At 47.1% G+C, this 40744-nt stretch carries 36 protein-coding genes and 1 tRNA gene; 19 read left to right on the top strand and 18 right to left on the bottom strand.

The window, feature by feature from the left end; all coding sequences use genetic code 11:
* Nucleotides 1-51: 51 nt before the first annotated feature.
* Together cobM and lgt are read right to left on the bottom strand one after the other, a co-directional pair.
* A complete protein-coding gene (gene cobM / locus IQ257_RS14480; protein ID WP_193933082.1) occupies nt 52-939 on the bottom strand; it encodes a precorrin-4 C(11)-methyltransferase in 888 nt (295 codons plus the stop codon).
* 539 nt (nt 940-1478) lie between these two features.
* On the bottom strand, nt 1479-2357 hold the full coding sequence (lgt, locus tag IQ257_RS14485) for a prolipoprotein diacylglyceryl transferase (protein WP_193876460.1): 879 nt from the start codon (nt 2355-2357) through the stop codon (nt 1479-1481).
* A gap of 572 nt (nt 2358-2929) precedes the next feature.
* On the opposite strand from lgt, the gene rlmN reads away from it, so the two are divergent.
* Nucleotides 2930-4063, top strand: a complete 1134-nt coding sequence (rlmN, locus tag IQ257_RS14490; protein ID WP_193876458.1) for a 23S rRNA (adenine(2503)-C(2))-methyltransferase RlmN — start codon at nt 2930-2932, stop codon at nt 4061-4063.
* Between the two features lie 88 nt (nt 4064-4151).
* Here the strand turns inward: rlmN and IQ257_RS14495 are convergent, their stop codons facing one another.
* Nucleotides 4152-4331: a replication restart DNA helicase PriA gene (locus IQ257_RS14495; RefSeq protein WP_193876456.1), complete on the bottom strand. Its 180-nt coding sequence runs from the start codon at nt 4329-4331 to the stop codon at nt 4152-4154.
* Nucleotides 4332-4741: 410 nt separating this feature from the next.
* Nucleotides 4742-6010 (bottom strand): cation:proton antiporter, encoded by a 1269-nt coding sequence (locus IQ257_RS14500; RefSeq protein ID WP_193876454.1) that lies wholly within the window; start codon nt 6008-6010, stop codon nt 4742-4744.
* A 288-nt stretch (nt 6011-6298) separates the two neighbouring features.
* Here IQ257_RS14500 and IQ257_RS14505 point away from each other — a divergent pair, with 288 nt between their 5' ends.
* Complete coding sequence (locus tag IQ257_RS14505) at nt 6299-8314, top strand: serine hydrolase domain-containing protein (protein WP_193876452.1); 2016 nt, start codon at nt 6299-6301, stop codon at nt 8312-8314.
* An 18-nt stretch (nt 8315-8332) separates the two neighbouring features.
* On the opposite strand, the gene IQ257_RS14510 is transcribed toward IQ257_RS14505, so the two are convergent.
* The 4 genes from IQ257_RS14510 to IQ257_RS14525 all read right to left on the bottom strand — a co-directional run bounded on the left by IQ257_RS14510 (nt 8333) and on the right by IQ257_RS14525 (nt 14418).
* Nucleotides 8333-9115, bottom strand: a complete 783-nt coding sequence (locus IQ257_RS14510) for an SDR family oxidoreductase (RefSeq protein WP_193876449.1) — start codon at nt 9113-9115, stop codon at nt 8333-8335.
* Nucleotides 9116-9321: 206 nt separating this feature from the next.
* Nucleotides 9322-10545 carry a TniQ family protein gene (locus tag IQ257_RS14515; protein WP_193876447.1) on the bottom strand — a complete coding sequence of 408 codons (1224 nt, stop codon included), beginning with the start codon at nt 10543-10545 and terminating at the stop codon, nt 9322-9324.
* Entirely contained in the window at nt 10535-11722 is a 1188-nt protein-coding gene (locus tag IQ257_RS14520; RefSeq protein ID WP_193876445.1) for an ATP-binding protein, read from the bottom strand. The genes IQ257_RS14515 and IQ257_RS14520 overlap by 11 nt, the downstream gene beginning before the upstream one ends.
* Nucleotides 11722-14418: a Mu transposase C-terminal domain-containing protein gene (locus tag IQ257_RS14525; protein ID WP_228060715.1), complete on the bottom strand. Its 2697-nt coding sequence runs from the start codon at nt 14416-14418 to the stop codon at nt 11722-11724. The genes IQ257_RS14520 and IQ257_RS14525 overlap by 1 nt, the downstream gene beginning before the upstream one ends.
* A 429-nt stretch (nt 14419-14847) precedes the next feature.
* Between IQ257_RS14525 and IQ257_RS14530 the strand changes: the two genes are divergently transcribed.
* The 4 genes from IQ257_RS14530 to IQ257_RS14545 all read left to right on the top strand — a co-directional run bounded on the left by IQ257_RS14530 (nt 14848) and on the right by IQ257_RS14545 (nt 18459).
* On the top strand, nt 14848-15756 hold the full coding sequence (locus IQ257_RS14530) for an ABC transporter ATP-binding protein (RefSeq protein WP_416207928.1): 909 nt from the start codon (nt 14848-14850) through the stop codon (nt 15754-15756).
* Nucleotides 15757-15915: 159 nt separating this feature from the next.
* The gene (locus tag IQ257_RS14535) at nt 15916-16695 is read left to right on the top strand and encodes an ABC transporter permease (RefSeq protein ID WP_193876443.1); all 780 of its coding nucleotides are present in this window, start codon (nt 15916-15918) and stop codon (nt 16693-16695) included.
* 201 nt (nt 16696-16896) lie between these two features.
* Nucleotides 16897-17799, top strand: a complete 903-nt coding sequence (locus tag IQ257_RS14540) for a M23 family metallopeptidase (protein WP_322744339.1) — start codon at nt 16897-16899, stop codon at nt 17797-17799.
* 120 nt (nt 17800-17919) lie between these two features.
* A complete protein-coding gene (locus tag IQ257_RS14545; RefSeq protein ID WP_193876463.1) occupies nt 17920-18459 on the top strand; it encodes a late competence development ComFB family protein in 540 nt (179 codons plus the stop codon).
* 94 nt (nt 18460-18553) lie between these two features.
* Here the strand turns inward: IQ257_RS14545 and IQ257_RS14550 are convergent, their stop codons facing one another.
* Nucleotides 18554-19267, bottom strand: a complete 714-nt coding sequence (locus IQ257_RS14550; RefSeq protein WP_193876439.1) for a L,D-transpeptidase — start codon at nt 19265-19267, stop codon at nt 18554-18556.
* Between the two features lie 410 nt (nt 19268-19677).
* Here IQ257_RS14550 and IQ257_RS14555 point away from each other — a divergent pair, with 410 nt between their 5' ends.
* Nucleotides 19678-20334 (top strand): sigma-70 family RNA polymerase sigma factor, encoded by a 657-nt coding sequence (locus IQ257_RS14555; RefSeq protein ID WP_193876437.1) that lies wholly within the window; start codon nt 19678-19680, stop codon nt 20332-20334.
* Nucleotides 20335-20447: 113 nt separating this feature from the next.
* The gene (locus IQ257_RS14560) at nt 20448-20981 is read left to right on the top strand and encodes an anti-sigma factor family protein (protein ID WP_193876435.1); all 534 of its coding nucleotides are present in this window, start codon (nt 20448-20450) and stop codon (nt 20979-20981) included.
* 239 nt (nt 20982-21220) lie between these two features.
* Here IQ257_RS14560 and IQ257_RS14565 read toward each other — a convergent pair whose 3' ends face one another.
* Together IQ257_RS14565 and IQ257_RS14570 are read right to left on the bottom strand one after the other, a co-directional pair.
* Nucleotides 21221-21637: a gamma-glutamylcyclotransferase family protein gene (locus tag IQ257_RS14565; protein ID WP_193876433.1), complete on the bottom strand. Its 417-nt coding sequence runs from the start codon at nt 21635-21637 to the stop codon at nt 21221-21223.
* A gap of 501 nt (nt 21638-22138) precedes the next feature.
* A tRNA-Val gene (locus tag IQ257_RS14570) sits at nt 22139-22211 on the bottom strand.
* A gap of 37 nt (nt 22212-22248) precedes the next feature.
* Here IQ257_RS14570 and IQ257_RS14575 point away from each other — a divergent pair.
* Entirely contained in the window at nt 22249-22821 is a 573-nt protein-coding gene (locus IQ257_RS14575; protein WP_193876431.1) for a metal-binding protein, read from the top strand.
* Nucleotides 22822-22922: 101 nt separating this feature from the next.
* Here the strand turns inward: IQ257_RS14575 and IQ257_RS14580 are convergent, their stop codons facing one another.
* Nucleotides 22923-23279: a hypothetical protein gene (locus tag IQ257_RS14580; RefSeq protein ID WP_193876429.1), complete on the bottom strand. Its 357-nt coding sequence runs from the start codon at nt 23277-23279 to the stop codon at nt 22923-22925.
* 128 nt (nt 23280-23407) lie between these two features.
* Here IQ257_RS14580 and mazG point away from each other — a divergent pair, with 128 nt between their 5' ends.
* The 3 genes from mazG to IQ257_RS14595 all read left to right on the top strand — a co-directional run bounded on the left by mazG (nt 23408) and on the right by IQ257_RS14595 (nt 25350).
* Nucleotides 23408-24256 carry a nucleoside triphosphate pyrophosphohydrolase gene (mazG, locus tag IQ257_RS14585; protein ID WP_193876427.1) on the top strand — a complete coding sequence of 283 codons (849 nt, stop codon included), beginning with the start codon at nt 23408-23410 and terminating at the stop codon, nt 24254-24256.
* 146 nt (nt 24257-24402) lie between these two features.
* On the top strand, nt 24403-24807 hold the full coding sequence (locus IQ257_RS14590) for an ArsR/SmtB family transcription factor (RefSeq protein WP_193876425.1): 405 nt from the start codon (nt 24403-24405) through the stop codon (nt 24805-24807).
* A 24-nt stretch (nt 24808-24831) separates the two neighbouring features.
* The gene (locus IQ257_RS14595) at nt 24832-25350 is read left to right on the top strand and encodes a hypothetical protein (protein WP_193876423.1); all 519 of its coding nucleotides are present in this window, start codon (nt 24832-24834) and stop codon (nt 25348-25350) included.
* A gap of 13 nt (nt 25351-25363) precedes the next feature.
* On the opposite strand, the gene IQ257_RS14600 is transcribed toward IQ257_RS14595, so the two are convergent.
* Nucleotides 25364-26236 carry an S-methyl-5'-thioadenosine phosphorylase gene (locus IQ257_RS14600; protein ID WP_193876421.1) on the bottom strand — a complete coding sequence of 291 codons (873 nt, stop codon included), beginning with the start codon at nt 26234-26236 and terminating at the stop codon, nt 25364-25366.
* Between IQ257_RS14600 and IQ257_RS14605 the strand changes: the two genes are divergently transcribed.
* Complete coding sequence (locus tag IQ257_RS14605) at nt 26235-26462, top strand: hypothetical protein (RefSeq protein ID WP_193876419.1); 228 nt, start codon at nt 26235-26237, stop codon at nt 26460-26462. The genes IQ257_RS14600 and IQ257_RS14605 overlap by 2 nt on opposite strands.
* A gap of 209 nt (nt 26463-26671) precedes the next feature.
* Here IQ257_RS14605 and IQ257_RS14610 read toward each other — a convergent pair whose 3' ends face one another.
* Together IQ257_RS14610 and IQ257_RS14615 are read right to left on the bottom strand one after the other, a co-directional pair.
* Entirely contained in the window at nt 26672-26896 is a 225-nt protein-coding gene (locus tag IQ257_RS14610) for a hypothetical protein (protein ID WP_193876417.1), read from the bottom strand.
* A gap of 200 nt (nt 26897-27096) precedes the next feature.
* On the bottom strand, nt 27097-28242 hold the full coding sequence (locus IQ257_RS14615) for a quinone-dependent dihydroorotate dehydrogenase (RefSeq protein WP_193933084.1): 1146 nt from the start codon (nt 28240-28242) through the stop codon (nt 27097-27099).
* 73 nt (nt 28243-28315) lie between these two features.
* Between IQ257_RS14615 and IQ257_RS14620 the strand changes: the two genes are divergently transcribed.
* Entirely contained in the window at nt 28316-31150 is a 2835-nt protein-coding gene (locus tag IQ257_RS14620; protein WP_193879710.1) for a GAF domain-containing protein, read from the top strand.
* Between the two features lie 130 nt (nt 31151-31280).
* Here the strand turns inward: IQ257_RS14620 and IQ257_RS14625 are convergent, their stop codons facing one another.
* Nucleotides 31281-32090 carry an SDR family NAD(P)-dependent oxidoreductase gene (locus tag IQ257_RS14625; RefSeq protein WP_193879713.1) on the bottom strand — a complete coding sequence of 270 codons (810 nt, stop codon included), beginning with the start codon at nt 32088-32090 and terminating at the stop codon, nt 31281-31283.
* A 769-nt stretch (nt 32091-32859) separates the two neighbouring features.
* Here IQ257_RS14625 and IQ257_RS31210 point away from each other — a divergent pair.
* The 5 genes from IQ257_RS31210 (at nt 32860) to IQ257_RS14650 (ending at nt 38187) form a co-directional block, all read left to right on the top strand.
* Nucleotides 32860-34461, top strand: coding sequence for a mechanosensitive ion channel family protein (locus tag IQ257_RS31210; protein ID WP_193879716.1), 1602 nt, complete (start codon nt 32860-32862; stop codon nt 34459-34461).
* Nucleotides 34462-34596: 135 nt separating this feature from the next.
* Nucleotides 34597-34872: a hypothetical protein gene (locus IQ257_RS14635; RefSeq protein ID WP_193879719.1), complete on the top strand. Its 276-nt coding sequence runs from the start codon at nt 34597-34599 to the stop codon at nt 34870-34872.
* Nucleotides 34873-34950: 78 nt separating this feature from the next.
* The gene (locus IQ257_RS14640; RefSeq protein WP_193879722.1) at nt 34951-36426 is read left to right on the top strand and encodes an aminotransferase class I/II-fold pyridoxal phosphate-dependent enzyme; all 1476 of its coding nucleotides are present in this window, start codon (nt 34951-34953) and stop codon (nt 36424-36426) included.
* 72 nt (nt 36427-36498) lie between these two features.
* On the top strand, nt 36499-37101 hold the full coding sequence (gene cbiT / locus IQ257_RS14645) for a precorrin-6Y C5,15-methyltransferase subunit CbiT (RefSeq protein WP_193879725.1): 603 nt from the start codon (nt 36499-36501) through the stop codon (nt 37099-37101).
* 177 nt (nt 37102-37278) lie between these two features.
* The gene (locus IQ257_RS14650; protein WP_193879728.1) at nt 37279-38187 is read left to right on the top strand and encodes a phosphatidate cytidylyltransferase; all 909 of its coding nucleotides are present in this window, start codon (nt 37279-37281) and stop codon (nt 38185-38187) included.
* Nucleotides 38188-38237: 50 nt separating this feature from the next.
* Here the strand turns inward: IQ257_RS14650 and IQ257_RS14655 are convergent, their stop codons facing one another.
* Nucleotides 38238-38837 carry a hypothetical protein gene (locus IQ257_RS14655; RefSeq protein ID WP_193879731.1) on the bottom strand — a complete coding sequence of 200 codons (600 nt, stop codon included), beginning with the start codon at nt 38835-38837 and terminating at the stop codon, nt 38238-38240.
* A gap of 180 nt (nt 38838-39017) precedes the next feature.
* Entirely contained in the window at nt 39018-40634 is a 1617-nt protein-coding gene (locus IQ257_RS14660) for a CHAT domain-containing protein (RefSeq protein WP_193933086.1), read from the bottom strand.
* Nucleotides 40635-40744 lie beyond the last annotated feature (110 nt).

The raw sequence follows: 40744 nt of genomic DNA on the forward strand, positions 1-40744 counted from the left end.
CCCCATTCCCTACTCCCCATTCCCTACTCCCCATTCCCTACTCCCCATTCCCTACTCCCCATTTTCAGAACGAGAGGGGCGGAACAGGTGAGAATGCTCAGGATGATAGAGACGGGAACGAGCGATCTCTTGACGAGATGCGTCGCTAACGCCCGAGTTCACAGAGGAGAATTTCTCTGGCAAATGGAATCCTTCTCTCAGCGCTGGACTAATGAGATAGAGCGTCGTCCGAACCAAATTTTCCTGTTCTGTAAGAGCTGCCATTTTTTCTAAGGGAACCACCCAAATTTTTTCATCCGACCAACCGATGCGGAAGCAGACTGCTACGGGTGTATCTACTGGGTAATGGGTTAGGAGTTTAGTTTGAGCTTCTTCGATGTGACGAGCGCTCAGATAAAGGCACAGACTGGCTTGATGAGCGGCTAAAGATGCCAGTTCTTCCGACTCCGGCACGGCGGAAGCTCTACCGCTGATGCGGGTGAGAATAATAGTTTGTACTAATTCCGGCACCGTTAGTTCAACAGCTAATTTGGCGGCGGCTGCCTGATACGCACTGATTCCTGGAATAACTTCAAAGGGAATCTGAGCTTCTGTAAGAGCTTGCATTTGTTCGTGAATGGCACTGTAGAGACTGACATCGCCAGAATGGAGGCGAACAACTGACTTATGCGATCGCACTCGTTCAATCATCAACGGTAAAATCTCTTCCAAGGTTTTGTTTCCAGTGCGTACAAGTTCCGCATCAGGACGTATCCCCTGCAAAACCTGGCGTGGAACTAAAGAGTCAGCGAATACGATGACATCTGCCTTTTGGAGTATTTTGACTGCTTTAATAGTCAATAAATCTGGATCTCCAGGTCCAGCACCGATGATATAAACGGCGGGCGCTAAAGCCTGAAGGGATTGTTGAATCTGAGTTGAATCTTCGGATTGAGACATACAGTAGATTTGATTGACCAAGAGGAATTTTATAACTAGCGAGATTGTTCCGGATAGACCCTATTACCTTAGGAAGAAAGAAATGGTAGATGCACCCTGGTTTGGCTCTAGAGTTTTTCTCTAGGGCTTTTGTTTTTTCCAGATAATCCGGATAGATATCATCAAGATAGGAAGAAAGAAATGGTAGATGCACCCTGGTTTGGCTCTAGAGTTTTTCTCTAGGGCTTTTGTTTTTTCCAGATAATCCGGATAGATATCATCAAGATAGGAAGAAAGAAATGGTAGATGCACCCTGGTTTGGCTCTAGAGTTTTTCTCTAGGGCTTTTGTTTTTTCCAGATAATCCGGATAGATATCATCAAGATAGGAAGAAAGAAATGGTAGATGCACCCTGGTTCAGCTCTAGAGTTTTTTCTCTAGGGCTTTTGTTTTTTCCAGACAATCCGGATAGGTATCATCAAGATAGGAAGAAAGAAATGGTAGATGCACCCTGGTTCAGCTCTAGAGTTTTTTCTCTAGGGCTTTTGTTTTTTTCTTTTGCTACTCGGAAGAGATATCCCATTGCTGATTTTCTGCGGGCACAACATCTGGCAGGGGACGATTGACGATATACAGCCAAGCTAAACCGATAAGTCCCAGTGTGATCGCTCCCAAACTTACCAGTTGAGCAATGCGTAACGGTCCAATCATCAAGCTGTCTGTTCGTAACCCCTCGATCCAAACTCGACCGGTACTATAGCCTACCATGTAAACCAGAGCCAATGTCCCTACCTTTAAATGCCGCCTCCTTTTTAAATCTCGAAAGAACAGCGTCATCACTACGACAAAGATCATCAAGTTCCAGAGGGATTCGTAAAGGAAGGTGGGGTGGAAGTATTCAAGATCTATATATTGTCGGGGGCGCTGCTGGGGTGGAATGTAGAGTTTCCAAGGTACATCTGTGGGACTCCCAAAGGCTTCGGAATTGAAGAAATTACCCCAACGTCCGATTGCTTGACCCAAAATCAGGGAAGGAACCACTAAGTCAGCCAATAGCCAAACAGATATGTTCTGAATTCGGGCAAAAATGGCTGCTGCTAGAATACCGCCTAAAATGGCACCATGAATCGCAATGCCGCCTTTCCAAATAGCAATGATGTCTTCTGGGCGCTGGGCATATTGTTCCCATTCAAACAGGACGTAGTAGAGTCTGGCACAGGGTATGGCAGCGATTACTAGCCAGATAGCTAAGTCGCCTATCAAGTTTGGGTCAACATTACGGCGCTTTGCCAGGTACTGGGAAAGAGTGACTCCGATGAGTACGGCTGAGGCAATTAACAAACCGTACCAGCGAATGGTGAACGGTCCTAGTTCAATCAAAATGGGTCCGGGAGATCTAAATTGAAACGCCAGGATCAGAGGGGACATGGCTTGTAGCATGGAATTTTTAAGAGAGGGCGATTGCAGCTTCTGTTTAATTTTAGGTGTAAGCGCTCCCTCTATTTATGGATGACTGCTCATGGGAAGCTGAGAGAGCGAGGGAAATTCTTGATGCGCTCACTTTACGAAAAATTCATCAAGTCTTTACGGATACTTCATCACAACTAAACATAATCCTTGGGAATTTGCTTCACAATAAAAACAGATGCAATCTTTTTCCCACCCTTGGCTTCCCCGCTGAGGGGATTTTTTTTGCCTGTTATTAGCTGACAGACAAATTAGGCGATCGCTACTCAAATATGGGACATTAAAAAAAGACCCGCTAGGGTTAGCAGGTCGTCTAGTCTAGTGCAACCTCCCCACCCTATCAACAGTAGGCTGGGGAGACATTCGTTTAGCTCACAAGCTCTTGGTGATTTAAATACGCGATCGCAGCGATCTCATCGGAAAGGGGTTAAAGATTAGGGATTAGGGAGGCAAGAAACGATTCTTGTGGTCAATCCTATGGCTGATAAGGCTAAGTCTGGCTTCGTTAAGATGGGATTGAAGGCTACTCCCGTACATTATCCCCTATGTCTGCTACGCCAGGTGTTTCTAAAGTTCAGTCTCTCAAGAAGGGCAACGATCAAAATCCGTCACTAGTAACTCAAGTCGGTGGAGCGGCTCAATTGCCAGTAACCTCAATTCCACCTCTGTTAGGTGCTTCTTTAAGTGAGTTCACCGAGTGGGTACAGCAACAGGGACAACCTGCTTATCGAGGGCGTCAGCTCCATGGGTGGATTTATCAAAAGGGTGCGCGATCGCTTTCTGAAATTTCTGTGTTTCCCAAACAATGGCGGGAAGCTGTAGGAGATGTCCCTATTGGTCGTTCCACCTTACATTACCGCTCTGAGGCTCCTGATGGTACAGTGAAGTACCTGCTGCGGCTTAGGGACGGTCATGTTATCGAAACCGTTGGTATTCCCACCGCCAAGCGCCTAACGGTTTGCGTATCCTCCCAAGTCGGCTGTCCTATGGCTTGCGACTTCTGCGCCACAGGTAAAGGGGGATTCATCCGAAATTTAGAACGTCATGAAATAGTCGATCAGGTCTTGACTGTTCAGGAAGACTTCGGAGAGCGAGTCAGTAATGTCGTGTTTATGGGCATGGGAGAACCGTTGCTGAATCTGGATGCTGTTGTGGGGGCAGTGAAGTCTATTAATGAAGATATTGGCATTGGAATGCGATCGCTGACTATTTCAACGGTCGGTATTCCTGGTAAAATTCGCCAACTAGCTCAATATCAGCTTCAAGTTACCTTTGCCGTCAGTCTCCACGCCTCAAATCAGCAACTGCGAGAACGACTGATTCCTAGTGCCAACCGATATCCCCTAGAGGCGTTATTAGAAGATTGCCGGGAATACGTGCAGATTACAGGTCGCCGGGTTACATTTGAATACATAGTCTTAGCTGGAGTCAATGACTTACCCGAACACGCGGCTGAGTTAGCCCAACATTTGCGAGGGTTCCAAAGTCACGTCAATTTGATTCCCTACAACCCCATCAGCGAAGCGGATTACCAGCGCCCCAGTTCCCACCAGATTCAAACGTTTGTTGAGGCGTTAGAACAGCACCACATTGCTGTCAGCGTGCGCCGTTCTCGCGGTTTAGAAAAAGATGCTGCCTGTGGACAACTGAGAGCGTCAACGAGCACTGTGGCTGTTTGATGTGTGAATAATAGGGAAAAGGAAGAAAGGTTTTCCCCTTTCCCTTTTGCGTGTAATCTAATACCTTAAGCCAGCAATTTAGATTAAACTATCGACTCGCATAGATGCCCGGGGCATAGGCTTCAACAACTCTGCCAGTGCGAGAGCAGTTAACCATCAGGTAATCACAGGCAGGACATTGAGTCTGAGTGATATGAGTTTTTGAGCAATAGCGTCGTTTGGCACGACTGCCACAATTAGGACAGTAAATATCTTGTGTTATCTGCATTTTGTAACCTTCTTTAGGAAGAGATTTATTAAAAAAAGACAAAAATCAAACTAGGGTTTAACCTAGAAATTTTGCCAATTTTTCAGGCTTATTCTTCTATTTTTAAGGTTTGCTTAAGCTTTAAACTCTATCCCTAGGCAGATTGAGGGAGCGCCAGCTTTCGGTAAGCCTTACCTGGATTTTAGAATATAGCGGTTCTTCATTTACATGAGGTACAGTCCCATTTCCTACTCCCTACTCCCGTTCGGACTTCGGCGTGACCCTTCGACAGGTCTTAGGCGGAGACGCTCAGTGTTCACTGAGGCTTCTCGAAGTGTCGAACGCTGACGCTCACGGCAAAAGCCTACTCCCTGCCTTCATCAGGGTGTATCTCACCAGACTGGGAAATGCGATAGGTTGACGTTTTTGACTTATTGATTTTCACAATTGGATTGTTTTTTCTTATTGAAGTGCTTGCCGTAGAGCTTGGTCAAAGGAGTCGCACTTAAACCTTGGGCAACGATAGAAGCACAAATCATTAAAGAGCAAACTAACCAAACCTCCTCCACACCGACTCGGCGCAGGGAATAACCCGCATAAAAGATAGCGGCAACACCAATCGGACCAAACCAGCCGACAAACAATGCCTCTGGAATATTTTTGATCGGCTTGATGAATTGATGGAGTAATAAAAGCGCTGGCAATCGCCGCAAAAATAGCACTGCCACAACCAAAAGGATATTCCACCATCCCAATAGTGACCACCATTTTTGCCAGGGAATCATTAAGCCCAGCAGAATAAAAATTGGTAGGGTAAAAAAGCGGTTGATTGCCTCTTGAACGTTATCTTCCTCTGCTCTCTCCTTACCTCCAATTACATTCCCAAAAGCCAGTCCTGCGGCAAATACAGCCAGAATTCCATCCGTACCGATTAACTTACCTGCACCGAGTACCGTTAGGGAGAGGGCGATGGTATAACCCAGAAAAGAGGAACGCTCAATTGTTTTTTTGCGTTCAGCCCATTTTAACAGGCGACCAGCGACATAACCCAACAGTACGCCAAAAAGGACGGCTCCACAAACTTCCCACAATACAACATGAACAAACCAGTGAGGGAGCGCTTCTGTTGGAGAACGCTCTAGCATTAGAACGCACAGTAGTACAAGGGGATAAGCTAAACCATCGTTAGCACCAGATTCGGCTGAGATAATATGCCGGATGCGTTTGGGGAGATAATCTTCAGCAACAACGCCTGTTACAATCGAAGTCGAAACAATGGGGTCAGTTGGGGTAATAGCTGCGCCAACGAGCATCGCTTCCCAAAAAGGTATTCCTAAGATCCAATACACTAGCAAACCGCTAACCACCCACATAATTGGCATCACCAATCCTAGGAGGACTGCCAAGGGTTTCCAGTTGCGGAAAAAATAGCCTTGGGGTACTCGTAGCGCCACCCCCATCAATCCAATTGCCAGGGTTAAGCGGGCGGTTTGTTCCAGAAGATGCTCCTGCGGTATACCCCAGCCACCAGGATTAACTAAATCTAGGACAACCGGTCCGAGTAATATCCCCATCACTAAGGCTGTTAAAGGGTCGGATGTCCACCAATGACGCCGGAAGTAGTCGGAGACGAGTCCAAGAACTAGAACGATCGCACCGATAGCTGTGATGACTATATTGAGTTCATTCAAGCTATTCATGGTTTATTGAGGGAACGTAGGGTAAACATCAGCATTTTCCTCGACCCGATTCTTAGCTACTTGTACGCTTATAGGTAGATATAGGCTACGACACCTAAGGCAGCATCTATCTTGAGAACTAATAAAACAGCACTTCTCTCTTGATGTAGATAGCGTTTCTCTATCTGGTGAGGTACACCCTGATGAAGGCAGGGAGTAGGGAATGGGAATGTACCTCATATAAGAAATAACCGCTATAACGTGAGCTGTCAGTCACTTGAACGATGCCTTAGACAGAAGAAAGAGGTTATGAAAAAGCGTATTTGGACTCCTATCAAGTTGGTTGGGTGGGTGATTTTAGCAGTTATCCTATTGTTTTCCTGGTCTGGACTGCCTGCTCTAGCTCAAGATATTGCCGTCGTACCCCATCAAGAACCCAGACTCAATGAAGGGGTTCAGGTTTCGCCACCCAATTCTTCTGTACAGGGACTCACCGATCCGCAAGACTTAGAAGCCTTCATTGACCAATATTTAACTGACGCCATGCAGCAAGAACACATTCCTGGCGCAGTAGTTTCGGTAGTCAAAGATGGCAAAATTTTTTTCAACAAGGGCTATGGTTATGCCAATATCGAAAAAAAGATACCGGTTGTCCCAGATCAAACTCTTTTTCGTGTGGCTTCCCTCTCTAAGCTATTCACTGATACAGGAGTGATGCAACTTTACGAGCAGGGAAAAATCAATCTAGAGGCGGAAGTGAACCAGTATCTCGAAGATTTCAAAATCGAGAATCCCTATCCCACGCCTGTCAGGGTTGCCGATTTGCTGACCCAAACCAGTGGTCTTAGCATCCATTATCTTGATATCGCCGCCCCGACTGCTGCGAAGATGGAACCGCTTAAAGAGTACTTGACGAGCGAAAGAAGGCTCAAAACCGTACTACCTCCAGAAAAATTTTACGCCTATACTGATGACGCGGTTGCCTTGGCAGGGTATTTGGTGCAGAAGCTTTCCCATACTCCCTTTCCCGAATATGCCGATCAACATATACTGCAACCGCTAGAGATGCATCGCAGTACTTTTCTCCAACCACCGCCACCCCCTTTGGCTGATGATTTAGCGATCGGCTATGAGTACAAAAATGGTAACTATCAGCCATTACCATTCCTTTACCTCAATATGCCACCTGCTGCGTCCCTGAGTGCAACGGCTACGGATATGGCTAACTTTATGATTGCCCACTTGCAACTCGGTCGCTATGAAAACTCAAGAATACTACAGGATGATACAGCACGTACAATGCATCAGACGCATTTTGTCAATCATCCCCTACTCCCTGGCGCTGCCTACGGCTTTCATGACTGGTCGCAAAATAACATCCGGATCATTGGACATAGTGGCAATTTGCATGGGTACACTAGCATCCTATTTTTGATACCCGAAAAAAACCTGGGTTTCTTTTTTGCATACAATCGCTTCGGTTACTCCAAAAGTTTGGGAGGCGACCTATTCAGCAAGTTTATCGATCATTATTATCCGGTTTCAGAGCAATCTATGCCTTCTGAGGCATCCGCTGATTTAGCAGCCCAAGCCGATCGCTTCACAGGTATTTATCAGAATATCCAGTATCCTCGATTTACCCCTGCAAAGCTCACCGCACTGACGAATCAATATCGGGTAACAGCAAACAATGATGGTACTTTGACCGTTGCTCGTATCCCTCAATTCTTTTTTAGCTCTCAATCGGAAAAGCTAGCGGTAGCCCAACTTTCATCCTTGTTATTCAGACGAGTTGAGCGTCACGGCTATGCTGCCTTTGCCCAGAATAATCAGGGGCAGATTGCTTACCTGTTTAACCCATTTGGGCCGACCATCGCTGGAGGATACAGGCAGTTGTCCTGGTATGAGACGTTGTGGTTTCAGATAGGCTGGTTGGTTTTTTGTCTGCTAATCTTTGTTTCAGCCACCATTATTTGGCTGATTGGCTATTGGCGACACCGCCGTCAATCTGGGAAGTGGGCGAGATGGGCTAAACTCCTTGCTGTTCTCGTCAGTGTCCTGAATCTGGTTTTTGTCATCGGTTTGGGGCTAGTAACCTGGCTGGAAATGTGGCAGTTTTTATATGGGTTGCCCATTGCGGCGATCGCTCTTTTTTACATTCCACCGATTACAACGGGTTTGTCTCTGGGATTACTCATTTGTACGGTGTTGGCGTGGAAGGATAAATACTGGTCAGCTTGGGCGCGAGTCTACTACTCGGTAATGACTCTGGCAGCGATCGCATTCCTTCCCTTTTTGGTTCAATGGAATTTATTGGGGTTCTAATCACATCCAGACTTGATATCAACCTTGCAGTAGCGATTCGGCTCCATCAATCCACATAGGAGTGCCAGTGATATGACTAGAGGCGTCTGAGGCAAGGAATAGCACCAGTTGGGCAACTTGTTCGGAAGAACCCGGTTTGCCGTCGGTTAACGGTATATTTCCTTCGGGATATTCAATGGGTTCGCCAGTTCCTTCCAACTCTTGTTTATCTGTGCTGGAGTTGATATCTGTCTCAATGGCTCCTGGACAAATAACATTTACACGAACGCGGTGTTTAGCCAGTTCCAGAGCAATCATTTTGGCAAATGCCACCTGAGCAGCTTTCGTACAAGCATAAGCAGTAGCACCCGTATTGCTGAAGATGCGAGTGCCGTTGACAGAAGAAGTGATGATTACGGAGCCGCCCTGTTTTTTCAGATACGGTACGGCGTACTTAACCGTGAGATACGTTCCTGTGAGATTAATGTTAATGGTTTTATTCCACTCATTGAGGTCTAGTTCTTCTAAAGGTGCCCAAACACCATTAATCCCAGCATTAGCAAACACGATATCGAGACGTCCCCATTTATCGGTAATCTGTTGAATGGCTTGTTGCATTTGCTCCGGTTGGGAGATATCCGCCTCAAGGGGTATCGCTTCGCCACCATTTCCCTGAATTTGGTTAACCGTTTCTTTGAGTTCGTCTTTAGTCCGACCTAATACGCCAATTTTCGCCCCTTCTTTGGCAAATAGCAGTGCCGTGGCTTTACCAATACCAGAACCTGCACCAGTAATTAGTGCCACTTTCTCTGTTAGTTGCATATGTTTCCTTCCCCTTTAGCCCGTTAACCCGATAATTCAACAAAAGGATAGTGTCACTTGAACCATATCCTGTCCAAAGTGGAAGCATAAGTTGTCCAAAAAGCTGTGGTCACTTTATGCTTCGACGTGGTGGGAGAAGTGATGTCACTTGAACCGCTACGCAGTAGTTCCCTCTCACGGAGGAGTGGCGAATGGCATTATTATAGTTAGGACTTTCTGATTACCTGTTTGTATAACCTGTAACGAGCGGAAATTTGGTGGCACAAATCGGGGAAAAAGCGGGAAATATCCCCAGGGTCGTATCCAAGAGTAGCAGCCACTTGTCGGAGAGACTGGGGTGGTTCAAAAGACAAAGCTGCCTCTAAAAACGTTTGTACTTTCACCGCATCAAAGCGCCGATTAGTTTTTCTCCGTTGTTGAGTGATAGGCAAAACCTTCAACGATAGGGGTTGATGCTTCACCACCTGTCCAGTGAGAACATCTTCTAAAGGAATAGAAAGACACCAACAGACTCTAAGGAGCAAACCTAATTGTGCCAGTGCCTGACCACATCGCCATTCTCCTGGTACGGAAGCACTCAGGTACATTAAGTCAGCAAAAGCTTTGGCATTACCGTTGGTAGCTTCTTGGATACATAAGTCAATGGCTAATGCGAGATTTTCTCTGGGTGGTGGAGACTTGAGAGCAGGTGCAAGCTCGAGAATTTTTCCCACGGAGTACACAACAAAAATCTGCCAGTCCCAATCGGGTTGCTCTACTGGGGAAGCGTCCACAGAGGTATCACCATTGGTCAAAATTGAATTCACACCCAACCACTGTTGGCATCTAGAGCAGAAACCCGGTCGGGAATTCCACTCTAGAGGGTAGAGCAATCGCTGACAATTAGGACATTGATGCCATAAAACTTGTTGATGAAAAGGACAAGTTGTCACTACCTGGAGCGACCATAATAGAGGCTCGTAGATGGGTTTCCCACAACGCTCCCAATCGTCATAGCAGACGGGACACCAAGCTTTGTTGGTACGCAATAAACCTCGCGACGGTAAAACGTTAGCCCAACTTAACAAAGTGAGAAACCGTAACTGATGTTGCTTTGTTCGTGCTTCTAACACATGAACTGGCTCAGATGCCATAATTCCCATGCCATTCCAGGCTCCCGTATCGTTGAAAAAGACACGGAAAAACCATCTAGATAACCCTTGATGCTGATTGCCTTGATATCTACTGACTTGTGGAGCTACTTCTTGAGCTAGGAAAATGCCCGTAGGCACCCGATGAGCTGCTGCCAACCGAGCCACATAACTGGTCAAACTTTCTACTGTAGGCGTTCCTACACCGATGGGTTCAAGAGGATGCAAGCGGCTACGCTCTGGGATTGTTGTTGTTCTTGAATACCACAGTTGATGATTACTCCAGTTGTCAACTGACACTTTCTGCGCCTCCGATGACATCCCGTTGAGGATTACGCTCTCCCGGACGACGTTTCTTTGTTTTCTTCTGTTTTTTGTTAACCGTAGAACGGGTCGAGCTATTGAGCAAGGCTTCTGTTGCTGTTGGTGGCTCCTTAACAGTTAATCCCAATTTTTGACGCAATCGGCTCAGTTCGCTCTCCGATTGGAGCAGCGCTTTCTCACCTTCTATCGCCTCAGTTGCCATCTGCATACATTTAGAAACACTGGGAGCGTAAGGTGTAAGATGTGCCAAGCTCAGGGTAGAGGATGATTCTCCCAACGCTTTTCTCAAAGCTTGTGTCAGCCAATCCTTGACTATCCCGACACAACCGATACTGCGTTCATAGAAGTATTCCCAATGCTGCTCTAAATCAGGGGCTTCTAACAAGGGCATTTGGCAGGCAAAACTCTTGAGTACCCGTTTGAAATCTTTAACGTCCTGTGAACAATCCGCTTGATAACGAGGAAAGTGAATATCTAGGCTGCGGCGGCTCAATTGACCGCTTAAGTTCCTTAACTGTAGCAGTTCATAAGTGCCAAAAAGTCCGTGTCGGGTGGACGTGAAACTTGCCATTGACTGAATGGCATCCATTTGGTCTTGTTGTCTTCTTCCCGATGCCATTTTAGTGAAGCGTTGGGCTTCATCAACTAGAAATACAATTAACCGCCGTTGTTGAATAATCGCCGCTACATCCTCTCGTAAATTTGACAGGTTAGCTTTTGATTTAATTAGACGTTGAGAAGAGCCACTGCCCTCAATTCGGCTACTGCCAGTTCTGAGTTTATAATCAACAAAGGGGTCAGCTAAAGCTATCAAGACACTTTTGTAATAATCTTTCCAGTCGAAAGACCCTGATTCAGGAGCGCGAGCTTCTACATAAGCAACAGGAATATGCCCACAATCAAGTTGCATGGCTGATAAATTCTGCTCTATGAGCACTTTCACAACTTGATGGAGTAAGGTAGTTTTTCCCACCCCAGTAGGGCCAAACAAAAAGATTAATGAAGCGCCTCCAGGATTATTGACGGCATCTATTACAGCTTCATAAGCAATTTTTAGTCGCCTGTGTACTACCGTACAGCTTTCAAAGTAAGCCAGTTTTTCTGCTGGATTGACGGCTAAAAGTTCTGGAGGAAAATTCTGGGGAGACGGCATTACCAAAACTCCTCATAAGGTTCAAGTTCTTCCGAGTCAATCTCATCTCTATTAGGAGAGGCTTCTTGACTTATAGGAAGTGAAAGGCACTCAGCGGCTGAAGGCTGTTCTTGAAGTCGCGAAATTTTTCCTCCATCAATTATTGCTAAAACCTCTTTGGCTTCTACATCCCGTAACCGTTGCTCTAAGATAACTTCTTGGGCTTCTGTACTCGCTAGAAATTCAGCTAGGGCTTTGGCTGTGATTGTAAGTTGTTTGGAGTGATTCTTATGTTGTTGGCGCAACTGTTCGCTAACTACCATCATTTCTCGCTCTGAGTGACCCACTAAGCTGCTGTAGTGCTGCGAAATGCAACTTACCCACTGACCTTTAATGTAGACATAGGCACTCCCAACATCATAAGGGTCATAGCGCACGGGAACTTGAGTCTTTTCAATTTCCGAATTTCGGAAACTGTTATGCCAATAGTAGATATGGTTAATTTTAACTCCCTGATTGGGAATGACTTTGGCGGTTCCTTTGGGTGTTGTTGGTAGGGTCAAAATCCGGAAGGTTTCATCGTAAGGAATCAGTTTGTGTGAGCGTAATCCGGTTTGCAAGAAGCCATCTGTAAAAGCTGCTCTTGGGCTTTGCAAGAGTGCCGGATGCTCCTTGTTGTCGTAAAATTCATAAGCCCAATCGCATAAATTTTGATACAAACTCCCCAGAGTCCAAATAGCTAAATTACGGGGATTCACGCTTTTCGTCACAGCCCTGGAATTCTTGTTAATTTGCGTATTTCCCCAGAGATTGTGAATCAACATGGTGTTGGCTGTCCCAAACAAGCGCTCGCATACTGAACCAAATCGGGGTTTGGCGGCTGGTCGGGTTTTCTTTGTGCAGGAGTAAGCTGCTAGTAGCCGCTCGAAGTAAACACTCATAAATTCTTTGGCTCCATCCACCACTATCGTGTCGGGCAAGCGTCCATGACGATGGACACACTCGCGCATCACCATCATGCAACTACGATACGACGGTGGGTCAAAGCACAGATAAACGGCTAGTATTCGTCGTGAGTAGGCGTCTGTTAGGAAGGTCGCCCAAGGGCGACCCAGATTTACTGATGTGTGGGAGCTAACTAACTCGATATCTAATTGTGTATGGTCAATATGGCAGATTTCAAAGGGTCGTTGTCCGTGCCTAGGGGTGTTTACCTCTAGCTCCCAATAAAAAGGTTCGTGCTTGTAAGCCGCCCTACGCCCCTGCCTTTTTAAAGCCTGTTCATAGTTAGATTTTTGATGAATGTTTCGGACAAATGTTTTGTAGCTACAAGGAGTAATCCCTTGCTGTTCACAGGCTCGTACCAGTGAACTGTAAACGGCGAATTTTCCTTGCTGTTTGAGATTTAAATAGTGGTTAGCAATGAATTCGTCTACAATTTTTTGTGTCGTTTGAGGCAATTTGGGCTGGTGGTTGCCTTTAGAGCTGACGCGGGGTAACAATCCCACATAACCGCATCCATATTGCTCTTGTGCTTTTTGCCACGAAAGTAACCAACGGCGGATGGTACGTGCTGAGACGACCTGCTTATCGGTAGTTTTTTCACCCGTTAGGTATGGAGCAATGATGGAATAGCGACGGTTAGCTTCTGCACAATCATCAACGCTCGCCTTGGCTAGGAGGTCATTGACGATCTTAGAAGATGGGGATTGGGTGACAACTCCTGTTAACTCACCCTGTTTGACTAATTCCAATAGGGCTTCGTTTGGCAGTTGGATGACTTTTGCCTCTTCATTGAGTAGGGCTGTATGGGTTTCTCCCCGATTGAGAATCGATAAGCTTTTTCCATTCCACACCACAGGAGAACCGGGTTTTAGATCAACTAAGTGGGGGGCTAATTCTAAGGTTGATGTTCCTCTCAACTTGGTTGTTTCGATTCCACAAGCTTTCTGATTAACCGGAAAGATTTGAAGCTGTGTACCAAGTTGCGCTATGTTGACACCCCGCCAATTCACATTTAAATAATTTTGGGCAATTAGGGTATAAACCTCCTCACAGTTGTACCCCTCTTCTAGCAATTCACCTAAGGTAATTCCTGGATGAAGTTCTACCCGTGATATGATGTCGGCACGAACTTTCTCTTCTACAGAAACATGGGATGGGTGCAAGTAGTCTTCGAGAAAATGAAGATTATTTTGAAAAACCCAGTCAATTTCAGTGTTGCAACGGATGCGATAATACAATCCCAAACTTTGTGCTACTTCAACTCCTGGGGGACAGTGCCATTGACTTTCACCTTCTCGCACGTAACGAGCAGGCATTTTGACTGATAGTCGCACTAATTCATCCAATGTTTTCCACTCTTCAAAGCCTGCAGATGTTTGACGCAACACAAAGAAATCTGGGGTATGCAGGACTCCTACTTTCCGACCACTCAGAGCAATGTAGCTCAGTTTGATGCCACTGGGTTGGTCGTAATATTCCAGTACATCTGGGTCATATTCCATCTCATAAATGCCTGCCAATTCGTTGTGGTGGCTCTCAAACTGAATCGTTACGCCCATTTTCCGGCTGGGGTAACGACCACTCACGTTTCCTGCCCTACTGCGTACCACGCGAGATGGTGGCGAACTGCGTAACAGTTCGATGTATTTCCTTGTCGGTTCTGCCAAGCCTAACTGCTGACACCACCGCACAAACTGTTCGCCGTCCAACATTTATTTTTTCAAGGCGCAGCAATGGGAGGATATTGTCAGCTTATCAACTTTTGGTCATCTTATCCTTCCAATTTCCACTTGGGGACAACTTATGGTTCTACTTGGCTGCCCAAGCCGCTGTTCTTCCTACGACAGCATCAGGATTTTTGCCCTTGTTTAGGGACAGCTTATGCTTCCACTTTGGACAGGATATGGTTCAAGTGACAGATAGAGTTTAACATCTCTCTTGGTTGAATGAAAACAGGTCACGGCTTTTTGCTCACCCAATCGGATGAGGCTATCGGGTGAAGTGCAATGCTCATCGTCCGTTGTACTTTAAAAAGTAAGCCTGTAGTACGCTATGCTACAATTCGTAAAAGCTCAACAAAACCAACCGATGAACTGCCTACTCTCATGACTCTCCCAATGTCTCGACCCCTGACAGAATCGATGGCGCTCAACGTGTACGACTTGTGGAAATCCTACGGAGAGCGCCCAGTCGTTCAAGGCATCAACTTTACCCTCAATCCTGGGGAAATTTTAGGTCTTCTCGGTCCAAACGGCGCGGGCAAAACCACAACGCTTGGAATGCTTTACGGTGCAGTGGTTCCTAGTCGCGGCTTTGTTCAGTTAGGTCAAAACCAAATTCAAACCCAAGGAAGCCAAGCCCGTGCCTCAATGGGTATTGTGACTCAAGAAGACAATCTCGATCCAGACTTTAGCGTCATTGAAAATTTAATTTTCTTTGCCCATCACTATCGTATTACAGGGAAAGCGGCACGGAAACGAGCTGGCGAGTTGCTAGGGCAGGTAGGATTGCAAGATTATGCCAAAAACCGTGTTGATGAACTCTCCGGCGGGATGAAGCGGCGTTTAGTTTTAGCACGAGCGTTGATTAACCATCCCCAAATCGTATTTCTCGATGAACCCACAACCGGACTTGATCCCGATGCGCGGCAAGACTTTTGGCGACTGGTTAGCCACATGAAACAAAGTGGCTGTGGGGTGTTGTTGACTACTCACTATATGGATGAAGCGCAGCGATTGTGCGATCGCCTCATCTTACTTCAGAACGGCAAGATGATCGACCAGGGTACACCAGCAGAATTAATCGAGCGCACGGTTGGTCGAGAAGTGGTTGAAATTGAAGGAATCTCGGAGTCAAGCCTGCAACACCTGCTTAAGGGGGTGGGTACTTGGTATCGCCCCTTTGGAAGTGGCTACTTAGTCGGACTACCCACCGACAATCCGCAACCCCTATGGGAACAGTTAAATGCGACTGATTCCGAACGCTTGATGCGCCGCCATACCAATTTAGAAGATGTCTTCTTGCGCTTGACTGGAACTTCATTGGAATAACTGTTTTGGCAACGGATTTTGTAACGGGTGTAGCGAATGAGCCATTAGTTGACCCAGTGGAGATCAAACATTCAAGCTACTTTATCCGTTACATCTGTTACCCTATCCGCTGCCAACACTACCCCACTTTAAATCTATAATTTAAAACCTAAAATGGCAATGAAACGTATTTCCCTAACCCCTTGGGGGGTTTACTCCGTCTGGCATCGTCATGCGAAGGTCTATCAAAGAACCTGGCTCGTTAATAGTTTGCCGCCTCTTTCAGAACCCTTAATTTATCTCGTTGCATTTGGCTATGGTTTGACCCCCCTGGTGGGAGACGTTCCTTATAATGGTCAAACTATCTCTTACCTGAAATTTCTTGCACCGGGAATGATGGCAGTTGGTGTGTTGTTCCAGTCATTTTTTGAAGGGGCATTTGGCAGTTTTATCCGCCTAAGCTATCAAAAAACCTGGCAAGCACTATTAACTGCACCGTTGAGTTTCACAGAAGTGTTTCTGGGAGAGTGGTTATGGGCGGCAACCAAAGGGACAATGGCAGGGTGTTTGACGGGTTTAGTCGCTGTTATCTGGGGACTCTACTCGGGTTGGCATTTACTGGTATCGTTACCTCTGATTATTTTGGGTAGTCTGATTTTTGCGGTTATGGGACTGTTTACAGCAGGAACGGTGCGGACTATCGATCAAATTAACGTGCCGATTTTCTTATTTATCGTTCCCATGTTTACGCTCTGCGGCACTTACTTTCCTCGTGATACTCTGCCTCCAGTGTTGGGTTCTGTAGCAGCCGTGTTGCCCCTGGCGTCAGTAGTTGATCTCTTGCGCTGGCCCCTAGGATTACCCGGATTCTGGTTTTTAGAGTTACTTTGGCTGCTGTTGTGGGTTAGTGTTTTTGCCGTACTCGCTTGGCGGCAAATTTATCCGCAGTTATTCCGGTAATTGCGAAGGATGAGGATAAAAGCGATCGCTTTTTAAGTAGAATGGCACCTGACGTAAGGCTCTCCAGTTAGCTTAGTTCGGATAGCCTCAGGAAAGAGCCTTCGGGATTGAATTGACAGCAATGGTTTACTGCTGTGTCAGCATATTCTTGAGTTATAGTGGGTAAGCCGCAAAAATAGGGAACTAGACAAGGAGGGTTTGGTGTTATCTGTTGCCCGCAAGATTTCAACGTTGGCGAAATGCTTGAAAGCGGAACGAGTGACCGCAACCCTTGCCGTGAGTATAACCGCTGGGGTCTTGACCTGTTTGGAGCCAGTACAAGCTTTGCAGGTGCGAGTGACTCCAGATAATCCGCAGTTGGGCGACACACTATCAGTAGTCATTCAAACCGATATCCCAGAACAGCAGCCAACGGTTTCAATGCAGCAGCAAGCTTACCCGGCTTTTGCCTTGAGAACCAATCGTTATCGAACCTTACTACCCACCAGTCCCTTAGATAAACCGGGAACCCTACAAATTCAGGTAACTGGGGATGGTGAAGTAAAAAACATTACTGTACCACTACGCAATCGCTCCTTTCCCACCCAACGCATCCGGCTTTCCGGTCGCGCCAATCAACCAGCAACCGAGCTAGAATTGAGCCGCGTTGCCCAGTTTAAAAAATTAGTGACGCCTCAAAAATTCTGGAACGGACCGTTTTTGAAACCCAATAGCGGTCGAGTTTCAACAATTTTTGGTATCCGCCGCTACTATAACGGTGTCTTTGCCGAAGATTACTACCATCGCGGCGTTGACTATGCTGCTGGTAGGGGTTCCCCAGTCGTTGCGCCTGCCGCAGGACAAGTGGCACTGGTAGGCAGAGAATCAGAGGGATTCCGAGTTCACGGAAATACGGTAGGAATTGACCACGGTCAAGGCGTCCTCAGTATTATGCTGCACTTGAATCAAATTGATGTCAAAGAAGGAGATTTTGTCCAAGCAGGTCAGAGAATTGGTACAGTGGGTTCGACTGGAGCTTCTACAGGTCCTCACCTACATTGGGGTCTTTATGTTCAAGGCATTTCCGTTGATCCGGTTCCCTGGAGATTCCAAGGAGTTGAGTAAAGCTGTTTTTAAGTTTTGCTGAAGTTTTATAAATTTCACCAAATTTTGTGATTAATTAAGAAGTAAACGGTGGCAGCCTTCTCCCATCTTGGCAACTACTGGGAAGCACAATCCAACACCATGAGTATTGAAAAAATCGTAGAACAGGCTTTGCAAGATGGTTACTTGACCCCAATCATGGAAACGGAGGTGGGACGCATCTGTGATACTGCCTCAGAACTTTCAATTGAAGAATACATGGCATTAGATCGGCTGATGGGGGCGCTGCTGACAGGTGAAGTAGTGGCAGTACCTCGCAAGCAGTTTATCAATGTTATGGAGGAATTGGTACTCACCGAAGCGATCGCCAAAGTTGCCGAAATTGAAGCCACCAGTGATCGGGTTTTAGATGTCGGTGATATTGCCGCCTATGCCTTGAACCGACTCCCCCCTCTCTATGCCACGACAGAAGAAGGTGCAAAATACCAGCGTCACCGAGCCAAAGAGGAACTTCAGAAACTGATTACTCAGCAAGTCAAAGCCGCGATCGCCAACAACTTGAACCGACCTGACTTTGGCTCCGAACGCCAAGCCATCCGCAAGAGTACTGGAATGGATGTACTTCAGCAGGTTAGTAGCTTGCTACAGGATTATGCACCCAACTTCGAGCCAAAAGGCTAATCATTCATCAACCGATAGCCTATCCGTTACATCCGTTACTGAATCCGTTGCCACTGGCTGATCTAAGAACAAAGGACGATCTAAGAACAAAGGACTATTTCCGCACGATAACTGCGGTTCCCACACGCACTTGCTCATACAATGCCCGAATATCAGTATTGCGCATCCGTAAGCAGCCGTGGGAAATTCGCTGTCCGATCAGTGTTTCGTTGTTAGTTCCGTGAAAGCCTATTTGATGATAGTCGTCAGTCCAAAAACCAATCCATCGATCTCCTAAAGGATTATTCGGTCCAGTAGGGATGAGGTCGCCAGTAATCGGTTGCTTCCAGACTGGATTGTGTTGTTTTCGCAAAACGTTGAAAGTTCCAGTCGGCGTCTCCCAACCGGGCTGACCAACAGCCACTGGATAGCTACCGAGCAGTTGATCTCCCCAGTAACTGTATACTTTGGCATCATCCAAATCTACAACTATTCGAGATCCAATCGCAGCGATCGCCTTCGTTAAGTGGGGAATGACTGGCGATACCTCATTAATGCCCTCTTGGTGAAAGTAACCAGGATTGGGAAGGAGTAACTGAGCGAAAGGAAACGACGAGTTGAAACCCAATGCATAATTTAGTAAAAATTGACTTCCCAACCATTCAGCTTTAGTCGATGGGTTTTGGGAAGAAAATGATTTAGCGTTCCCAAAAGGAAAACGCAAGTTACTCTTGACAGATTGAGTAATATTAGGTAGTACTGAATTTGGCTTAGGTTTCTGCCAAGCCACTGATAGGAACAGTCCCGCTGATCCAAAGCAAAGGATCATTAAGCTGGTCTTCAGTGAGGTGTTTATGCCCATAATCAAGTAGGAGTTTTAGCAAAGGGCAACTCTACGTTAACAATTACTATGAACCTATCTCCTAACTCCTATAACCCAAGCATTTTCTCCGGACGCTTCTGCTATCCCTAAGAAGTGTAGTAGTAGCTCCCAAGATGTTTGACTTTGCGACAGACAGAAGTGGCACTTCAATAGGAGCAAGCCACTTTTGTTACAGAATTACCCGTTTGGGGGATGTTGTTGGTCAGTCTCAAGAGCGATGATAGCTAGTTATGCAGTGACTGCTTTATTAGTCGCTCGGCAATACCCAACTCAACATTAGCTGACTCTAACGGGAACTCTTTGTGAAGTCTGGGCGTCTTTGGGAGGAAAGGATGTTCTCGCACCCATTCTGATCCATGAGCCAATCGATTTCTGTATCCTGGTCAACGGTTGAGGCACAAGTTCCTCAAATACCGGTGCAACCTGACAAACTCTCTAACTACGATTTGATTTTGCGCTGTCAGGAAGGCATTCGCCCCGATCGCGTAGCCTTCGCTGAATTGCTACGTCGGTATCAATCCCATGTGGATAAAATCTTGTACCACCTAGCTCCCGACTGGCAGGATAGAGCGGACTTGGCACAAGAAGTGTGGATTAGGGTTTACCGAAATGTCAAGCGACTTAACGAACCTGTCAAGTTTCAAGGATGGTTGAGCCGCATTGCTACAAATCTGTTTTATGATGAACTGCGCAAACGTAAGCGCGTAGCGAGTCCCCTATCCCTAGATGCTCCCCGTCGCATGGATGACGGTGAAATGGACTGGGAAATTGCTGCCGATAATCCAAGTCCTGATGAAGATATGACTACGCGAGAGTTTTATGAACAGCTCCGCGAAGCCATCGCCGACTTGCCAGAGGTGTTCCGCACAACGATTGTCCTGCGAGAAATTGAAGGCATGGCTTACGAGGAAATTGCCGAAATCACAGGCGTCTCCTTGGGAACCGTCAAGTCAAGAATTGCTAGAGCTAGATCCCGCTTGCAATCGCAACTCCAAACTTATCTGGAAGCTTGATTGTGAGTTTCTTACTCGGGAACAGTTTCCCCAGGCAGTTGTTCATTTATTATGGGATTAATAAAGATCCTTTGTTCATTAAGCGCTTGGTATAAGGCGGTGGTGATCGGAACATGAACTCTAATTTTGACGCCCGCAAACCTTCTTGGCAAAAAGCTCCCAGAGAAATGGATAGCCTACAGCGCGATCGCTTTGAATTGCTCAGTGCCTACATTGACGGTGAGGTGACGGCAGCAGAACGCTATCAGGTGCAAGAGTGGTTGGACACCGATCCAAACATGAAGTGCTTGTACGCCCGACTTGTGAAGCTACGTCAGGGGGTACAAAAACTCCCAGTTCCACAAACCGAAACGACAGCTCAAGAGACGGCTCGGCACGTTTTTGCGCGGATTGACCGTCGCCGGATTCGCAATACAGTAGTTTGGGGAGGAGCTGCGATTGCCGCATTGTTTGTCAGTGCCGTATCAGGAGTTTTTCCAGGTAGTCAGCCATCAATGCTACGTTTTGCTGAATCCCCTGAACCCAAGGAAGTTGCAGAACCCCTGATGATTGCAGTTAACCGACCTGTTATTGAGATTCCCAAGGCAGCGGTTTCATCTGTAGAAAAATTTGTGGAGGCACCCGCAGTCAATCCTGATCTCAACTAGTACGGCGTGGCAGCAGTAAAGCTACCCTTCACGCATCAGTAAACTACAGCACAAATCGCTGCATATTAACCCGGATCCGCTTTCTGTTTTTGGTCGCAATTCCTCCCCCACTCAGCACATCAAATTCTGGACGAATTTTCGTTTTTTGAGTAGAGGCTTCCTGGCGACATTTTTGGTGAAGGCGTAAATTTTCAGGTAGTAGTAGAGAGTGGTTCTCACGCTGAGTGGAGTACACTCATCTATATTCCTAACTTCTGACTCCAACACCCCGACTGGATTGGGATACCTCCCAGACGATTAACCCGCTCACAGTTCATTAGATAGACCCAAGCCCATCCTAGCGATTGCCGCGCTAGGTTATAGATTTGAACTTTTTGTCGATAATATTCATTTTTGTCTAGCGTCCGATTTGGGTTGTAACCTTCCAACTCATCCAGGACGCCTAAAATTGCTGGATCGGTAAATGTAAGCAAGAATCCGCTAACGGCAATGTCTCCAGGTGTCATGGCAGGATAACCCACAGGCAAATCGAACAATTTACCAAAAGCGATCGCTCTTATTTCTTCAACCACTTTCCCTACACAGTATCGGTTATAACTAATCTCTCCAGGTTTGAGGGTGCCGTAGACAAAGACTTTTAAGGGTTCGTGGTTCATAGCTTGTGGGTTGATTTCTGAAGGGAAAAAGGGTGAGGGAATTTTTCCTTATCCTTAATTGTTATATCCCGCTTCTGTCACTTTCCGAAATTATGACGAATTTCCGTCATTACAGCCAACTACACCTAACGCAAGAATCAGGGTTTGACCCCCATTTTTCGGAGTCTGACAGAAGAGGGATAAACCAATGCCTATTAGACATCTCCAGAAATTAAGGTTCAACTCACATCTTGCACCAGTAGCAACAACCCGCCAGTGGTTTTAACCACTGTCTCATAGTTAAAGTCGTCTCGCATACGACTGGATAAGACTTGTAGTCCATTTCAATGGACTTAAGCTATTAGCCCGGAGTTTGAACTCCGGGCTGATTTTCGGGCTTATCGACAAATGTGCAAGTTATCAGTTGAAATGGACTTGGTGCTATTAGACAGGGAATTTATTCCCTGACAGATGATGAGGTTAATTGAGAATCGTGCAAGTTTTCAGTTGAAACGGGCAACATGGGCAGTACTGGACTCGAACCAGTGACATCCTGCTTGTAAGGCAGGCGCTCTACCAACTGAGCTAACCGCCCGATATCATACTTAGGATAACACAAAATTACAGCAAAAATGTCCTCCGGTCAACTACACGATCGCATTACCTTGTGGAGCCTGCCTCTAGTCACGGGTTTGACTCTAGGACTAACCCAGAGGAGCGATCTAACACTCATTGTCTCCGGAGGGTTTCTTTTCAGCGGACTGCTGTTTAGTCCCGACTTAGATCTTTACTCTCGTCCCTTCAAGCGCTGGGGTTGGTTGCGGTGGATTTGGATTCCTTACCAAAAGGTGATACGTCACCGCTCTATTTTTTCCCACGGATTGCTGATTGGTACGATCTTGCGGCTGCTATATCTAGCAATTTGGGTGATTGCCTTGGGTGGGTTGGGGTTGCTCATCGTGCAACTATTCCGGGATATTCCCTGGAATTGGCAAGAGTTGAGTCAACAGATCAAGCGATCGCTCTGGACTTATCGCTTTGAGTGGATTGCCCTATTTGCAGGATTGGAAGCAGGGGCAATACTCCATTCGCTCAGTGATTGGACGAGTTCTACTTACAAGCGCTTTAAACGAAAGCGGCAGAAACCCCAACGTCAAACCACCAGCCGTAAGCGCAAATCGTCTCGGCGTACCTCAAAGCGATGAGGGGAATGGGGAGTAGGCTTCCGCCGTGAGCGTCAGACTTCGGCTTGAGCGCTCAGTCGAAAGCCGAACGGGAGTAAGGGAATTTTAGAAAACCTCAATTCTTAAAGCACCGCTTGAGCCTGAAGAATTCGCTCTACCCACAGTTGGTTCTGATCTAAAGTGAGAACAATTTTCTTGAAAGGTTCATCCCGTAACACCAATACCAGGTAATTTCGGTCGTTGGTAGCGTACCAGAATTCTTTGCCTGTGGAGGTGTAGTAAGTTCCAGCTTTAATCACTCCTGGTAGAAATGTACCTGGGGCGCGGATTTCTGTCCAACTGCTAGGCGGTTCATCCGTGGTAGCACTTTCGATATGGGTAAGGGGAATCTCAAAGCTTTTGTCCCAACTCACTGCCCACAGTTGCTCATACCATTCCAGCTCAATCCTTAGTTTGTTATCGATGATACTCAGATTCATCGCTCTCCTCCTTGAGGGTTCGAGATGAAAAATAATTGAGAATTCCCCTATAGCTTAACCAAATCGTTGGAGTGGCAGAAGGCAACAATTTCGTTAAGAATAATGAAGTGGTTGTTGAGTACCCCTTTATGTCTAACCCCCAAGACGCCGCCCCAATAAATCCTCAAGCGTCTGTATTAGAAGCCCTGCAACAGCTTATTAATGTGGTTGCCCAGTTGCGATCGCCTGACGGTGGCTGTCCTTGGGATCTTGCCCAGACACCCCAGACGCTGATACCCTACGTGATTGAAGAAGCCTATGAAGTTGTCGAGGCTATTCGTAGTGAGGATAAAAATGCGATCGCCGAAGAACTAGGAGACTTGCTATTACAAGTTGTACTGCAAGCTCAACTTGCATCTGAAGCCAGTCAGTTTACCCTCAAAGACGTAACCGATGGCATTACTCAAAAACTCATTCGCCGCCATCCTCACGTATTTGGGGATACAAACGTTCGAGATGCCGAAGAAGTTCGTCAAAACTGGGAGCAAATCAAGGCAGCAGAAAAAGGAGAAACTCCGGCTGAAACCCAGTTACTCAGTCGCAAACTCAGCAGTTATTCCCGGAAACTCCCCCCCCTAATGGCAGGGATGAAAATTTCTCAAAAAGCGGCTGCGGCTGGGTTTGAATGGCAAGACGTTAACGGGGTTTGGGCAAAATTTCACGAAGAATTAGCTGAATTTCAACAAGCTATTGAGCAGGAAGACAAAACCCAGCAACAAGCAGAACTGGGAGATTTACTCTTTACTGTAATTAACCTAGCGCGTTGGTACGAACTCGACCCAGCCGAAGCCTTGCAGGGCACCAATAAGCGGTTTATCCAACGCCTAACCAGCATGGAAACGGTTGCCAATCGCTCATTCTCCGATTACACTCTGGAAGAATTAGAACAGCTTTGGCAGCAAGCGAAAGCCGCCCTAAAAAATTCCAACCAATCTTGACGGCTTCCAGGTAGGGGGCTTCGCCGTGAGCGCTCAGCCGAACGGTATGGGGAAAGAATAAGACAGAGATTGTATCCTAACTTTCTCACGAACAATTTTTGAACAGCTACCATAAAGTTAGATAGCTATAGTTGCAAAAAAAACCAATGCCAGTCCCACTTTCCGCGCAGGAGGCGACAGTCACTCCCACTCAGAACATTGAAGCACTCCGTTGCCATTCCCCCCACCCGGTTGATATTGATGAAGTTGAGCCGCTTCAACATCAAATTATCAATACGGAAAAAGCCCAACGCATGGCAGAATTTTTTAGTCTTCTGGGGGATACAAATCGGCTGCGAATCGTCTCACTTTTAGCGATCGCCGAGCTTTGTGTTTGTGATATTGCTGCTGCCCTCAACATGAGTGAATCTGCTGTATCTCATCAGTTGCGGACACTACGTTCCATGCGGCTGGTGCGCTATCATAAGCAAGGTCGCAAAGTATTCTATCACCTTCAAGATCAGCACGTCCTCGATCTCTATCACTCCGTTGCCGAACATTTGGATGAATGATGAAAATAGCGATTTTAACCTCCCATGCAACCTAACATTATCTGGCAGCCAAACAGCGATAACCCTGAAAACAGCAATAACTTTGCCAAAATTAATAAATTTTGGACAAGTTTAAACGATAGAAAAATAGCTTGGCAACAGCGACTCATTCCTGCATCGGAAAATACCAGTGAAATCAATTGGGAACCTCAGCGGTTTGACGAAGTTTGCAAGTTGCAAAATCCCCAACTACGGGGAATTACTCTCTACTGGCGCAAGCCTGACTCCGAGGAAGAACGTAGCACCACGCCTCACAAACTAGAGCTGGATATCCAGCAGTTACAGCTCTATATCTATCCTCAATCTCAAAAAAATTTAGTCATCCGCGTTGGTATCCCAGAAACCGTTTATCAGAAAATTGAACTAGCCAATCCTCAGTGGGAAAGCAGTAAGGCGGGTGAAAATCACATCCTTATTTTGCGAGATAAGCAGCAACAAATTGAGGTTAGGGTTATGCTTAGTCCAGATAATAGGGATAAACTTAAAGATCAACTGTCGGAATAGTCTACACTCCAGCCTACAAATATTTTTTCAGCAACAGCCCCAACTTCTTCTTTGTTGCCCCTGGCACCTTATCTAGAGGCGTCAAAATCGCGTGCTTCAACGCCGAATGCGTCTCAGAGACGGGGGGATTGTCACTCAATCGCTGCACGATTTCTTGGATTACCTTTTGAGCATTAGTCGCATTCCGCATTAGATTGCCAATCACCATCTCTACCGTTACACTGTCATGGTCTGGATGCCAGCAGTCGTAATCCGTCACCAGCGCTAGGGTAGCATAGGCAATTTCTGCTTCCCGTGCCAGCTTTGCTTCCGGTAAATTCGTCATACCAATGACTGTCGCTCCCCAACTGCGGTAGAGATTAGACTCCGCCTTCGTCGAAAAAGCGGGCCCCTCCATGCAGACATAGGTGCCGCCACGATGCAGCATCACCTCCGGTAATTCGAGACTGGCAATTGCATCAGCAACAATGCCAGCGAGTTGATCGCAAACGGGGTTAGCAAAGGCAATATGAACGACAATTCCTTCACCAAAAAAGGTAGACACTCGATTTTTCGTGCGATCAATGAACTGATCGGGTACTACCATATCTAAAGGTTTCGCTTCTTCCTTGAGAGAACCCACTGCTGATGCCGAAATCAGATACTCTACTCCCAACTGCTTCATCGCATAAATGTTGGCTCGGAACGGCACCTCAGAGGGCATCAGGTGGTGATTTCTACCGTGGCGGGCTAAAAATGCCACTGATGTTCCTCCTAGGGTTCCCACAATTAAGGCATCTGAGGGCGCACCAAAAGGCGTATCCACCGACACCTCTTCCACATTCGTGAGGGCGTCCATTTTGTAAAGTCCGCTACCGCCAATAATCCCAATCTTTGCCTGAGCCATGAGTCTCACTTTCTACTTCGCTGCAATGCCAAGCTATTGTATCGGGAAAGTGAGAGCGATCGCCAAAAAGTCAGCCTATTCTCTATTCCCTACTCCCCACTCCCCACTCCCCACTCACTCTCATCATTCGATGATTCCCTTCTTTTTTGCAATGCAGCCAGCATTTTTGGTTTTACCTGACTTGCCCAGTGTTGAAAGTCAAAGCTATCGCCCCATTGAACCTTGATTGCCAGCTCTGTTACCGACTCCGATTGTGACGTTCTCAACTTAGTATCCATCGCTTGATTCCCCTTTAAAAATTCCCTCAGCCAAAAATCTGTCAACTAGGCTACAGAATCTGACTAAAAAAATCATACCGTCTCGATCAGGTAGAGCAAGTTAAGTAAAAGCAAGATTTTGGTTAACGTTTCCCTAAATCTGATGTCAGCATAGACACTAATTAACCTCTTCAATCAGCGGTGGTACAGGGGTATCTTTTGTTCCCATCGTTTGAATAACACCGATAACCACAGGCAGACCAATTATCACCGCTAGAATAAGAGCAATCCACTTAAACCAAACGGATTTTGGTCGTCCTTGGGCTGGATACCCGCAAATCATGCAAATTTCTTCGTTGGTGCTGGTTAAAGACCCACACACCTTACAGGGTTCTAACGCCATCGCTGATACCTATTATTGTTACAATTCTAGCGAGGTGAACACCATCAATCAGGAGACAAGGAGACAAGGAGACAAGGAGACAAGGAGACAAGGAGACAAGGAGACAAGGAGACAAGGAGACAAGGAGACAAGGAGACAAGGAGACAAGGAGACAAGAAAATTTTTGAGGTGTTACTCCTCTCCCCAACTCCCCAGCTCCCCTATCTCCTCATCTCCTCCCCTTGCCATCCTACTGCCTCAGAAATTGAACTCAATTCTCGTTCCTCCAACTTCTGTAGTAGCCCTTCCATCACCCGCCGCATCATCCACGGACCCTCATAAACCAATCCAGTGTAAACCTGAATTAAACTCGCCCCCGCTACTATCTTTTCCCAAGCCTCCTCCGCCGTAAAAATCCCGCCCACACCAATAATCGGTAATTGTCCCTGAGTTTGTTTTCTGATAAAGCGAATCACCTCAGTAGAACGCTGCCGCAGAGGTGCGCCGCTAATTCCACCCGCTTCTTCTGTAACAGATTTTCCCGTGGCTTTAATGATTTGAGTGTTGAGTTTATCTCGGCGAATGGTAGTGTTAGTGGCAACAATTCCCGCAAGCTGGTAGGTTTGAGCGAGGTTAAGAACATCGGCGATCGCATCCCACTCCAAATCTGGTGCGATCTTGACTAATAGAGGTTTTTGTGATTGATTTTCCTGTTGTAGTACATCCAAGATCAGACGGAGTTGCTCGGCATCTTGGAGCGATCGCAATCCGGGTGTATTCGGTGAACTGACGTTGACAACAAAGTAATCGCCCCAATCTTTCAGCAGGCGAAAACTTCCCAAGTAATCGGCTGCCGCTTGGTCAAGGGGTGTTATTTTAGATTTACCGAGATTAATACCAATGGGAATTCGGTCAGGCAACCTTTCTACAACCCCTGATAATCGTGCTGCCAAGGCTTCAGCACCTTGATTGTTAAACCCCATACGGTTGAGAACTGCTTTGTCTTCGAGTAAGCGAAACAGGCGGGGAGGGGGGTTTCCGGGTTGAGGGTGCAATGTCACCGTACCCAGTTCGGCATAACCAAACCCGAAAATCTCCCAAACCCTGGCAGCAACGCCATTTTTATCAAATCCGGCTGCCAAACCGAGAGGGTTGGGAAATTTCAGCCCCCAAAGCGTTTGTTCTAAGCGAGGATCTGCATAACAGAACACTTGCTGCAATCTCGATTGAAGTAAGCGAGTAAAAGGACGCTCCCCAGTTCGATCTAGCCAATCCAAAAGCTGTAACGTTTGTTCGTGGGACCACTCTGGATCGGCTTTGAGTAGAGAGAATAGAATTGGACGAATAAGAGATTGATAAATATCCACAAGCGAATCATTCAGGTTTAGTGCTAAATCAAGAGTAAGGGAGCCAGCGAGTTCGATCGCAGACTTAAAAATTATGGATCAGCAGCATCTACCGTCCCAAGACGAACAGCAACAGGTTGCCTTGGGGCGAGTCCTGGAAATTTTACGGGAAGAGGAGAATGCTGATGTCTTGATCGAAACTACCCTGAACTACCTCCAATCTGAGTTGAACTATTGCCTGATTTGGATTGGTTTTTACGATCGCTTAGATCATCGGTTAGTTGGCAAAGGGGGTATCGCACCAACTGACGCTCAGGCATTTCTCAAGCAGGGGTTCAACCTGCAAGCGGGCAATCTGCTTGAACAGGTGGTTATCCAGCAGCGCTCCCTCGCCATTCCCAATCTCCAGCAAGAAAGTGGGGTTGGGGAATGGCGGCGGATGGCTAAAGAGTGGGGAGTTCAAGGCGCTATTATCGTCCCATTACGGTGCAAGGATCGGTGCTTCGGCGTTACGTTGCTCGGATCACAGCAGTGGGGAAGTATCCAACGCCCTGCTGAAAAAGCCCATTTATCAATAGTTTTAGGCGGATTAGCCGCGACCCTCTACCGAATTGAAGTAACCTGGCAGCACTCAGCAGTCAGACACTTTGACCAGCCCCTGTTTCAACTCCTCGACAAACTGATGCAAGTGCCGACAGTAGCGCAGCGCTTGGATAGAGTCGTGTCTGATACCCAAAACTTTGTCGCCCCTACCCGTACTAACCTTTACTGGTATTGTCCCGAACGGCGCTACTTCTGGCATAGAGTCGGCAGTCGCCAAGCCTTGTACAGCCTTGGAGAGTTGAGACATACCAATGCGGGTCTGACTGTAGCAGAAGCCAGCGACTTTTATCAAGCCCTGGTAGGGGGGCGGTTAGTGGCGATTGGCATGGGTAAAAGTCTTTTAACTCCCAAAAGTACAGAACATTTGCTAGTGCGGTTACAAACTCGTTCGTTACTGGCAGCACCGATTCAATCTCAGGGAGAACTCTTGGGTTTTTTGTCTGTAGAAGACAATAGACCTCGAATTTGGGAAGAGGTGGAATATAAGTATGTCTGCGCTACCGCTCAGTTGGTGGCGTTGGTGGTGGAGAGTGAGGAGCTAGAAACCCAACTGGAGGTGACATCAAAGGATACGAACTTAGTCGCTGAAGTTGCCCGTGCGATCGCCCATAGTCATGATATCGAAGTGGCACTAAATAACTGCGCCGAACTTTTGTGCCAGCGCCTTAATGCTGAACGCTGCTCAATCCTGCAACCGGATAGTATCAGTCAATTCAACCCTATTGTCAGTGTCCAGTCCCCAAACCGCCGTCCGCTCACGACTCCCTTGCCACCGTTGGAGTCAGAGGACTGGCAGTGGCTCAATCAGCAGGTAGAAGTGGCGGTTCTTGAAGATGTTGAAGAAAATCAGCGACTGGTATCGTGGCGAGACTCTCTCAATCAACTGGGAGTACGATCGCTCTTAATTTATCCAATATCCCCTGGCAAGTGGGAGAGCCAGAACAATTCATCCCCGCACTCATTCCTCGTCATTAGTCATGGCACTCCCCGAACCTGGAACCGCACCGAACGGGATTTAGTCACGACGGTTGCCGAACCAATTACGCTGCTATTGGCGTTATCCAACTCCTTCGATAGCGCCAGACAGTCCCTAGCTGCCTCCGAGACACTGCAAACGGGATTATCTGCCCTCGCACACGCCCCCCTCGAACCGACTCGATTTGAACAAGCTTGGCTAGAGTATCTGTCGAATGTGTTAGGGTGCCCTCTCGCTGCTCTGATTAGCTGGATACCTCCAGGGGATGGGGCAACGGTGGTAACAACAGTCGTCACTGATCCGCATTTTACTCTACCTCCTGACTTAGGCATTTCCGTTGAGAGCGACCCTTTGATTCAAGGGGCGCTGGCAACCTCTCATTTCTTCTCCTCTTCGGTTGCCGATTTACCTGATTCTACCCGTCAGTGGCTCAATAGTCCCGGCATTGGTCAAGTTCTAGCGATCGCTCTTCATCAGGGTTCAATCCCCCCAACGGCAGTCTTGCTGATTGCCGACGGTGAGGAACGGCAGTGGCAGCCGCACCTACTGTCAGCCCTGGAAATTCTGACTCAGCAGTTTACCTGGCTTCGCTATTATCGACACCGCCTCAGTCAGCAGATGCGAGCCGGAGAAGATTTGCAAGGGCTGAATTGGTACAAACATCGGTGTTTGGAAATGCTCCATCAGTCAGTGCGAGAGAGTGTGAGTGCATTGCTAAAACTTGATGCTCAAAAGCAAGCACTCACGGCAGAGCAGGAGAGTTTATCCTCCTCTGTTGTGCTTCCCAAATCCGTGGTTCCCCTGCTAACGATGCGCCGAAAGCAACTGATGCATCAGTTGGAGACAAGGTTAGCGATGTTAACCCCAATTCTGAAGGACGAGCAATGGCAACTGATCACTAGCCCAGGTTGGATATCCCTAACCCCTCCGTTAAAGCGATCGCTTCAGCGGGTAGAATCCCTTTACTATCAGCGCCAGTTAGTCTTCAACGTTCATGATTTCGGGTCGTTCCGGGTTTATGGCGATCGCTTCAAGCTCGAATGCATCCTCTATGAACTGTTGCAAACTGCCTGTTTGTATTCCCAATCACGCAGTTGGATTAACCTTTGGTGCCGCTCAACAACTTCAGCGTTGAATGCACCTCTATTGGAATTAGCGATCGCGGAATGTGATTCCCTGAATGATTGTTTGCAGGCAATTGCATCATCTACCCCTGACTCGCTGCCGACTTCTAATTTGAGAATTTGCCAGCGAATTCTCCGCTCTTGGGGAGGTGAGATTTATTTTTACCGATTACCAGTCAATCGCTACTTGATGCGGGTTCTGTTTCCGTTGGAGATGGGGAGCTGAAGGAGTGACAATTAGAGCAAAGGTTTGATTGTTGGTGCTTTTTACTCTCATTGCCTTCAATAAGCTGCCATCATTATTGAATAAGCCCTCAGCCTGCTTGTCACCCCATCAGATTTACAGCATTTGCGGCTTAGTGATGGCTAGTGATAGCCGAAGATGCAGATCCTGTTCTAGACAAGGGAGCAGCTAACAATAGAATCTTCTCCAGCAGCCAAGGTGCAATGCGATTGCACAATACTGCTAGATGACTTTGCCACCCCACTAAAATTTCCGATGATTCCTTTTGCAATCCAGCCACCAGTGCTTGAGCGACTTGCTCAGGCGTCATCGGCATCACCCACCGAAACAATTGCAATCCTCGCACCATATCCGTATCCGTTAAAGATGGCAGTAACGCCACCACGCGAATATTGTAGGGAGCAAGTTCCCCTCGCAGGGCTTGGGTGAATCCCAAAATCGCAAACTTAGTTGCTGAATAGGTTGCCATCGTTGGCGCTGCGACTTTGCCCATCAAGCTAGAAACATTAACAATTGTCCCTTGTCCTTGACTTGCCATGCGTCGGGCAACAAGACGGGTGACGGTAAAGAGTCCCATTAAATTAATGGCAATCTCTTCCTGGACGTTGGGCAGTTTAGAACTTAAAAAGGGCGATTGGTGAGCAACTCCAGCACAGTTAATGAGCAGGTGAATCGGTCCATAGGTGCGCCACGCTTGGGCAATTGCCACATTCACTTCAATAAGTTGAGTCAGATCGAGCGCCAAAATCACCACTTCCGCGCCCAATTCTTCGATTTCTCTGGCAACGGCTTCCAATCGCTGGCGATCGCGTGCCACCAATAACAAACGTTTTACACCTTGTTTGGTTAATTCAAGAGCGATCGCTCGCCCAATTCCACGGGAAGCCCCGGTAACTAACGCTGTCTTTCCTTGAATGTTCATCGTTACAAACCTCTACGTGTTGAGTGTCTCACCACGTTATTAGCGACTACCGAGTTGCAAGATAGCTGCTTCCTCCCAGCATCCTCGGCACGCAGTGAGACAAAACGTGATTTACTATTTAGGTATTCTGTTGCACTAAACCTTTAGGTCGAGACATTTCCCGCCAAATCTTGGCAGCAAACCCGAGAAATGCCTGCCGTTAAATTTCTGTCAAAGTTGAGTTGCACGAGACCGTATAGAAAAGCAATCAGTCATCGTATGCCTAGCTAAATGAGTCGCCAAGATATTCCTTGAGAGGCGCTAACTTAATGGGGAAGCGTCGATGGGTTTAATCCTCCCTCAGCTTTTTTGATGATAATTGAGTGTAAAGCTGATTAGAGCAATATCTGGCTAACAGGCAATCGGCAAATCAGTAAATTGCCCGATAGCCATTCGTGATGTAGCGCATAGGCTGTTTAGTCTCCTTAGTACGAGCTTTTACCAAAAAACAACTCATACTGCATACGTTAGCAACTCGAATCAAGAAATTGCAATATTTTTTAATAAATTTCTTGTAATATTTCGTTACAAAACCTCAAACTCTTTGTGTAGAAGGAATAGAAAGATGGAGGGTGTAGGCGACCTGGACTGCCAGCGACGTACAATAACTTAATTAAAGTTATGAAACTAGGGTGCGATCGCTGCCCCGTTAGGAACAAGTCCGCGCTTGTTCTTTATGAGGATTCTGGGGAATCCTATAAATTGAGCCTCTTAAGATTTGTAAATCAGCGTGAACATCTTAATTATTGCGGCGGAAGTCAGCCTTTTAATCGTGCTTTTTGCTCTCTTTCACTGGAGTGTTGGCAAACTTTTTAAGCAACTTGGCAAACTGCCTTGGCTCAAGGGAACTTACCGGAGTGTCAAAACCCTGCACCGTAATATTCAGGCAGTATTGATTTTTTCCTGTGCAGTACTGTGTCTGGCGGTTGTGGGTGCCAATAGTTGGTTGCTGTATCAAGGTGAAAACCTGCCAGACTATACTGTGGCATTAACTCAGCGCGTCCCAGTGATATTCTGGTGGACGCTAGCTCTGGGGATCGCCAAAAGCATCAGCATTCTTATTCTGGCGGGGATCGTCGTGCGGACCTTCCATCATTCGCTCAAGGTAACTTGCGATCGTGCCAAGAACTTTGAACAACTCACCGCCAACGACGACAGTATTGAGGAATTCTTTGATTTTCTCAACGTCACTTTAACGAATGGAACCTGGTTTTTATCTGTAATTTGGTGTAGCCAGTTTCTACAACTACCCAAGGTTGTCCCTCAATATCTGTCTATTCTGCTCAAAATTTACCTAATCGTGGCAGTCGGGCTGCTCATCTTCAAAGCCACTGCCGCTATTATCGATAGCCTCGATGCCTTAAGTAACAAATACTCCAACTCCGATAACCTCCTACAGTTCTATGATCGCCTCCAGCACCTGATCCCCTTTTTAAAGCGATGCCTGGAATACGCAATCTATGTATGTATGGCGACATTGATCGTCCAGCAAGTCGAATTAATTGCCGAATTAGCAGATTATGGACCAAAAATCGTCAAGATTATCGGCATCATCTTCATGAGTCGCGTTTTAGGTGAAGTTGCTCACTTAGTCGTTGAGGAGGTACTGCTCAAAAATAAAAATCTGACTGAGGTGCAGAGACAGAGACGGCTAACCCTCATTCCCCTAGTCCAAAGTATCCTCAGATATACCATCTACTTCAGTGCTGGCATCGCCATCCTCGATACCCTCGACATCGATCCAACCCCCATCCTCGCTGCTGCTGGTATCGTGGGCTTGGCTGTCGGTTTCGGAGCACAGAACCTGATTAACGATATGGTCTGTGGATTCTTTATCCTGTTTGAAAATTACTATTTAGTTGGTGACTATATCAAAACCGGAAACGCCGAAGGTACGGTAGAGGCAATTGAACTCAGAACCACCCGTATCCGGCATCCCAACGGTCAACAGCAGATTCTTCGGAATGGGGATATTAAGGATATTGTCAACTACTCTAAGCAATATATCTATGCCGTGGTGGAGGTTGGCGTGGCTTATGACTCTAACTTGGATCGGGTTTACCAGGTTATCGAAGATGTAGGGAAACAGTTACACGCACATCACCCAGATATACTCGAACCCACACGAGCAGATGGGTTGCAGAACTTTGGGGAGTCTGAGCTGTTAATTCGCACCCTTACCAAAGTTAAGCCCGGAAATCACCTCCGCATCCAGCGAGTGCTCCGCAAAATGATTAAGGAAGCCTTTGACACAGAGGGAATTGAAATTCCCTTTGCCCGTCGCGTGTTGATTTTTAAGAATGCAGAGGGAAACGTAAAGGACTTGAGATGAATTAGGGGCAAGGCATTTGATGATTTCTGTATGCTCTATCCAAGAGTAGAAATGCTAGTATTTGGTTAAGAATAGGTTAAACCTTATTTAATTAACCGTTAAAATAATACCAGTGGATTGCATTAGGTGGGAATCATGACTAATTCAGCAGTACCAGATTCGGCTCAGGTAAGCAAGAACAGCTTTTTTCACCCTCGGAGTCGCTACTATGGGAAGTTCACAGCCGAAAATTTAGCGTTTAACGCCAATTTGCAGGAATTTGCTCACAAAATCTCTTATATTTCTGCTCTGGAAACGGGCGGCAAGCTGTCCCCTGAGGAGGCTTACCAACAGGTTCAATCGTTGTGGAAGCAGTTAAAGCAAAGCAAGAAGTCCTTAGGTATTAGTGAGACTAAGCCACCAGAAGCTTAATACCGGATATTTCGGGTACAGCACTTAAAGTAAACTTAGGACAACGACTCATCCAGTGCTGGCTGACTAACCTCAAACGTGCTCGACCAAACCATTACTCCCTTACTGGCAGCCCTGCAAGCCTGCGCCCAGCTCCCTCATGCTCCTTTCTACGCACCGGGTCATAAGCAGGGACGGGGAATCTCTCAAAGACTGGTAGATTTAGTAGGGGTGTCGGTGTTTCAGGCTGACTTACCGGAGTTGCCAGAGTTGGATAACCTGTTTGCCCCAGCAGGTGTCATCACTGAAGCGCAACAGCTAGCCGCCGCCGCCTTTGGTGCAGAACAGACTCGGTTTCTGATTAATGGTTCTACCTGCGGGGTAATGGCAGCAATTTTAGCCACCTGCGGCACTGGCGATAAAATTATCCTGCCTCGAAATAGCCATCAATCGGCGATCGCAGGTTTAGTGCTTTCGGGTGCTGTACCTATCTTTATCAATCCCGAATGCGACTCCTCCGGTGATTTGGCACATACTATCACCCCCGCCGCCGTTGCCGTTGCCCTACAGCAGCATCCTGAAACCAAAGCCGTAATGCTGCTCTATCCCACCTATCACGGCGTTTGCAATGATATCAGAGCGATCGCTCAACAGGTACACCAACACTCCATTCCCTTACTTGTCGATGAAGCCCACGGAGCGCACTTTGCCTTCCATCCTGACTTACCCCCGTCTGCTCTCTCAGCAGGTGCCGACTTAACGATACAATCCACCCATAAGGTGCTTGGAGCTATGACTCAAGCCTCCATGCTGCACGTCCAAGGAAACCGTATCGATACCCAACGGTTGAGTAAAGCCCTACAGTTGGTTCAATCAACCAGTCCCAACTATTTACTGCTAGCCTCCTTGGATGCCGCACGGCAGCAAATGGCATTATACGGCGAACAACTCCTAACTCGCACCTTACAGCTAGCCGATAAAGCCAGAACTCAAATCAGTCAGATTCCCGGATTATCAGTGTTAGAACCCGCCAACACTCCCAGCTTTTTTACCCTCGATCGGACTCGGTTAACGGTGAGAGTGTCTCAAGTAGGGTTGAGTGGCTTTGAAGCTGATGAAATTTTTCACCAACAACTCGGCGTAACGGCAGAGTTACCCACACTTCAACACCTAACCTTTATTATTAGTTTAGGCAATACAGCCGCAGATATTCAGCAGCTAGTCCAAGCTTTCGACGTTATTGCCCAAAAGGATAACCGTCCCAACTCTCTAGATCACAACCGAAAAACCCAACTCCCTACAATTCATCCTTCATCCTTTACCGTTCATCCTTCCCTTTCTCCCCGCGAAGCGTTCTTTGCCCCAACCGAAACACTGCCAATAAACCATAGTGTAGGTCAGGTCAGCGCTGAGTTAATCTGTCCCTATCCTCCTGGTATTCCTGCCTTAATGCCCGGAGAACGAATTGACTCAGCTACCCTAGACTACCTACAACAGGTTTTGTCTTTAGGAGGTAATATCACAGGGTGTAGCGACCCCAGCTTAGAGACTTTAAAAGTTGTTAAGCAACAGTAGAGCTAATTGGCAGGAATTAGTTACCCGTTAGAAGTTATTAGTCACCGTTCCCTATTCCCTATAAAAGGACAAATGCCTTCCCAACTTTGGCCCTACATCACTCCTGGCATTCCAGATGAGCTATTTGAACGCTTGCCCGGTATTCCTTTAAGTAAACGAGAAGTGCGGTTGCTGATAATTTCTGCCCTGCGGCTGCAATCGGATTCCTGGTTTTGGGATATCGGTGCTGGAACGGGTACAATTCCGGTAGAAATCGGACTGCTTTGTCCTCACGGAAAGATTATCGCTGTAGAGCGAGATGAAGATGTTGCTAACTTGATTCGGCGCAACTGCGATCGCTTCAGCATTCAAAATGTAGAAGTTGTAGAAGGTTCTGCCCCAGACTGCCTCAAAGACTTACCTTGGCAGCCCCATCGAGTATGCATTGAGGGAGGACGCCCGATTAAGGAGATCCTCAAAAAAGTCTGGTACTACTTACAGCCTCAAGGTCGGGTGGTGGCGACAGCGGCTAATCTAGAAACTCTCTATGCCCTCTCAGAAGGCTTTGCGGAGTTACAAGCCCGCAACATTGAGGTCGTTCAGTCTGCCATCAATCGCTTAGAAACTCGCGGCACCCATCAAACCTTTGCCGCAGCCAATCCGATTTTTATCCTTAGTGGCGAAAAGCTAGATTGACAGACAGGGTGTTAGCCCCTTATCTCGCTCGAAAGATGGATTGCAAATCAGACCGAATTCCTTAGATTAGGAAAAAATCCATGCATCCCTTTCTAAGAGATTGTTAACCTTTATGTATTATCAGAAATAATATTATCTTGGCAGTTGAGTCCAACTGTCTTTTACCAAAAGCGTCCTATGCCCTGGTCTCGGATTTTTAGTGGAATTGTTGCGATCGCTCTAGCTATCGGGATGCTCGTGCTTGGAGGATGGTACTTTACAATCGGCTTCTGCATCATCGTCTACCTCGGTCAGTTAGAATATTTTCAATTAGTACAGGCGAAGGGCATTGAACCGGCAGCTAAAACAACCCTGATTCTCAGTCAGCTACTGATCGTCACTGCCGCCATTGCGCCCACACTAACTGATGCTGCATTTTCTCTAGCAGGAACCCTAATTTGTTTCTACCTGCTATTTCAACCCAAATTAGCAACCATTGCCGATATTGCCTCCTCTATCTTGGGGTTACTCTACGGCGGTTATCTCCCCGGTTATTGGGTGCGACTACGTGTAGGTTTGATGGCTCAGGAGTCCTCCTTGCCTTTAAACGCTACCGCTAGCGCCAGTAATCTTCCCCTCAACGGCTACTGGCCCCACTCCTGGACAGACTGGAGTATCCTTCCTCAAGGATTGACTACTACTCTCTTAGCCTTTAGCTGCATCTGGGCAGCAGATATTGGGGCTTATACTTTCGGTAAATTTTTTGGTCGCACTCGTCTTTCAAGTATCAGCCCGAAAAAGACGGTTGAAGGCGCGATTTTTGGCATAGCTGGCAGTATTGCTGTCGCCATGGCTGGAGCTTGGTACTTGGAGTGGCAGAGCTGGCAACTGAGTGGAATTATTTTGGGAACCCTAATTGGGATTGTTAGCCTCTTGGGAGACTTAACCGAATCGATGATGAAACGGGATGCTGGTGTCAAAGATTCAGGACAATTAATTCCGGGTCATGGTGGTATTTTAGACCGCACGGACAGTTATGTTTTCACTGCCCCTTTGGTTTACTATTTCGTGACGCTCCTACTACCGCTATTACCCACCTGGTTATAGGTTGGGGAGAATTTAAAATTCCCCCCAACAACGGGTTGCAGCACCCTTTGCTAACTGCCACCCGTTGAGTCTTGCAGTTGAACGAGAGCTGAGTGAGCGAGTGCCAAACTCAAACGCGCTTGCTCCATGGGTGATAATTCCGTCCACTCTACTGCTCGAATACTGACTGGCTCTAAGTTGCTTCGCATTGCATAAGCCCAAGGACGAGCTAAGGTCAACAAATCGTCTTCTGCCCAGTTGGGCAATAGGGGTTTGACGCACAGCACTAGCTGCTCGGCTAAGGATAAATTGGTTCGGAAAACCTGTTGGGCTTGGTTGGTAATTGCCTCCAGCCAAATCTGAGGGACGTGGGCAAATTGCTCCGGGAAAGACGGTTTAAAGGTTTCAGTAGCTGAGGATACCAAAGATGTCCAGCACTGGTGCAGTTGGTCAAACAATCTTTGCGACTTGGACGCAATTTCTCCATCATCCTGACAGGGTTCGAGTAAAAACTCCCGTTCCAATGTAGCAAAATAAGCTTCTGAATCTGGGTCAGCAGGATTCCAGGGATAACAGTCCTCATCCGCCTGCAATAGTGCTTCAAGTAGTTCTCCTTGTAATTGATTCAAAGCATTCTCACGTTCTTCATACTGTATGGGTTGGCTTGTCATAATGCCCCTCCTGTGTTTTTTTGTAGATGAAACCCGACATGAATTAGCTACATCGGCACTTCTTAGAGTTCCGTAACCTGTCATAAAATAATCTAAACTTGAACCCTGGAAAGGGGGTAGAGGGGTCTGGACAAAAGAGGTCGCCTTTTCAGATTGACCTGAGAATCAACTCAAAGATTGTCACCCTTCAATAACAAATTCCAGTGTTTGCCCTTGGGGACTCCCAAACTTTAGCTTGATGCCCGACTGCAATAGCACTTCCTGATGGTGGATTCTTTGCCACCCCTCAGGTCGTAGAATGTGAGTACCATTACGAGAAAAATCTCGTAAAAAATAAGTTGGGCTGGTTGTGCGATCGCTAAACCCCTCGCGGCAGATAATTTCTGCATGTTTGTAGCTAACCCACATCTCCTCTTCAATCACCAAATCGTTTTCCTGCCCGCGTCCGACACGCATCAATCCGCCCCGAATTCGCCAGACTTTATCCGTTGCGGCTAGAGAACGCAAGCAGGCGCTGGGGGGGCGAATACCATTCCAGTTGGTGGGTAGGCTGGGAAGTTCGGTGATACCCTCTTCAATCGGTGGAATCAATTGACCTTGAAACTCCGGATGCATATAGAGTACTGGCAAAGTCCAAGCCGGTTGGTTGAATTTGTAAAGCGTTAGCAGTTGCTGCCTTGCTACAGCCACAGCTTGATCAATGGGCATCCGGGCAGCGAGAGCTTGGGCGAGGGCTTGAATAAAACTGAGCGCTTCTTGGTCAGCAATCAAGTCACGCATCCCTAACACAGCAGGAACGCCATGCTGGATTAGGACTTCAGATAAGCTACTGCGAGGTATCGTTTGCATTCCCACTCGATCCGGTTGAGCTCCCCAACAGGCATTGAAGACGGCTAATGTCACCTGATTGCGTACCAGAACTTGAGCGAGTTCCGTACCGTTGATAGTGGCATCTGGACTCAAAAATAACAGACCACCATCGGCAGCGGGTTCGCCGTGACCCGCATAAAATAGAATATTATACGCATTACTATCTAAAGCTTCAATGAGTTCTGCGGGGGTCGGCTGGAGAAGTTTTCTGACATAGCAGGGAACTGTAGTGGGGCTTAACTGTCCGCTAGCTTTGAAGACATTCTCTAAAGTGGCTGCCTCCTGTTCTAGCCGCAAGCGAGCCGCCGAATGGTTGGAGGAACGATGAGCCTCCTGTCCCAAAACCAGCAAAATGTTGAGTGCCTGGTCTTTGCGCTTAATGGGTTCCAGAGAATCTACACTACTGGTGGTACGGCTAAACAGCAGTTGGGTGGACAGAGAAATTGCAGGTTTACCCACCATTTCTTGCATAATTTCCCAGGGGAGGGGAATGAATTCGGGATGACGAATTTCTAATCGCAAGCGCAAGGGTTTATTTTGTCCCCTGGCGATACCTCGACTTTCCGCTAACGCTGTTTGAATCGAACCCGCAAACAACCATTCCCACAGGTTAATCCCCAAGTGCTGCATCAGACGACCTCCGTAGCCAGTGCTTTGACCGGGAACTGCCGTGTCGATGCTTGGTGGTAAGGTTGGGGCAAGTTGGGGTACGTGGTGGCTCAGGGGAACGTGAGGCAACCCTCCCAGAGAAAACATCTCCTGCCACGCTAGCCAAGTTTGAGTTAAAGTCTCAGACCAGGTACAGTCATGATGAACGTAGCCCCCAGGATAGGGAGCTTCGATTACCCAAATCGCGAAGTTATCGTCCCCAGCCGCTGATAGGCGAGCGATCGCTAAACTGAGGCAAGGATTTTCAACACCAGACATTAAAAGCCCAAAATTAAGAGCAACTATACCTGTTTTGTTATCAGTTTACCCAGTCTTGAACTTTCTTGACGCTCTCGACAGGGGAGAGGGGGAGTTGGGGAGTTGGGGAG

Source organism: Coleofasciculus sp. LEGE 07092 (genome assembly GCF_015207375.1).
In the GTDB taxonomy this organism is placed as follows: domain Bacteria; phylum Cyanobacteriota; class Cyanobacteriia; order Cyanobacteriales; family Coleofasciculaceae; genus LEGE-07092.

What these genes read in the sequence shown, in the direction of transcription:
- cobM (WP_193933082.1), bottom strand. Translation starts at nt 939, where the DNA reads ATGTCTCAATCCGAAGATTCAACTCAGATTCAACAATCCCTTCAGGCT.
- lgt (WP_193876460.1), bottom strand. Translation starts at nt 2,357, where the DNA reads ATGCTACAAGCCATGTCCCCTCTGATCCTGGCGTTTCAATTTAGATCT.
- rlmN (WP_193876458.1), top strand. Translation starts at nt 2,930, where the DNA reads ATGTCTGCTACGCCAGGTGTTTCTAAAGTTCAGTCTCTCAAGAAGGGC.
- IQ257_RS14495 (WP_193876456.1), bottom strand. Translation starts at nt 4,331, where the DNA reads ATGCAGATAACACAAGATATTTACTGTCCTAATTGTGGCAGTCGTGCC.
- IQ257_RS14500 (WP_193876454.1), bottom strand. Translation starts at nt 6,010, where the DNA reads ATGAATAGCTTGAATGAACTCAATATAGTCATCACAGCTATCGGTGCG.
- IQ257_RS14505 (WP_193876452.1), top strand. Translation starts at nt 6,299, where the DNA reads ATGAAAAAGCGTATTTGGACTCCTATCAAGTTGGTTGGGTGGGTGATT.
- IQ257_RS14510 (WP_193876449.1), bottom strand. Translation starts at nt 9,115, where the DNA reads ATGCAACTAACAGAGAAAGTGGCACTAATTACTGGTGCAGGTTCTGGT.
- IQ257_RS14520 (WP_193876445.1), bottom strand. Translation starts at nt 11,722, where the DNA reads ATGCCGTCTCCCCAGAATTTTCCTCCAGAACTTTTAGCCGTCAATCCA.
- IQ257_RS14525 (WP_228060715.1), bottom strand. Translation starts at nt 14,418, where the DNA reads ATGTTGGACGGCGAACAGTTTGTGCGGTGGTGTCAGCAGTTAGGCTTG.
- IQ257_RS14530 (WP_416207928.1), top strand. Translation starts at nt 14,848, where the DNA reads ATGGCGCTCAACGTGTACGACTTGTGGAAATCCTACGGAGAGCGCCCA.
- IQ257_RS14535 (WP_193876443.1), top strand. Translation starts at nt 15,916, where the DNA reads ATGAAACGTATTTCCCTAACCCCTTGGGGGGTTTACTCCGTCTGGCAT.
- IQ257_RS14545 (WP_193876463.1), top strand. Translation starts at nt 17,920, where the DNA reads ATGAGTATTGAAAAAATCGTAGAACAGGCTTTGCAAGATGGTTACTTG.
- IQ257_RS14550 (WP_193876439.1), bottom strand. Translation starts at nt 19,267, where the DNA reads ATGATCCTTTGCTTTGGATCAGCGGGACTGTTCCTATCAGTGGCTTGG.
- IQ257_RS14555 (WP_193876437.1), top strand. Translation starts at nt 19,678, where the DNA reads ATGAGCCAATCGATTTCTGTATCCTGGTCAACGGTTGAGGCACAAGTT.
- IQ257_RS14560 (WP_193876435.1), top strand. Translation starts at nt 20,448, where the DNA reads ATGAACTCTAATTTTGACGCCCGCAAACCTTCTTGGCAAAAAGCTCCC.
- IQ257_RS14565 (WP_193876433.1), bottom strand. Translation starts at nt 21,637, where the DNA reads ATGAACCACGAACCCTTAAAAGTCTTTGTCTACGGCACCCTCAAACCT.
- IQ257_RS14575 (WP_193876431.1), top strand. Translation starts at nt 22,249, where the DNA reads ATGTCCTCCGGTCAACTACACGATCGCATTACCTTGTGGAGCCTGCCT.
- IQ257_RS14580 (WP_193876429.1), bottom strand. Translation starts at nt 23,279, where the DNA reads ATGAATCTGAGTATCATCGATAACAAACTAAGGATTGAGCTGGAATGG.
- mazG (WP_193876427.1), top strand. Translation starts at nt 23,408, where the DNA reads ATGTCTAACCCCCAAGACGCCGCCCCAATAAATCCTCAAGCGTCTGTA.
- IQ257_RS14590 (WP_193876425.1), top strand. Translation starts at nt 24,403, where the DNA reads ATGCCAGTCCCACTTTCCGCGCAGGAGGCGACAGTCACTCCCACTCAG.
- IQ257_RS14595 (WP_193876423.1), top strand. Translation starts at nt 24,832, where the DNA reads ATGCAACCTAACATTATCTGGCAGCCAAACAGCGATAACCCTGAAAAC.
- IQ257_RS14605 (WP_193876419.1), top strand. Translation starts at nt 26,235, where the DNA reads ATGAGTCTCACTTTCTACTTCGCTGCAATGCCAAGCTATTGTATCGGG.
- IQ257_RS14600 (WP_193876421.1), bottom strand. Translation starts at nt 26,236, where the DNA reads ATGGCTCAGGCAAAGATTGGGATTATTGGCGGTAGCGGACTTTACAAA.
- IQ257_RS14610 (WP_193876417.1), bottom strand. Translation starts at nt 26,896, where the DNA reads ATGGCGTTAGAACCCTGTAAGGTGTGTGGGTCTTTAACCAGCACCAAC.
- IQ257_RS14620 (WP_193879710.1), top strand. Translation starts at nt 28,316, where the DNA reads ATGGATCAGCAGCATCTACCGTCCCAAGACGAACAGCAACAGGTTGCC.
- IQ257_RS14625 (WP_193879713.1), bottom strand. Translation starts at nt 32,090, where the DNA reads ATGAACATTCAAGGAAAGACAGCGTTAGTTACCGGGGCTTCCCGTGGA.
- IQ257_RS14635 (WP_193879719.1), top strand. Translation starts at nt 34,597, where the DNA reads ATGACTAATTCAGCAGTACCAGATTCGGCTCAGGTAAGCAAGAACAGC.
- cbiT (WP_193879725.1), top strand. Translation starts at nt 36,499, where the DNA reads ATGCCTTCCCAACTTTGGCCCTACATCACTCCTGGCATTCCAGATGAG.
- IQ257_RS14650 (WP_193879728.1), top strand. Translation starts at nt 37,279, where the DNA reads ATGCCCTGGTCTCGGATTTTTAGTGGAATTGTTGCGATCGCTCTAGCT.
- IQ257_RS14655 (WP_193879731.1), bottom strand. Translation starts at nt 38,837, where the DNA reads ATGACAAGCCAACCCATACAGTATGAAGAACGTGAGAATGCTTTGAAT.
- IQ257_RS14660 (WP_193933086.1), bottom strand. Translation starts at nt 40,634, where the DNA reads ATGTCTGGTGTTGAAAATCCTTGCCTCAGTTTAGCGATCGCTCGCCTA.